Below are 57671 nucleotides of genomic sequence, written 5' to 3'. Positions count from 1 at the left end.
AAGCCGGCGATCATCAGTACCGGAAGACTGTGGATGCCCAGCATGGCCAGGCCAGCCAGAACGATGAAGGTGACATACGAACCGATCATGTACACCTCGCCATGGGCGAAGTTGATCATGCCGATGATGCCGTACACCATCGTGTAGCCGATGGCGATCAATGCATAGGTGCTGCCGATGGTCAGGCCATTCACCAACTGCTGCATGTAATGGAATAATTCAGGCATTTACCGCGCTCCTAAAAACCTGTTCGCATTTCTCCGGCCATGTCCCGAGCGCTCTCCTTGGCGCAGTGTTGCCGGGCAGGGCAGGTGAACCGCTGGTCACGGTTTCAAGATTTTCAGGGGGCCGGCCGGTGGTTCGCACCGGCCGTACCCGTCACTCGTAAAACAAAGCCCACTGCGATGCAGTGGGCTTTGTGGGGGTGTTGCCAGGCTTACTGGGCGGCTTCGGTCTTGGGTTTGCCGAAATGCCACTCGTAGACCACGAACTGGAAGTTCTTCAGGTCGCCCTTGGCGTCATAGCTCAGATCGCCCATGGGCGTCTTGAAGGTACCGGCGTGGATGGCCTCGGCCACTTTGTCGGTGTCTTCGCTCTTGGCGGCGGTGATGCCGTCGGCAATCACTTGCACGGCCGAGTACGACGGGTAGACGAACGGACCGCTCGGGTCTTGCTTCTTGTCCTGGAATGCCTTGGTCAGCGCGATGTTTTCAGGATCCTTGTCGAAAGACTTGGGCAAGGTCACCAGCAGGCCTTCGGAGGCTTCGCCTGCGATCTGCGAGATGGAATCGTTGCCCACGCCTTCAGGGCCCATGAACTTGGCGTTCAGGCCTTTCTCCTTGGACTGGCGCAGGATCTGGCCCAGCTCGGGGTGGTAGCCGCCGTAGTAGACGAAGTCGACGTTGGCCTGCTTGAGCTTGGCGATCAGCGATGAAAAATCCTTGTCGCCGGCGTTGATGCCTTCGAACACGGCAACTTTCACGCCCTTGCCTTCAAGCGTGGTCTTGACCGCCGTGGCAATGCCTTCGCCGTACTGCTGCTTGTCGTGGACGACGGCAACGATCTTGGGTTTGACCACATCGGCGATGTAGTTGCCGGCGGCAGGGCCCTGGGCGCTGTCCAGGCCGATGGTACGGAATACCAGCTTCTTGCCCTTGGCGGTAATGTCGGGGCTGGTGGCCGCCGGGGTCACCATGATGATGCCTTCGTCTTCGTAGACATCGGATGCCGGCTGGGCGGAACTGGAGCACAGGTGACCAACGACGAACTTGACGCCGTCATTGACCACCTTGTTGGCCACCGCAACGGCCTGCTTGGGATCGCAGGCATCGTCGTATTCGACGGCTACGAGCTGCTTGCCGTCAACGCCGCCCTTGGCGTTGATCTGCTCGATAGCCATCTTCGCGCCGTTGAACTGCATGACGCCGTATTCGGCAACCGGGCCGGTCTTGGGCCCGGCAATGCCGATCTTGATGGTGTCGGCTGCCATCGAGTGGCTGGCGACGCCGGCCAGAACCAGAGCGGCAAACAGTTTGGAAATCTGCTTATTCATTAGTGCTCCATTTTTGCGTTGTAGTTTTTATAGTCCTGGCCGAACAGGCGGCGGACCGAATCTTGGCCACACTCACCGCTTTACCCCCTCGGCGAGCCATGGCAGACGACATCCGAATCTGCACCCGACAACTGTACCGGTACAGTGTAGAGCGCCGGTTTGCCGGTTGGAAAGCTGGCGTTTGCAGCGAAAGCGATCGGTTGTCGCTAAATCGACATAAAGTTATAGATTCAAGTACATGCTGGCGTCCGGCCAGACAAATAAAGCCGGTTTGTCGGGGCAAAACTCGAACCTATATATTGCAACCGGGTTTTTCCAGACAACTCGGACCGCTATCATGGCGCCGATTTTTTCCTGACGGTGAAACCCATGACTGAAGACGCTAGCACCCTCTATGCCAGATTGCTTGGCGAGACCGCAATTATCGAATGGCAGGCATTGCAGCCCTTCTTTGCCAAGGGTGCCCTGTTGTGGGTCGAGCCTGGCCTGGATTTGATCACCGTAGGGCAGGCGTTGGCCGAAGACAAGCACGCTGAGGTCGCCCAATGGCTGGCCGATGGAAAGGTCGAGAAGCTGTCTGCGCCGCGGGCCTTGGATTTTTGCGAACGCGATCCGGTGCTCTGGGCGGTGGTGGTGTCACCGTGGGTGGTGATCCAGGAAAGGGCAGGGGAATAATGCATGCACCACGGAGGTGCGTGGTCGAGGTCAAACGCGCCGGTCTTCGCAACTGCTGATCGTGGTCATCGGCAACCACCCGCGTGCCAGCGAGCGCCGGCGATACGGCCAGTAACAGTCAGGGTGATTCCGTAACGCCCTCCCGCGCAGGCTCACGCCCGCGCGGGAAGGCAGCGGTCAGCCGGCTACCAGCACGCGAATGGCTTCCAGGCGCAGGGCAGCCTTGTCGAGCATGGCCAGGCCGTCTTCACGCTGTTTGCGCAGGGCAACCAGTTCGCTGTCCCGGACGGTCGGATTGACCGCCTGCAACGCCGTCAAGCGTGCCAGTTCCTCTTCCGTTTCGGCAGCCAGGCGGTGCTGCGCCTGTGCGACGCGTTCGGCATGCCGCGGCGCAATCTTGCTTTCGCCGGCGGTGATGCGTGGTGCGAGCACATCGCGCTGCGCCTGGATGAACTTGTTGGCGCTGGCCTTGGGGACGCTTTCGAGCTGATCGTTGAGGGTTTCGAACGACACTCGCGATGCCAGGTCGTTGCCATTGGTGTCGAGCAGGCAGCGCAGCGCCGCAGGCGGCAAGTAGCGGCCCAGCTGCAGCGAGCGCGGCGCGACCACTTCGCTGACGTAAAGCAGTTCCAGCAGCACGGTGCCTGGCTTGAGCGCCTTGTTCTTGATCAGCGCCACGGCGGTGTTGCCCATCGAGCCCGCCAATACCAGGTCCATGCCGCCCTGCACCATGGGGTGCTCCCAGGTGATGAACTGCATGTCCTCGCGCGACAACGCCTGCTCGCGGTCGTAGGTGATGGTCACGCCTTCGTCGTCGCCGAGCGGAAAGCTGGCATCGAGCATCTTCTCGCTGGGGCGCAGGATCAACGCGTTGTCGGAATGGTCTTCGCTGTCGATGCCGAAGGCATCGAAGAGGGTTTCCATGTAGATCGGCAGGGCGAATTGATCGTCCTGCTCTTCGATGGCAGCCACCAGAGCCTGGCCTTCGCCGTCGCCGCCGGAGTTGAGCTCCAGCAGTCGGTCGCGCCCGGTGTGCAGCTCGCTTTCCAGCGACTCACGACGGCTGCGCGCCTCGTCGATCAGCGCTTGCCATTCGCCGTCGTCGGCGTTTTCCAGCATCGGCAGCAGGCGCGGACCGAACTGGTGCTGCAGCGCGTTACCCGTAGGACAGGTGTTCAGAAAGGCATTGAGCGCGCTGTGGTACCACTGGAACAGGCGTTCCTGCGGGCTGTTTTCCAGGTACGGCACATGCAGCTCGATGATGTGTTTCTGGCCGATTCGGTCGAGACGGCCGATGCGCTGCTCGAGCAGGTCGGGGTGCGCAGGCAGGTCGAACAGCACCAGATGGTGGGCGAACTGGAAGTTGCGGCCCTCGCTGCCGATTTCCGAACAGATCAGCACCTGCGCGCCAAATTCTTCATCGGCGAAGTAGGCCGCGGCGCGGTCCCGCTCCAGAATGCTCATGCCTTCGTGGAACACCGTGGCCAGGGTGCCGGAGCGCACGCGCAGGGCGTCTTCCAGGTCCATCGCGGTTTCGGCGTGAGCGCAGATGACCAGCACCTTGGTGCGCTTGAGCATCTTGAGCGTATCGATCAGCCATTCCACCCGCGGATCGAAGCGCCACCAGCGTTCGGCGTCGCTGTCCTCGGCCTGGGCCTGGAAGCCGACTTCCGGGTACAACTCGGCGTGTTCGCCCAGCGGCAGCTCCAGGTAGGCGTCCGGGCACGGCAGTGGGTAGGGGTGCAGCTTGCGTTCGGGGAAGCCCTGCACGGCGGCGCGAGTGTTGCGGAACAGTACGCGCCCGGTACCGTGGCGATCGAGCAGTTCGCGGATCAGCCGTGGGCCGGCTGCCTCGTCGCCCGCATTGACCGCGGCGACCAGTGTGTCGCCCTGGGCGCCAAGCAGCCCATGGATAGTCTGTTGCGCGGTGCTCGACAAGCTGCCCTTGTCGAGCAGTTCCTGCACGGCTTCGGCGACCGGACGATAGTTTTCGCTTTCGGCACGAAAGGCCGCCAGGTCATGGAAGCGGTTCGGATCGAGCAGGCGCAGGCGTGCGAAGTGGCTGTCCTGGCCCAATTGCTCCGGGGTGGCGGTGAGCAGCAGAACGCCGGGGATGACTTCGGCCAGTTGCTCGACCAGCGAGTACTGCGGGCTGGCCTTTTCCTCGTGCCAGACCAGGTGATGGGCCTCGTCGACCACCAGCAGGTCCCAGCCGGCGGCGAACAACGCATCCTGGGCCTTTTCATCTTCGGTCAGCCATTCCAGCGAGACCAGCGCCAGTTGCGCGTCCTCGAAGGGGTTGCTGGCATCGCTTTCGATGAAGCGCTCGGCATCGAACAGGGCCACCTGCAGGTTGAAGCGCCGGCGCATTTCCACCAGCCATTGGTGCTGCAGGTTTTCCGGGACCAGGATCAGCACGCGGCTGGCTCGCCCGGACAGCAGCTGGCGATGAATCACCAGGCCGGCTTCGATGGTCTTGCCCAGGCCCACTTCGTCGGCCAGCAATACGCGCGGGGCGATGCGGTCGGCGACTTCGCGGGCAATGTGCAGCTGGTGCGCGATGGGTTGCGCACGCACGCCGCCCAGGCCCCAGAGCGAGGACTGCAACTGCTTGCTGGTGTGTTCCAGGGTGTTGTAGCGCAGCGAAAACCACGGCAGCGGGTCGATCTGGCCGGCGAACAGGCGGTCGCTGGCCAGGCGGAACTGAATGAAATTGGACAGCTGGGTTTCAGGCAGTGTGCGTTGCTCGTTCTGCGCATTGAGGCCGTGGTAGACCAGCAGGCCGTCGGCATCGTCGACCTCGCGGACGGTCAGTTTCCAGCCTTCGAAGTGGGTGATCACATCGCCTGGAGAAAAGCGCACGCGCGTCAACGGAGCATTGCGCAATGCGTACTGGCGGGTTTCGCCGGTGGCCGGGTAGAGCACGGTGAGCAAGCGACCGTCCTGGGCCAGGACGGTGCCCAGGCCGAGTTCCGCTTCGCTGTCGCTGATCCAGCGTTGCCCCGGTTGATACTGCTGCGCCATGCTGCCTGTCTCCCGCTTTTGAAAAGGCGCTGATTCTAACGGATTGGGGGGCGCAGGGCCAAAGGTATGCTGAATAATCTGGGCGCCGCGCGCCGATGCCGCAGACCGGCCCCGGCGGGCGCGCAAATCCAATCTGCCGGTGTCCGGGCAGACGCGTTAGGATAGCCGCCTGTTTTGCTCAGTCTTTGATCGGGAGTAGCCATGAGCACCGTGAATCGCGCAGCGGTGGAAGCCGTCCTTCGCCAGTACACCGACCCCTATATGAACCAGGACCCGGTCAGTGCCGGGTGCGTGCAGGCCATCGATATCGATGGCGCGCAGGTGCAGGTGCGCTTGCAGCTGGGCTATGCCGCCGGCCTGTTCAAGAATGGCTGGGCCCAGGTACTGCAGACGGCCATCGAAAACCTGGACGGGGTCGACCGCGCTCGCGTGCAGATCGATTGCGTGGTGCAGGCGCACAAGGCGCAGGCGCAGATTCCCGGGCTGGCCAACGTCAAGAACGTGGTGGCCGTGGCATCGGGCAAGGGTGGAGTCGGCAAGTCGACCACGGCCGCCAACCTGGCCCTGGCCCTGGCCCGCGAAGGCGCCCGGGTGGGCATTCTCGATGCCGACATCTATGGCCCCAGCCAAGGCGTGATGTTCGGCATCGCCGAGGGCACTCGGCCCAAGGTCAAGGACCAGAAATGGTTCGTGCCCATCCAGGCGCATGGCGTGGAGGTGATGTCGATGGCCTTCCTCACCGACGACAACACCCCGATGGTCTGGCGTGGTCCGATGGTGTCGGGCGCGCTGTTGCAATTGGTCACCCAGACTGCCTGGGACGACCTCGATTACCTGGTCATCGACATGCCGCCGGGTACTGGTGACATTCAGCTGACCCTGGCGCAGAAGGTGCCGGTGGCGGGTGCGGTGATCGTCACCACGCCTCAGGACCTGGCGCTGCTGGACGCCCGCAAGGGTGTCGAGATGTTCCGCAAGGTGCACATTCCCGTGCTCGGTGTGGTCGAGAACATGGCCGTGCACATCTGCTCCAACTGCGGTCATGCCGAACATCTCTTCGGCGAAGGCGGCGGCGAGAAGCTGGCATCGCAATACGGCGTGGAGCTGCTGGCGTCGCTGCCATTGTCGATGCTGATTCGCGAACAGGCCGACGGTGGCAAACCGACGGCGGCGGCCGAGCCGGAGAGCCAGATCGCCATGGTCTACCAGGAGCTGGCGCGGCATGTCGGTGCGCGGATCGTGTTGCAGGAAGCCAGTGCGCAGGCAATGCCCAGCATTACCGTCAGCGACGACTGAACTGCCCAGCCCCGTGAGTGACGGCGCGCATGGCGCCCGCCGTCACCTGTAGCTGAAAAGATCAAATTGCGGGCATAAAAAAACCCCGCCGGTGAGGGCGGGGTTCTTCAGAAGCTGTTCAGCTCAAGTTATACGACTTGAACTTCTTCAGCTTGCATGCCTTTCTGACCGCGGGTAGCGATGAAAGAGACCTGCTGGCCTTCTTTCAGGCTTTTGAAGCCGTCAGCCTGAATGGCTTTGAAGTGTACGAACAGGTCGTCACCGGATTGTGGAGTGATGAAGCCGAAGCCTTTTTCATCGTTGAACCACTTGACGGTACCGGTTTGGCGATTGGACATGGTGTATCTCCTTGAACAAAGTTAACTGCGGTTCGGGAAAAGCCCTGGCCGAGACTGAGTGCAAAGAGCAGGAAAATTCATGAAGATGTTGGACATCGGGTAGAGATTCTCAGTGACACAAGCAACACAGTGGCGCCACCTTAACCCTTTTTCAGGAACGTGCCAATGGTCTTTGCAGGGTTTCTTGCAAATAGTGCTCGGCGGCCATGCGCAGCCTGGTGGCAGGTTCGCCGCGCCATGGGCGAGGCAGTCTTTGAACCGCAGCGCGAGGCCCGGTAAGATGCGCTTCGGACTTTATTCACCTCGTTATTCAGGACACCCGCCATGAGCATCAAATCGGACAAGTGGATTCGCCGCATGGCGCAGGAACACGGCATGATCGAACCCTACGTCGAGCGTCAGGTGCGCGGCGAAGGCGCCCAGCGGGTGATTTCCTTCGGGGTGTCCAGCTACGGCTACGACGTGCGCTGCGCCGACGAATTCAAGGTGTTCACCAACATCAACTCGGCCACGGTAGATCCGAAGAACTTCGACGAAAAGAGCTTCGTCGACATCAAGAGCGACGTCTGCATCATCCCACCCAACTCCTTTGCCCTGGCGCGCACGGTCGAGTACTTCCGCATTCCACGCAACGTGTTGACCATCTGCCTGGGCAAGAGCACCTACGCGCGCTGCGGCATCATCGTCAACGTCACGCCGCTGGAGCCGGAATGGGAAGGGCATGTGACCCTGGAGTTCTCCAATACCACCACGCTGCCGGCCAAGATCTATGCGAACGAAGGGGTGGCGCAGATGCTGTTCCTGGAGTCCGACGAAGAATGCGAGGTGTCCTACAAGGATCGTGGCGGGAAATATCAGGGCCAGCGCGGCGTGACCCTGCCACGCACCTGATGCTGCCAGACGCGTGAAAACGCTCCAGGCGAACTAGTTATCATTTTACTACTCCATATGAGTGACTTGCCCGGTTTACCCACCGTATTCCGGGCCATTGCTCAGGAGTGTCTATGAAAATCGACCCGACTATCAGTGCTCAACTGGCTCAGCTGCAGCCCAACCAGATTGGCCTACTCGCCTGGTCGCTTCTGGCCGATTCCTACGGCCATATGGCTGGCGGCGTACCTGGCCAACCCGATTCTGATACCCCGCAACCACCGGAGCCAGGCGGCCCGACCATTCCGGATGAGCCGCCCCCCGCACCGGTGGTCTGACGCTCAAGCGACCCGCCAGACGCCGCCGTCGCCGACCACGTACACACGCTGGTCGGCGGCGCTGTCCATGTTGTATCCCCCCGTGAAAGCGCCGAATGCCGGCAGCAGGCTGACCTTGCCTCTGAGCAGGTAGCACGGCAGGCGCAGGCTTTGGCGGCCACGTCCGTGCAGCCGATAGACCGGGTGAATGTGTCCAGCCAGGACATGCAGCTCTGGGTGTGGATCGGGTTCGTGCTGCAATGCGAACGGGCCCATTTCCAGAGGCTCGGTAACCACTTCGAAACGCAGTTCCGCCGGTGGGTCGCCCGCGCGTTTGTCATGATTGCCTCGAATCAGCGTGATGCGTAAATCTGCGACATCCGTTCGCCACGCTGCCAAGGCACCCAGCGTTCCGGCCGAATGCGATCCCGGTGCATGAAGAAAATCGCCGAGGAATATCAGGTGTTCGGTGGGATACTTCTCCAGGATCCGGTCAATCACTTGAAGGTTGCTGGCCGTGGTGCCGTGAGGCACCGGCTGGCCCAGCTTGCGGTAGGCCGCTGCCTTGCCAAAGTGCGCATCGGCTATCAACAGGGCCTTGTGCTCGGGCCAGTAGACCGCTTTCTCGGCCAGCAGCCATAGCTCGGCGCCTGCCAGTTGTACGTTGCAATACTCACTCATCCTGCGGCTTTCTCCAAGTCGCCGACCATGCGACGTATGCGGTCGGCGAGCTTCTCCGAACTCAGGCTTTCACGGAAACGCTCGACCAGCAGCGGAAAGCCCAGCGGCGTCGGACGCTTGACCGCGTGCATATCCAGACGCCGACTGGCGATCTGTTGCAGTACATGCTCCAGCCGCTGCACTTCCAGCTCCTGCTTCAAGACTTCTTCCTGCGCCTGGGTCAGCAGCAGGTTGCTGGCGTCGTACTGCTTGAATACCTGAAAGAACAGGCCGCTGGAAGCCTGAACCTGGCGGGTGCTTTTCTGCGAGCCGGGGTAACCGCCAAACACTAGCCCGGAGATCCGCGCAATCTCGCGAAAGCGCCGCAGCGCCAGTTCGCCAGCGTTCAGGCTGGCCAGTACATCGCTCAACAGGTTGTGCGCGCTGAGCAGTGCAGGGTCCAGTTGGGCGGCCCAGTCCACCTCGGTGGCACTGAGCAGTTCCAGCCCATAGTCGTTCACCGCAATGGAGAATGTCAGGGGCTGGCGCTGCGCCAGGCGCCAGGCCAGCAGGCTGCCCAGTCCCAGATGCACCTGGCGACCGCCGAAGGGGTAGATGAACAGGTGCCAGCCTTCGCGCGACTTCAGCGTTTCCGCCAGTAACGTGGTTTCGCTGGGTAGCGCCGACCACTGTTGCTGTACTTCCAGCAGCGGGCGCACGGCACGCATCTCGGGGCTGTCGTACTCACCGCGGGCGGCGGCGCCCAGCTTCGCCACCAGGGCGTCGGCCAGCTCGCCGGACAGCGGCATGCGCCCGCCATTCCAGCGCGGCACGGCGGCTTTCTTGGCGGTGCTGCGCTTGACGTAGGCGGTCATGTCCTCGACCCGCACCAGCTCCAGTTGGCGCCCGGCGAACAGAAAGCCGTCACCCGGTTTGAGACGGGCGATGAACCCCTCTTCGACACTGCCCAGCGAGCGACCGCCACCGCCCTTGCTCCAGTACTTCAACTGCAGACTGGCATCGCTGACGATGGTGCCGATGCCCATGCGATGACGACGCGCCAGGCGTGCGTCGGGGACGCGCCACAGGCCATGCTCGTCAGGCTCGACTCGACGGTAATCGGGGTAGGCAGTGAGGGAGTGGCCGCCATAGCGCACGAACGCCAGGGCCCACTGCCATTCATCCTCGGTCAGGTTGCGGTAAGCCCAGGTGGTACGCACTTCGACCAGCAATGCGTCGGGCAGGAAACCGCCGCCCAGCGCCATGCTCACCAGGTGCTGGACCAACACATCCAATGGCTTGTCGGGTGATTCGCGTGGCTCGATGCGTCGCTGCGCGACGGCATCGTGGGCTGCCGCAGCTTCGACCAGTTCCATGCTGTGGGTCGGTACCAGGGTGACCCGCGATGCCCGACCCGGTGCATGGCCGGAGCGACCGGCACGCTGCATCAAGCGCGCGATACCCTTCGCCGAGCCGATTTGCAGCACCCGTTCCACCGGCAGGAAGTCCACCCCCAAATCCAGGCTCGACGTACACACCACCGCCTTGAGCTGGCCTTGCTTGAGGGCCCGTTCGACCCACTCGCGCACTTCCCGCGACAGCGAGCTGTGATGCAGGGCGATGATGCCCGCCCAGTCCGGGCGCGCATCGAGGATGGCCTGGAACCAGATTTCGGACTGTGCACGGGTGTTGGTGAATATCAGGCAACTGTTGCTGCTTTCGACCTCGGCGACCACCTGGTCGAGCATGCGCAGGCCCATGTGCCCACCCCAGGGAAACCGTTCGATGGCCGCCGGCAACAGCGTGTCGACCTCGATCGTCTTGGCCTGCGCGCCTTGCACGCTGACACTCGGCTGGCCGGGTAGCAGCACTTCCTGTGCATGCGCCTGGTTACCCAGGGTGGCGGAGATGCCCCAGACGATGAGCTGCGGGTTCCACTGCCGCAATCGCGCCAATGCCAGCTGCAACTGCACGCCGCGTTTGTTGCCGATCAGTTCGTGCCACTCATCGACGACGACCATGGCGACGCTGCTCAACTCCTCGCAAGCCTTGTCGCGGGCCAGCAGCAGCGTCAGGCTTTCCGGGGTGGTTACCAGCGCCGAGGGCAGGCGGCGCGTCTGCTTGGCGCGATCACTGCTGCTGGTGTCGCCAGTGCGCAGGCCCAGGCTCCAGCCGATCTGCAACTCATCCACCGGTACCTGCAGGGCGCGCAGGGTATCGGCGGCCAGCGCGCGCATGGGCGTGACCCATAGCACGGTCAGCGGCGCCATGACCGGCTTGCGCTTGCCCTTGGGAATGACGGGCCCGGCCTTGGCGAAGCGTTGCAGGGCGGCGAACCAGACGGCGTAGGTCTTGCCCGCGCCAGTGCTCGCGTGGAGCATGCCCGATTCGCCGCGTTTGACGGCGGCCCAGACGTCCTTCTGGAACGCGAAGGGCTTCCATTGACGGCTGGCGAACCAGTGTTTGGCAAAAGCGCTGGAGGTCGGCATGCCGTGACGGAGCGTCCTTAGGTATTTCTAAAAGGACCGCGACGACCCAGGTTGGTTTGATATTTGTACAAAAACCCGTGCGTGTATCAGTATCCGGTCATTTCCAGATAGCCTTCGCCAGCGTGGCTGCCCGCCAGGGTCACCGGGCCTTCCCAGTAGGGCGTGCCCACCGCCATCCAGGCTTTCGGGTTCAACGCGGTGGTTTGCACATGCAGGCCGTGGCTGGGGATGTCGATGGCCCAGCGCGTGGGTACCTGCCGACCGGCCACGCGGGTGTCCTGCAACGGGCGCAGGGTGATGCTGCCCGGGGCCAGCGGTGTACTGCGCCCCTGGGCGTCGATCCAGTTACCGCTGAGAAAGTCTTGCCCGCCGGCGCCGCGCAGGCGAAACACCATCAACTGCTGGCCGTCGTCCAGGTGCAGCGAAAACCAGTCCCAGCCGGCCTGATCGGCTGCCAGTGGCTGGCTGCTCCATTCCCGGTCAAGCCACGCGCGGCCCTTGACCTGATAGCGCTTGCCGTCGATCTGCAGCTGGCCGGCTGCGCTGAAGAACGGCTGGCTGTAATAATACGAGGCCTGTCCCGCATCGGACTTGCGGCTATAGCCTTGCTCGCCCTGCAGTACCAGAGGGCGCTCGCTGGTCAGGGCCAGTTGGTAGGCAAACCGTTCGCCAGTGGCCTGTACCGCCATTGCGGCGAGCGTGTGCTCGACGCCAGGCTGGCTGCGCAGGTGCCAGTCATCGATCCAGGCGTTGAACGGCATGATGCTCACACCGGCCTGGCCGATGCCTCCGCGGGCCAGGGTCTGTGCGCTGTAGTGGTCCGTTGCGGAAGTGAGTCCGGCGTGGCCAATCCACAGGTTGCGGTTACCCCAGCCCGGTTCGGTGCTGCCTGGTGCCAGGGCGCTGCGGAACAGGGTCCACTGCACGCCGAAGCGTTGCCCCTGGTCGTCTTCGAGGTTGGCGGTCAGGTACCACCACTCGATGCGGAAGTCGGGGTGGGCGCCGTGGTCGGCGGGAAACTGGAAGACCTTGCCGGGGGTGACCTGGGCGAAATCACCGGCCTGGCCACCAAGCCCGGCAAAACCGGCAGGGGGTGGGGTTGGCTCGCAGCCGCTGGCTGCCAGCAGCAGGGCCAGCACCAGGATTCGGATCAACTTAACGCTCACTGGCCATCACTCGCAGCAGGTCGGTGGGTTGGCTGCGTTGCAGGCGCAGCATGGGCCAGGCCGAGGCCAGCATCGCCGCAATCAGCGCCAGGCCGCACAGCTGCAGGATCTGCCATGGGAACACCTGCAGGGGCAGGCGCCAGCCGAATGCCTGCACGTTGATCACCGCCACCAGGCACCATGCCAGCAGAATCCCCAGCGGGACCGCCAGCACCAGGGTCAGCAGAGCCAGGATCAAGGTCTGCGCCACACTGAGCAGGATCAGTTGGCGCCGTTGCACGCCCATTGCCCACAGCGGCGCGAGCTGACCCAGGCGACTCTGGCTCTGGGTCAGCAGGCCGATGAACAGGGCCACGCCGGCCACCCCCAGGGTCAGTGCATTGAGGGCAGCCGTGGCACTGAACGTGCGTTCGAAAACCTGCGAGGCCCAGCGCTTGAGTTGCCGTTGTTCCACCACATGGCTGTCGTCCAGGCCAAACGCTTGCTGCACTCGGCTTTTCAGGGCAGAGGTGTCGGCCTCGGCCATGCGCAGGGCAAAGCGGGCAGGTGGGGTGCCGGGCCAGTGTTGCTGGAACTGCGCGGCGCTGACCAGAATATGGCCCTTGGGGTTGCCGTAGTCGGCATAGATGCCCACCACGGTCGGGTTCCAGCGCCCCTGGGCGGCGGGCAATGCAAGGCGCGCCCCGATGCCTACGCCCAGGCGACGCGCCAGTTGCTCGCTGAGCATCAGGCTGTCACTGGAAAACAAGGTGTCCCATGGATTGCCGGCGGCCTGTTCGAGCAGTGGCCAATGCTCGCGGTACAGCGGCGCGTCGATCACGGCAGCCAGTTCGGTTGGCCAGCCTTGTTGACGAATCTGCATCTCCCAGCCGGGCAGCACCTGCTCGATCCCGTTCTGGTCTTGCAACCATCGTTGCAGCGCCTGGGCCTGCTCGGCGTGCTGTGGTCGCAGGTACAGCTCGGCGCTCAAGCGCTGTTCCAGCCAGCCACTGAAGGTCTGTCGAAACCCCTCGGTCATGCTTGCAGCGCCGATGTTGGCGGCCAATGCCAGCAGCAACGCCATGAGGGCCAGGCTCAGTCCCGGCAATTGCTGGCGGCAGTCGGCCAGGAACCACTGGCCCAGCACGCCCCAGCGGCGCCGGGCGAGCAGGGCGAGGACACTGCTGAGCAGCACCGGCAAGGCCAACGCTGCCGCCAGCAACAGGCTGCCCATCAGCGCAAAGCCCGTGGCCAGGCCGTTGCCCCATACTGCCAACAGCACGGCCAGCGCGGCTGCACAGGCCGCCACCACGCCTTGTCGCCGCAGCCATTGGCGGTGGGCCTGATGCCAGGCTTCGCCACCGGACAACGCCAGCAGTGGCAGGCGTGCAGCACGCCATAGACTGTCGCCGCCGGCCAGCAACACGCCGCCCAGGCTCAGTGCCAGGCCGCCCAGCCACCAGGCCGGGCTCAGGTTCAGCTGCCCGGCGACTTCTGCGCCGTACAGGCCACGCAGGCTGGCCGCCACATCGGGCAGCAGCAGACTGGCCAGCCAGTAGCCGCTGACGATACCGGCCAGGCCGCCGAGCAGCGCCAGCAGGCCCAGCTCCAAGGCCAGGGCCAGCACCAGCAGGGCGGCACTCACGCCGCAGGCACGCAAGGTTCGCAGCAGGGCACGACGCTGTTCCAGTGCCAGGCCAATGGCAGCGTGGACGATGAACAGGCCGACCACGAACGCCAGCAGGCCCAGCGCGGTCAGGTTCAGGTGAAAGCTGTCGGTCAGCCGCGCGAGGTCGCCGTCGGCATCGCTGCGGTTGATTTGCAGACGATCGGTGTATGCGTCGGGCAGAACGCCTTCGAACGTCCGTGGCAGCAGTAGGCGGGTCAGTCGTTCAGGCGTCTGCAGCACCGTCTGGGCCGCGCCGATATCCATCAGCAGCACACCGGGTGCCATCTGTGCCCGGGCCTGCAGGGGAGGAAGGGTTGCGCCAGTGCCGGCGGGCAACCGCGCACCTTCCTCCACGCCAAGCTCGCGCAAGGTCTGCGGCGCCACCCAGGTACGGCCGGGTGCGCCGATGAACGCGCTCAGGTCATCGCTGCTCGGCACCTCGCCGGCCACGGGGCTGCCTGCCGGCAGAGTCAACGGCTCGATACCCATCACTTGCAGGCGCAGTTGCGGATGCGAGGGGAGGGTGATCCGGCCCTCGAGCACCGGAGAGACTGGCCAGCCCTGCAGGCGCAGTGCGATGAAGGTCGATTGCGCAAGGTCGCTACCGTCGCGGGCAACGATGCTGGCCTGGGCCTGACCACCGACCATCTGGCTGGCCAGGGCATAGCTCTGTCGTGCCTGGCTGTTCAAGGCGAGTACGCCGGTGAACAACGCAGTGGCCAGCCACAGGCCGGTGATCAGCGCCACGCCCTGTACCGGATGCCGGCGCCAATGGCTGAGCAGGCTGCGCAGGGTCCAGTGCAGCACCGCCACGTCAGCGATCCGTCCCGGCAACGATGCGACCGGCCTGCAGCACCACGCGTCGCTCCAGGCGGGCTGCCACCAGCGGGCTGTGAGTGACCATCAGTAGCGTGCTGCCACTGGCCCGCAGCAACTCGAGCATCAGGTCCAGCGCGTGCTCGCTGGTGGCTTCGTCGAGGTTGCCGGTAGGTTCGTCGGCCAGCAGCAGGGGCGGCCGCGAGGCCAATGCACGGCCCAGGGCCACGCGCTGTTGTTGCCCGCCGGACAGTTGCTCCGGATACCGCTGCAGGAGTGCCGACAAGCTCAGGCGTTCAGCCAGTTCGCGCTGCCAGGCTGGGTCCAGGCGGCCGGCCAGGCGGGCCTGAAAGGCCAGGTTGTCGGCCACGCTGAGACTGCTGATCAGGTTGAACTGCTGGAAGATCAAGCCGATGTCGCAGCGCCGCCAGCGCGCCAGCTGGCGCTCGTTCATCTGCGTGAGCACCTGCCCGGCCGCCTCGATACGACCGCTGTCGGCCATGTCCAGCCCCGCGACCAGATGCAAAAGGGTGCTCTTGCCACTGCCCGATTCACCCATCAGCGCCAGGCTGGCGCCACGCTCCAGTTGCAGGTCGATGCCCTGCAGCACCGGCAGTGGGCCTTGCGGTGTGGCGTAGGTCTTGTGCAGACCCTGGATATGCAACATGGGCAGGTTCTTCATGACGGTGATGCTGCGGCCCTCGGGCCGCGGCAACGGCGAGGGGCTGTGACTGTGAGTCCGGCCCCCCATGCAGGTTCAAGCTTTGTTGCGTATCAGCCGCCGCAGCGCGAAGCGATTCGGATGGCAGGCCCAGGCCACTTCCCGAGGCAGCGGCAGCGGTTCGTCGTCCAGCCAGGCGGCAATCAGTTCACCCGACAGCGGCGCGGTGATCAGCCCGCGCGAGCCATGGCCGCTGTTGACGTACAGCCCGGGCAGCCAGGGGCAGGGCTGTTCAGGCACCTGGCGGGCATCTTTGGCCAGGATCGCAAAGCGCTCGGCGAATGCCTGCGCGTCGGCGACCGGCCCGATGATCGGCAGGTAGTCCGGGCTGGTGCAGCGAAATCCGGCCCGGCCCTGCAAGCGTTCGGCGGGCAGCAGCGCAGCGCTTAGACGCACGGCAAGGTCAGGGGAAATCGCCTCGAGCAGGGCCAGGTTGTCGAGGTTGTCCGCGTGGCTGGGCGTGAGGTCTTCACTGTGGAAGTCGAAACTGGCGCCCAGTGTGTGTTCGCCCGAGCGGGCAGGGGCGATGTAGCCCTCGGCGCAGACCACCGTCGACAGCGCAGCACTGCGCGGTGTCTCCGACAGGCGAGTGATTTGCCCGCGGATGCGCTTGAGTGGCAGGGCGCAGGTCTGGGCGAAGGCATTGGCCTGGGCGGCGCACGCCAGCACGGCTACTGGGGCGCAGGCCAGAAGGGTGTCGTCGGCGAACGCGTGCCATTGGCCGTCGAGGTGGCGCAGGTCTGCCACGTGGTGATGGCGCAGCAGGGTGATGCGTGGGTGACGCGCCAGGTGCTGGCACAGGGCAGGCGGGTGGACCCAGCCACCGTCGGGGTAGAACAGGCCGCCGCTGGACAATTCGACGCCTGCCTGCGCCTGGGCCTCTGAACGGTCCAGCAGGTGCAGCAGTTCGGGTTGGAATGCGTCGGCCAGTTGCCCCTGGCGCTGCGCTTCCTTGTCATCGAAGGCGAGTTGCAGAACGCCACAGGCGTCCCAGTCGCGACCGCGCTGCAGCTGCGCAAGCAGCCTGCGCGTGTGGCCGAAGCCCGCCAGAATCAACTGCGAAAGGGCCGTACCGTGGGCCGAAAGTTTCAGGTACAGCACGCCCTGCGGATTTCCCGAGGCTTCCCGAGCCACTTCGGCATGACGCTCGAGCAGCGACACCCGCCAACCGCGCGCGGCCAGGCTGGCAGCGGTGGCGCATCCTGCCAGGCCGGCACCGATGACCAGCGCGTGGCGTTCGCCGGTTACCGGCTCGGGGCGGGCGAACCAGGGCTTGACGGCGGGTGTTGCCACTGCGGCGTCGGCCGCGAACACGCCTCTGGATACATGCCATTTGTTGCCGATGCCCGGCACTCGTTTCATCTTGAAGCCGACGGCCGCCAGGCCACGACGAACCCAGCCGGTGCTGGTGAACGTGGCCAGCGTTGCGCCGGGCGCCGCCAGCCGCGCCAGTTCGGCGAACAGTTGGGGTGTCCACATGGCCGGGTTGCACGCCGGAGCGAACCCGTCCAGGAACCAGGCATCGACCTTCCCGTCCAGGCACGGCAGCTGTTCCAGCGCATCGCCTATGAGCAACGTCAAGGTCACCCGGCCGCCGTCGAACACCAGGCGCTGGAAGCCTTCATGCACCGCCACGTACTGCGCCAGCAACGCCTCGCTGCAGGCCGAAAGCTCTGGCCACAGCGCCAGGGCTCGGGTCAGGTCCGCAGCGCTCAGCGGGTACTTTTCCACGCTGATGAAGTGCAGGCGCGCAGTCGGTGCAGCCGAGGCGGCGAAGCACTGCCACGCACAGAGAAAATTCAGCCCGGTGCCGAAGCCGGTTTCGCCGATCACCAGGCGTTCGCCGTCGGCGAGGGCGGCGAAGCGTTCTGCCAAGCGATTCTGCTCGATGAACACATGGCGGCTTTCGGCCAGGCCGTCGGCGGCGAAATAGACGTCGCCGAAGGCGCGCGATCGAGGATGACCGGTGTCGGTCCAGTCCAGCTGGGCGAGGATGCTCGGGGTTTTCATGACTGCTTCGGCAATAGGCGAGCAGGCATTGTAGCGCGCAGGCTCTGCTTCGCCAGCGCCAGGCCGCTGCGACGGCTGCGCAGCGGCGGCCACTGCGGTCTGCAGGTGGTTATTAATGCAGCCTCTGGCGGCTGTGGCGCGAGCTACCGTGCGCGCTCCCCTTTCGGCAAGGAGCCGATCATGCACGCGATCTACCCCCCAATGAGCCAGGGCGGCACCGCCCGGGACCGCCGCCATGCGCGCATCGTCGCGCAGCGGTTGCCGACCTGGCTGAGCCAGGCCAGCCCGGCGATGCGCCAGGCGTTGAGCGCCAGTCAGAATGAAAGCCACGCCGCCAAGCGCGCCCTCGCCCCTGTACTGGCCGGGCTGCGCGACGTCACCGAGTTCTGTGCCGACCTGGTCGGGCAGGAGATCCGCAGGCAGTGCCAGCTCGACATTGATCCGCGCGGCTATGTGCTGGTGCGCGCCATGCACAACGTCGGCATGGGCTTCAGTCATCGCTGGGCGATTGAACAGAACCTGCTGGTTGCCGCCATGCAGAATTTCGAAGCGAACCTGAGCTTTGCGCCGGGTTCGATGGTGCTGCCAAGCGGCGGTGTCGAATACTTCACTGCCGGCAAAGACATCGACTTTCGCGCCCGCCAGGAAAAACCGGCAATCGCCCTTGACCCCCAGCAATTCGCCACTGCCTGCCGGCGCCTGGACCTGGGCCAGCGCTACCAGGCTCACCTGGACACAGTGTTCAAGCCCGACGACCAACCCGAGCGGGTGGCGGCGCTGTTCAAACGCAATGACCAGGCCCATCTCGCAGTGCTGGCCCACATTGCCCGCTTGCGCGGCGATGTCGAGGAAGACGGCTATCGTCTGCTGCTGCAGGTTGCCCAAGCGGCTCCCCCGACCTGGGCGGGCAGCGCGGTGCGCTATCACTGGCTGCGCCTGCTGGGCAGCGCCGATTTCGCTGCCGTGGCGTTGTACGGCGTGCAACTGATCGAATCGACCGTCGACGGTCGCTGTGTGGTGCTGATGCCCGGCGAACCCGACCACCCGATCAAGCAATACCCTTCGTTCCAGGCCTTCGCCGAACGCCTGGGAGAAAAACTCCAGCGGCCCGATTTCCAGCGATATGTCTGCTCGTTGGTGGGCGAGAAGTTCGCTGCGCCGTTCGACCAGCGTCTGCAGCAGCGGATTGCCGGCTCCGGTGGCGCTTGGCTGAAGCGATTGAACCTGGAAAAGCGTGCGGTGGTCGGTGACCTGTTCGACCTGCAACATAATGATCGCTTGCTCAAGACCTACCAGGATGCTCGAGTGATGGCGGTGCCGACCGCCGACGAAGACGCCATCATCCGGGAGCGTGAACGCCGGCGTTATCTGGACGCCGGAACGACCCTGCTCAATATCGCCGGCCTGCTGGTCCCGGCGTTGGGTGCGGCCATGCTGACCTGCGCTGCGGCCCAGCTGTTGCAGGAAGTGTTCAGTGGCGTCGACGATTGGCGCCAGGGCGATGATCATGCCGCCTTCGGCCATGCCATGAGCGTGGTCGAAAATCTGGCGACCATGGCGGTGTTCGCCGGCGCGGTGCAGGCGGGCCGCAGCTGGGTCGCGCCCAGAGTGCCTGCCATTGCCGCCGATACCCAGCTGGCGGAACTGCTCCCGGTGACGCTCGCCGATGGCCGCGAGCACCTGTGGCGTCCCAACCTCGACGACTACGTTGCTGCCCAGGGCCTGCCTGCCGACCTGCTGCCCGATACCGATCGGCTCTATCACGACGAAGCACGTGACAGCGTGGTCATCGACGGGCGCGTGCATGACCTTCGCTTCGACGATCGGTACCAGCGGTGGCGCATTACCCATCCGCGCGACGCGAATGCCTACCTGCCACTGATCGAGGAAACGGGTGCCGGTTGGCGGCTGGCCGCCGAGCAGCAACCCGAGGTGACCGGCACCACCCTGCGTGACCGCCTGGGCTGGCGGCTGTCGGGCATGGAGTCACAGGATATCCATCGGGCGCTGGCCAGCACCGGGTTGCCGCCCACCTTGCTGGACGCGGTCTATGCCCAGGCCTACAAACCCACTGCGTTGCTGGTCGATGCCCTGCAACGTTTTGCCCTGCACCGCCAGGTGCAACGCGCCGGGCTTGTGGACACTGCCGCGCAGGTACGTTTCGAACAGCTCTACGACGCCACGCATTTTGGCAGCGGTCCGGCCACCCAGCTCATTTGCAGGGATTTTCCCGCCTTGAGCGTCGCCGCAGCCGAAGAGGTATTGCTCGGCGTGGCGCCTGGCGAACAGGCGCGAATGCTGGTTAATCGACGCATCCCCCTGAAGTCGAGTGAGCGCGCGCGTGCCTATCAACAGTGCCAACGGCTCAATCGCGCCTTCGAAGGCCTGTGCTTCGGCACCGCGCAGTCGCTGGACAGCCTCGAGCTGGAACGGGCCATCAAGCAGGTGCTGGGCGACACCGCGTCGGGCGATGCGGTGCGTGACTACGCCTTCGCTCACCGCGATGCCTGTGCACGCTGGCTGGGCCAGACGCCTCTGCCGGAAAGCTTCAGGGCACCGATGCGCGACGGCTACGGGCGCGTGGGTTACCCCATGAGCGGAAGGCGAGAGGTGGTCCTGTCGCGACGGGTGCTGGTGGCACGCATTCGCGGCCTCTATCCGGGCACCAGCGAGCCCGCTGCCCGCGAACTGCTGGGACTGTACGAACAAGCCGGCATGAGCCGCGCCGACATCATGCTGGGGCTGGACAACCTGGCCTCCGAGCGTTCGCAGATGCACGCTCAGCTGCAAGCGTGGGCGCACCGACCGGCCCCGGCCAACCTTCCGGCCCGCTACAACGCCAGCAGAGGCGACCTGATGCATTACCGTGCCGACGTCACGGCGCGTCTGGACATCGCCTGGCGCCGTCAGCTGCCTTCCGAACGTGCGGCCAACGGACACCACTATCATCTGAATCTGACCTACGCGCCGCTGCTGGATTTTCCTGGCCTGAACGCCGATCTGCGCTTCGTCACGCACCTCAACCTGACCGGCAGCACGGTGGACGCGCCGGCACTGACCAACTTGCTGGCCAGCTTTTCGCAGCTGCGCAGCCTGACCCTGCGTGAGTGCAACCTGGGCCAGTTGCCCGAAGCGGTCGATCGTCTGACACAGCTGACCGAACTGGACCTGACGCTCTGCAACCTGACCCTGGACCAGGCGCTGCTCGATCGCCTGGGGCGTCTGCCGGACCTGACCCTGTTGAGCCTGAGCGGCAATCTTCCGGGGCCGATAGCCACTTCCAGCGGTTTCTCCAGGCTGCAGCAACTCAATCTCGCCGGTCTGGTGCTGCCCAGCTGGCCACAGTGGGCTTCGCGGCTGCCCGCGCTGCGGACCCTGAACCTGTACCGCACCCGGCTGCGCCATATTCCCGACTCGGTGTTCACCGAGATGAGCCAAGGGCAGGGTGTGGACGTTTTCATGGATCGCAACAGGCTGGATGACTTCAGCTTGAGGCAGCTGGATAGCCCCAGGCCACACCGGCGTTTTCAGTTCTTCGCCCATCGGACCAACGATGTGCACTCGGCAAGTGCCGGCCGCCCGCTGGTCGATGTGTGGCTGCAGGGTGCCAGCGAGGTGGAGCGACGCCATCGCGCACAGTTGTGGCAGGGGCTGGTCGATGAAGACGGCTCCGAGGCCTTCACCCGCTTGATCGACAATCTGCGTCACACACCGGATTACACCCGCAATCCAACCGAACTGACCCGGCGCGTCTGGAATGTCGTTGCCGGTGCATCGGCCAATCGCCAGTTGCGTCAACGCCTGTACACCATGGCCCAGGGGTTGGACACTTGCGTGGATGGAGAGCGGTTGATGTTCAGTGATATGGAAGTGCATGTGCTCCAGCATTACGCCTTGCAGGGCGCAACCTGGGCTCAGCGGGGCGAACGCCTGTACGAGCTGGCCCGTGGACTGTTCCGGCTCGACCGGCTGGAGGTCATTGCCCGGCGCATCATTGCCGAGCGTCGGCGCCTGGGTGTGAGCGTCGACGAGGCAGAAGTGCGCATGGCGCTGCGGACCTATCTGGCCCGTCGCCTGGCCTTGCCCGGCCAGCCGCAGAGCATGGCCTATGCCGCCACGGCCGGTATCGGCGTCGACATCTACGACGCCGCACAGGCCGAGGTGCTGCAGGCCGAAGCCGCACCGGACTTCGCCGCGTTCATGATCCGCCAGGCATTCTGGACCGACTACCTGCGTGAACGCCATGCGAGCACCCTGGAACGGGGTCTGGCGCCGTTCGCCGAGGAGTTGAGCGTCCTCGACGAACGCCAGGAACCCGGCAGCAGCGGCGATTACCTGCGGCGCGCCAATGACATCGCCCGACGTCGCCAGGGTGCCGAGAACGCCTTGCTGGCCGAACTAACCCTGCTCGAGCGGGTCGGCTTCAGTAGCGATACGCAAAGCACCACCTCGCCCAGCGAGGCTCGCTCAAGCTAACCGAAGAGGAATGCCTGCCCCATGTTCGAATCCGCCGAAATTGGTCATGCCATCGACAAGGACACTTACGAGGCGCGTCTGCCTGCCCTGCGCGAAGCGCTGCTGGAAGCCCAGTACGAGCTCAAGGAGCAAGCGCGTTTTCCGGTGATCGTGTTGATCAACGGCGTCGAAGGGGCGGGCAAGGGCGAGACGGTCAAGTTGCTCAATGAGTGGATGGACCCGCGCCTGATCGAGGTGCGCACCTTCGATGAAAAGACCGACGAGGAACTGGCGCGACCACCGGCCTGGCGCTACTGGCGCCAGTTGCCGGCCAAGGGCCGCATGGGGGTGTTCTTCGGCAACTGGTACAGCCAGATGATTCAGGATCGGGTGCATGGCGACATCAAGGATGGCCGTCTGGAGCAGGCCATCAACGGCGCGCAGCGGTTGGAGCGAATGCTCTGCGACGAAGGTGCCCTGATCTTCAAGTTCTGGTTTCACCTGTCCAAGCAGCAGATGAAGGCGCGGCTCAAGTCATTGCGTGACGATCCGTTGCACAGCTGGCGGATCAGCCCGCTGGACTGGCAGCAGTCCAGGACCTATGACCGCTTCGTGCGCTTCGGCGAACGCGTGGTGCGGCGCACCAGTCGCGACTACGCGCCGTGGCACGTGATCGAAGGCGTGGATGCCAACTACCGCAGCCTGGCGGTCGGGCAGATTCTGCTCGAAGGATTGCAGGCAGCGCTGAAGGCGCCCACCGAGCCAGTGCGCAAGGCCGTGGCGAACATCGGTGAAAGCATCGACAAACGCAGCCTGATCGGCAGCCTGGATTTGAGCCGGCATCTGCAGAAGGACGATTACGAACGCCAGCTGATTGCCGAGCAGGCTCGCCTGGCAGGCCTGATGCGCGACAAGCGCATGCGCCGCCACGCCCTGGTGGCGGTGTTCGAAGGCAACGATGCGGCGGGTAAGGGAGGAGCGATCAAGCGTGTCGCCGCCGCGCTCGACCCGCGTCAATACCACATCGTGCCGATTGCCGCGCCAACCCAGGACGAACTCGCCCAGCCCTATCTGTGGCGCTTTTGGCGGCAATTGCCGGCGCGGGGCAAGTTCACCGTGTTCGACCGCTCCTGGTACGGCCGCGTGTTGGTCGAGCGGATCGAAGGCTTTTGCAGTCCGGCCGACTGGATGCGCGCCTATGGCGAGATCAACGACTTCGAAGAGCAACTGACCGATGCCGGTGTGGTGCTGGTCAAGTTCTGGCTGGCGATCGATGAACAGACCCAGTTGAAACGGTTCAAAGAGCGCGAGCAGATTCCGTTCAAGCGTTTCAAGATCACCGAAGACGACTGGCGCAACCGCGAAAAGTGGGGTGCCTATCGCGACGCCGTGGGCGACATGGTCGATCGCACCAGCAGTGAGGTGGCGCCGTGGACCTTGGTCGAGGCCAACGACAAGCGCTGGGCGCGAGTCAAGGTACTGCGCACCATCAACGATGCGCTGGAAGCCGCCTTCAAGAAAGACAAGAAGCACTGAGCCATCGCGGCGCTTCCTTCGCGGCCGATGACCGCTCCTACGCAGGTTACGAGGTTGTCCGTAGGAGCGGTCCGTGGCCGCGAAGGGCGCGCCGCGGTGGGTCAGGGGCACCGCGGCGCCTGTTTCGCGGCCGATGACCGCTCCTGCGCAGGTTGCGAGGTTGTCCGTAGGAGCGGTCCGTGGCCGCGAAGGGCGCACCGCGGTGGGGCAGGTGCACTGCGGCGCCTGTCTGCTGCGAGGACAGCGCGGCCGATAACCGATAAAGTGCGCGCCTTGTTCATTTCCCAAGGACCCTGCCCATGCCCAAGACTTTCGACATCGCCGTGATCGGCGCCACCGGGACGGTTGGCGAAACCCTCGTGCAGGTTCTCGAAGAGCGCGATTTCCCGGTGGGTGCTCTGCACCTGTTGGCAAGCAGCGAATCGGCCGGTGCGTCGGTGGCTTTTCGCGGCAAGAACGTGCGGGTGCGTGAAGTCGATCAGTTCGATTTCAGTCTGGTCAAGCTGGTGTTCTTCGCCGCCGGCCCTGCGGTGACGCGCAGCTTGGCGCCGCGTGCTACGGCGGCCGGTTGCACGGTCATCGATCTGTCGGCCGGCCTGGCGACGTCCCAGGCCCCCAATGTGGTCCCGGAAGCCAATGCCGCCGTGCTGAGCGATCTGCCGCTGCCCGTGCAAGTCGCCAGCCCCAGCGCTGCCGCCACTGCGCTGGCCGTGATCCTGGCACCCTTGCGCGCGGTGCTGGATCTGCAGCAGGTGCACGTGACCGCCTGCCTGGCCGTGTCGGCCCTGGGCCGCGAGGCTGTCAGCGAACTGGCCCGGCAAACGGCCGAGCTGCTCAATGTGCGCCCGCTGGAACCGCAGTTCTTCGACCGCCAGATCGCCTTCAACCTGCTGGCGCAGGTCGGTACGCCCGACGCGCAGGGCCATGTGCCGCTGGAGCGGCGGCTGGTCGACGAACTGCGCGAGCTGCTTGGCATGCCAGCGCTGAAGATTTCGGTGACCTGCGTGCAGGCACCGGTGTTCTTCGGCGACAGCTACAGCATCGCGCTGCAGACCGGCTCGACGCTGGACCTTGCGGCCATCAACCAGGCCCTGGCCATGGCGCCCGGGATCGAAACGGTGGAAGACGACTACCCTACAGCAGTGGGCGATGCGGTAGGCCAGGACGTGGTGTACGTGGGTCGTGTACGCACCGGTATCGACGATCCCCAGGCGCTGAGCCTGTGGGCCACGGTGGACAACGTGCGCAAGGGCGCCGCCTTGAATGCGGTACAAGTGGCCGAGTTGTTGATTAAAGGTCATGGCTAAAAGATACTTGCCGACAATTTGCAGACAGTTCGCCCGTTTTGCCCAGCTGTTCGCATGCGACAGCGCAAGCTTCTTCTCGCTTGCCGAGGAATGTTCAGACAAGGATTAGGCCATGGTTCAAGTTCGCAAACTGGTGTTAGCAATGGCTGCCGCTTCGGCGCTGTCCTCCGGTATCGCCAACGCCCTGGAGCTGGGTGAGTTGACCCTCAGGTCCGCGGTGAACCAGCCCCTGCTCGCCGAGATAGAACTGCTCGATGTGCGCGGCCTCTCTGCCGCCGAGGTGCAGCCAGTGCTGGCCCCGGCCGAGGAATTCAGCAAGGCGGGCGTCGAGCGCCAGGCTTTCCTCGACGGCCTGCGCTTCACGCCGGTGATCAACGCCAGTGGCCGCAGCGTCATCCGCGTGACCTCGACGCAACCCTTGTCGGCGCCCTTGGTGAAGTTCCTGGTCCAGGTCAATTTCCCCAGCGGCCGTCTGCTGCGCGACTACAGCATGCTGCTCGATCCCGCGCAGTTTGCCCCGCAGGCGGCCCAGGCGGCGCAGAATGCACCGCAGCCGGCGCTGAGCGCTCCCGCCGCCAGTGCCAACCAGGCGTCCTACACCACGGGTTCGCGTGACACCCTGTGGGAGATCGCTGCGCGCAATCGTCAGGGCAGCTCGGTCCAGCAAGCCATGCTGGCCATCCAGGCGCTCAACCCCGACGCGTTTCTCGACGGCAACATCAACCGTCTCAAGACCGGCCAGGTCCTGCGCATGCCGGACGCCCAGCAGACCGCGGCCACAGCGCCGGGCCCAGCCGTGGCCGAAGTCGCGCGGCAGAATGCTGCCTGGCGCGAAGGCCGTCGCCTCGGTCCGCGGGCGCAGCAGGTCGATGCCACGCGCCGTGGCAACGGTGCCCCGGCGCCGGCCGCCGCGCCGCCGCAAGACAACCTCAGCCTGGTGTCAGGCGCCAGCGAGGCCAACGGCCCGGCGGGCGATGCCAGGGCTCTCGACCAGAAACTCGCGGTGACCCAGGAAGCCCTGGACTCCACGCGCCGTGACAACGAAGAATTGCGCAGCCGCAACGCCGACCTGCAGAGCCAGCTCGACAAGTTGCAGAAACTGATTCAGCTCAAGAACGACCAACTGGCCAAGATGCAGGCGGCGGGCGCCGATGTTCCGGTGCCGGCCGAAGCGTTGGCGCCGGCGCAGGCGCTGGCCCCTGCGGATGCCAGCGGCGAGCCTGCCGAGGGCGATCCCGATGCCCCGGTCAACGCCGCGCTGGTTCCGGCACCGGCGGTACCCGGTGCCACCGAGCAGGTCAATCCCGACGCTGCCGCCAGTACGCCGGCCTCGCCTCAGGGCGAGCCGCTGGATGCGACCACCGACCCCGCCGACGACGTGGTTGCCGAGCAGCCCAGCGACAACTCGACCTTGCTGATGGTGGTCGGTGCCAGTGCCCTTGCAGCGCTGCTCTTGCTGCTGTTGCTGCTGGCCCGCCGCCGCAAGGCGCAGCAGGAGGCCGAGAAGCACATGCGCATGGCCCGCGCGCTGGCCGAAGAGCCCGATCACGGCCCGGATCTCGATTTGCCGCCCAACAGCTTCGAAGGGCTGGAGCGGCCGGCGGCGACCGTGCACCTGACCCCGGCCATGGTGGCCGCCTCGGTAGCGGGCGCCAGGGCCAGTGCCGCACCGGCTACCTTTGCCGAGGCGCCCGCGCCGACCGTGCTGCCTACGCCGCCGCTGCGCCCCAGCATCGACACCGATGAAGGGCTGTTCGCCGAAGTGGAGCAGAGCATTGCCCGCGGCCGCCTCAATCATGCTGCCGAACTGCTGGAAGCGGCGACCGAGCGCGAGCCCAAGCGCAGCGATCTGCGCCTGAAATTGATGGAAGTGTATGGCCTGCAAGGTGATCGTGATGGCTTCGTCGGCCAGGAGCGGCAGTTGATCGCCACCGGCCAGAACCATGCCGACGTCGAGCGTCTGAAAGCGCGCTTCCCTGCCATGCTGGGCGTTGCCGCCGCCGCTGCCGGTGCAGCCGCCGCGGCAGCGCAGATGGACGCCGAGTACGTCAAGCAGTTGCTGCACGACGAGCCGGGGTCCGCCGACTCGCTGGACGGCACCTTCGATACCGATTTCGACCTCAACCTGGATGACACCCCGGACCCCGCGCCGACGGCAGGCGCGGACATCGACTTCGACACCTTGCTGGCCGAGCAGAAAGCTGCGGCGGGCAATTCGACCGACGAACCCGAGACGACGTTGCCGGAAGATTTCGATCTGTCGTTGGCCGATGACGCCGAGGAGCCACAGGCACCCGAATCGCGCCTGAACGAGATCAATGCCGAACTGGAAAAACTCTCCGACGGTTTTGCCCGCACACCCATGGCCGAGCCGTTCGCCGTGCCCCCCAAGCCTGAAGACCTCCCGCCGATCGAAGGCGAAGACGATTTCGACTACCTCGACGGGGGAGACGAGGCTGGCACCAAGCTTGACCTGGCCCGTGCCTACATCGAGATGGGTGACAACGACGGCGCCCGCGACATTCTCGGTGAAGTGCTCAAGGAAGGCAGCACCGGGCAGCAGGATGAGGCGCGCGAGATGCTAGGGCGCATCAGCCGGTAACGCGGTGCGGCCGTCGCCGTCCGACCCCCAAACCTGCTCCCACAGCTGTACGTCGAGGCCCTCTTTGTGGGAGCGGGCTCTGCCCGCGAAGGCAGCGCCGCAATTCCATGATCCGGTATAATCGCCGCCATCGCTTAACCAACAGGCTGCAACTTCGTGCAAAACATCGACAACGCGGTCGCCGAATCGGCGGCCGACGGCTTCTATCGCATTGCCTTGGGCGTTGAATACAAAGGTTCGCGCTACCGCGGCTGGCAGCGCCAGGCCTCTGGCGTGCGCACCGTACAGGAAACCCTCGAAGACGCCCTGGGCAAGGTTGCCGCTTCGCCCGTCTCGCTGATGTGCGCCGGCCGCACGGACGCGGGTGTCCACGCCTGCGGCCAGGTGGTGCATTTCGATACCCAGGCCGAGCGCAGCATGAAAGCCTGGGTCATGGGTGCCAACATCAATCTGCCCCATGATGTCAGTGTCACCTGGGCCAAGATCATGCCGCCCAACTTTCATGCGCGTTTCAAGGCCATCGCCCGCCGCTACCGCTACGTCATCTACAACGACCAGATCCGACCCGCCCATCTGGGCGAGGAAATCACCTGGAATCACCGTCCGCTGGATGTCACCCGCATGGCCGCCGCCGCCCAGGCGCTGGTCGGTACCCATGACTTCAGTGCCTTCCGCGCCGGTCAGTGCCAGGCCAAGTCGCCGATCAAGCAACTGCATCACCTGCGGGTCACCCAGCACGGCAAGATGATCGTCATCGACGTGCGCGCCAATGCCTTCCTGCACCACATGGTGCGCAACATCGCCGGTGTGCTGATGACCATCGGCACGGGCGAGCGCCCTGTGGAATGGGCCGCCGAAGTGTTGCAAAGCCGGGTACGCCGAACCGGCGGGGTCACGGCCCATCCTTTCGGGCTGTACCTGGTGCAAGTCGAGTACCGCGATGAGTTCCCACTGCCCGAGCGCTATATCGGTCCGCACTTCCTGACCGGGTTCGACACACTGGCTGACGTCGCCGACAGCATTTGCTAAGATCCGCCGTTCCCCAGCCAAGTCGAGGTACTCGCCGACATGTCAGCCGTTCGCAGCAAAATCTGCGGTATTACCCGCATAGAGGATGCTCTGGCCGCTGCGCACGCGGGTGCCGATGCGATCGGGTTGGTGTTCTATGCCAAAAGCCCCCGGGCGGTGAACGTGCAACAGGCACGCGCGATCATCGCCGCGCTGCCGCCGTTCGTGACCACCACCGGCCTGTTCGTCAATGCCAGTCGGTGCGAACTGGGTGAAATCCTCGACGCCGTGCCGCTGGACCTGCTGCAATTCCATGGCGACGAAACGCCGGAAGAATGCGAGGGCTACCACCGTCCCTACATCAAGGCATTGCGCGTGCGCGCCGGCGATGATCTGCAGGCGGCCTGCCGGGCCTACCGCAACGCCAGCGGCATTCTGCTCGACACCTACGTGGCCGGCGTGCCGGGCGGCACCGGTGAATCCTTCGACTGGTCGCTGGTGCCCGCGGGCCTGGACAAGCCGATCGTGCTGGCAGGTGGGCTTCACGCCGGCAACGTCGCCCAGGCCGTCGCTCAGGTCAAACCCTGGGCGGTGGATGTGAGTGGCGGGGTGGAGTCGAGCAAGGGCATCAAGGACCATCGCAAAATCGACGCTTTCCTCAAAGCGGTGCGTGGGAGCAGCATGTGACGGCAGGCAGCTCGGCACCGTCCATACGTTTCGCGAAACGCGCGGCACGCAGGTGTGCAGCCTGCGCCACGCTCGCCCACGTATTCGTTTCATATCTGAACACGCTCAAGAGCATGCACGGGACCTGGCCAGGCCAGCAGTCCCCGGTACTGGAGAAATAAAGCATGAGCAACTGGTTGGTAGACAAGCTGATCCCTTCGATCATGCGATCGGAAGTGAAGAAAAGCTCGGTGCCCGAAGGCCTGTGGCACAAGTGTCCGTCCTGCGAAGCAGTGCTGTACCGTCCGGAGCTGGAGAAGACCCTCGACGTCTGTCCCAAGTGCAACCACCACATGCGCATCGGTGCACGTGCGCGTCTGAACATCTTCCTCGACGAAGATGGCCGCGCCGAGCTGGGTGCCGATCTGGAACCGGTCGATCGCCTGAAGTTTCGTGATGGCAAGAAGTACAAGGATCGCCTGACTGCAGCGCAGAAGCAGACGGGCGAAAAGGATGCGCTGATCTCCATGAGCGGCACCTTGCTGGGCATGCCCGTGGTGGCCAGCGCCTTCGAATTCTCGTTCATGGGTGGCTCCATGGGTGCCATCGTCGGCGAGCGCTTCGTGCGTGCCGCCAACTACGCCCTGGAAAACCGTTGCCCGATGATCTGCTTTGCCGCCTCCGGTGGTGCGCGCATGCAGGAAGCGCTGATTTCGCTGATGCAGATGGCCAAGACCTCAGCAGTCCTGGCGCGTTTGCGCGAAGAAGGCATTCCGTTCATCTCGGTGCTGACCGATCCGGTCTACGGCGGCGTTTCCGCCAGCCTGGCCATGCTCGGTGACGTGATCGTCGCCGAGCCCAAGGCGCTGATCGGTTTTGCCGGCCCGCGGGTGATCGAGCAGACCGTGCGCGAAAAACTTCCGGAAGGCTTCCAGCGCAGCGAATTCCTCATCGAGCACGGTGCGATCGACATGATCATTTCGCGCCAGGAACTGCGCCCGCGCCTGGGCAGCCTGCTGGCCCAGTTCATGGGCCTGCCGACGCCTACCTACGTGGCCGCCCCGATCGAGCCCATTGTGGTTCCACCGGCGCCCGCCAACGTATGACCGAGCGCAGCCTGAGCCAGTGGCTCGCCTATCTGGAGCAGCTGCACCCTTCGGCCATCGACATGGGCCTGGACCGTTGCCGCGAAGTCGCGCAGCGCCTGGGCCTGGGCAAGCCAGCCGAGCGTGTGGTCACGGTGACCGGGACCAACGGCAAGGGGTCGACCTGCGCGTTCATCGCGGCGCTGATGCAGGATCGCGATCTGAAAGTGGGGGTCTACGCCTCGCCGCATCTGCTGCGCTACAACGAACGAGTGCTGATCGACGGCCAGCAGGCCACCGATGCCCAGTTGTGCCAGGCGTTCACCGCCGTGGAAGCGGCGCGCGGCGCCACTACCCTGACCTATTTCGAGATGGGCACCCTGGCCGCGCTTTGGCTGTTCCAGCGCGCCGAGCTCGATGCCGTGGTGCTGGAAGTGGGCCTGGGCGGTCGGCTCGATGCGGTCAACCTGGTAGATGCCGATGTGGCCGTGGTCACCAGCATCGGTCTGGACCATGCCGAGTACCTGGGGGATACCCGCGAGTCGGTGGCGTTCGAGAAGGCCGGCATCCTGCGTGCTGGCGTGCCAGCACTGTGTGGCGATATCGACCCTCCGCAGCCATTGCTCGAGCAGGTTGCCACGTTGGGTTGCCCGTTCTATCTGCGCGGCCGCGACTACGACTTCATCGCGCAAGGCGATCACTGGTCGTGGCGCGGGGTGGATGTCGAAGGCTACCCGGTCGAGCTGCTGTCGTTGCCATTGCCCAGCCTGCCGCTGGAAAACGCCGCGTTGGCCCTGCAGGCCTATGTGGCACTCGATCTGCCGCGTGACGCTGCACGTATGGGTTGGGCGCTGGCGCACACCCGCGTGGCCGGCCGCCTGGACCGTCACCGGGTGAGTTACGCCGGCAAGCCGGTCGAAATTCTTCTCGACGTGGGCCACAACCCGCACGCCGCTCGCTTTCTGGCCGAGCGTCTGGCGCGCCAGCCTCTTGCGGGGCGGCGTCTGGCCGTGTTCGGCCTGCTCGCCGACAAAGACCTGGTCGGGGTGATCGAGCCGCTGACAGCCGTCATCGCGCACTGGGCAGTCGCACCACTGAAAACACCGCGCAGTCGTCCGGCCGCCGAACTCGACGCCGCGCTCCTGAACCTTGGCGCTGCCACGACGTCTCATGGCAGCCTCGCCGATGCGCTCGAAGCGCAGTGCGAAGCCGCAGGCGAGGGTGACGAGATTCTGGTGTTCGGCTCGTTCCACTGTGTCGCCCAGGCCCTGAAATGGATGTATGGCAACGTAGAACGGGAGAACGTGGATGGCATTGCCCAATAAGGTGTTCAAGCAGCGCATGATCGGCGCCCTTGTGCTGATCGCGCTGGCGGTGATTTTCCTGCCGATGCTGTTTTCGCGTGAGGATCAAACCGTGCGCCAGGTTCAGGTACAAGCCCCGGCAGCGCCGCAGGCCCCGGCCGCGCCTCAGGTGCAGGTCGAGCCGGTTGCCGTGCCCGAGCCGCAGATCATCGAGACGGAGCCGGTTCCAGCGCAGGCCGCGACGCAGGCTGCCCCGCCTAGCCAGCCGATCCAGTCGGTGCCTGCCGCGCCTGCCACACCTGCCAAGAAGCCGGTGGAATCGGTGCAGCCTTCCGCGCCCATCGCTGCGGCCAAGGTGCCACCGGTCGCCAAGACGGACACCGGCAGCAAGATCGACCCCAATGGGCTGCCGGTCAGCTGGTCGGTGCAATTGGCCAGCCTGTCCAACCGCGCCGGTGCCGACAGCTTGCAGAAGAGCCTGCGTGCGCAGGGATACAACGCCTACGTGCGTACGGCCGATGGCAAGAACCGGGTGTTCGTCGGTCCATTGGTCGAGCGCGCCGAGGCCGAGCGCCTGCGTGACGTGATCAACCGCCAGCAGAAGCTGCAGGGGTTCGTGGTACGTTTCGAGCCCGAGCGCGGCTGAGTCTTCGTCAGCCGTGGAGCCGTGGCGCTCCCTTCGCGGCCGCTGACCGCTCCTACGGGAAGCTGTAGGAGCGGTCAGCGGCCGCGAAGTGGCGCGCTGCGGTGCAGACGACAATCGCCGCTTACTCCCGCGCCCGCGCTCTGCTAAAATGCGCCGCCTTATCCGTATGCAGGCCGCACCGTGGCATTTACCTGGGTCGACTGGGCGATCATCGCGATCATCGCCATCTCCGCACTGATCAGCTTGACACGCGGCTTCGTCAAGGAAGCCCTGTCGCTGGTCACGTGGATAGTCGCAGGTGGCGTGGCCTGGCTGTTCGGTGGTTCCCTCGCCGGTTATTTCGAAAACTACATCCAGACCCCATCCGCGCGTGTCATCGCCGGGTGTGCCGTACTGTTCGTGGCCACCCTGCTGGTCGGCGCCATGGTCAACTACCTGATCGGCGAACTCATTCGCGTCACCGGGCTGTCGGGCACCGACCGCTTCCTGGGCATGGTCTTCGGCGCCGCGCGCGGTGGCCTGCTGGTGGTGGTGGCCGCCGGGCTGATGAGCCTGGGGCCCGTTCAACAGGATTCGTGGTGGCAGGAATCACGGCTCCTGCCCCAATTTCTTTTGGTTGCTGACTGGTCGAAAAACCTCATTCTGGGGATGTCCAGCCAGTGGCTCGCCAGCGGAATCAGCGCACCGGCTGACATTCCGTTCAAGGAACACCTCTTGCCGGCCAACAAGGCGCAGTGAGTGGTGCTCAGTTCAGATTCATTAAGTAGGGGTTGCGTCGCATGTGTGGCATCGTCGGTATCGTCGGTAAGTCGAACGTCAATCAAGCGCTGTATGACGCGCTAACGGTCCTCCAACACCGCGGCCAGGATGCTGCCGGTATCGTTACCAGTAGCGATGGCAAGTTGTTCCTGCGCAAGGACAACGGGCTGGTACGGGACGTTTTCCAGCAGCGCCATATGCAGCGGCTGGTCGGGCACATGGGCATCGGCCATGTGCGCTATCCCACGGCGGGCAGCTCGACCTCGGCCGAGGCCCAGCCGTTCTACGTCAATTCGCCCTATGGCATCACCCTGGCGCACAACGGCAACCTGACCAACGTCGAGCAGCTGGCCAAGGAAATCTACGAATCGGACCTGCGTCACGTCAACACCAGCTCGGACTCCGAGGTGCTGCTCAACGTGTTCGCCCACGAACTGGCCGTGCGCGGCAAGCTGCAGCCTACCGAGGAAGACGTGTTCGCCGCCGTCACCGACGTGCACAAGCGCTGCACCGGTGGCTACGCAGTGGTGGCCATGATCACCGGCTACGGCATCGTCGGTTTCCGTGACCCGCACGCGATCCGTCCGATCGTGTTCGGCCAGCGCCACACCGACGAAGGCGTGGAATACATGATCGCCTCCGAAAGCGTGTCCCTGGACGTACTCGGCTTCACCCTGATCCGCGACCTGGCGCCGGGCGAGGCGGTGTACATCACCGAAGACGGCAAGCTGCACACCCGCCAATGCGCACCCAACCCCCAGTACGCACCGTGCATCTTCGAGCATGTGTACCTGGCCCGCCCTGACTCGATCATCGACGGTATCTCGGTCTACAAGGCACGCCTGCGCATGGGCGAGAAGCTGGCCGACAAGATTTTGCGCGAACGCCCGGAACACGACATCGACGTGGTCATCCCGATTCCGGACACCAGCCGCACCGCGGCCCTGGAGCTGGCCAACCACCTGGGCGTGAAGTTTCGCGAAGGCTTCGTCAAGAATCGCTACATCGGTCGTACCTTCATCATGCCCGGCCAGGCCGCGCGCAAGAAATCGGTACGTCAGAAGCTCAATGCCATCGAGCTGGAGTTCCGCGGCAAGAACGTGATGCTGGTGGACGATTCGATCGTGCGCGGCACCACCTGCAAGCAGATCATCCAGATGGCCCGCGAAGCCGGCGCCAAGAACGTCTATTTCTGCTCGGCTGCTCCAGCCGTGCGCTACCCGAACGTCTACGGCATCGACATGCCGAGTGCGCATGAGTTGATCGCGCACAACCGCAGCACCCAGGAAGTGGCCGATCTGATCGGCGCCGACTGGCTGATCTACCAGGACCTGCCCGACCTGATCGACGCGGTCGGTGGTGGCAAGGTCAAGATCGAGAACTTCGACTGCGCGGTGTTCGACGGCAAGTACGTCACCGGCGATATCGACGCGTTCTATCTGAACAAGATCGAGCAGGCGCGCAACGACTCCAACAAGAGCAAGTCGCATGCGGTCAGCGCGATCATAGACCTCTACAACAACTGAATGGGAGCAACGGCATGACACAGGAATGGGATGCCGGGCGACTGGATAGCGATCTCGAAGGGGTGTCGTTCGACACCCTGGCGGTTCGCGCCGGCCAGCACCGCACGCCGGAAGGCGAACACAGTGATCCGCTGTTCTTCACTTCCAGCTATGTTTTCCGTACTGCGGCCGATGCCGCGGCGCGTTTTGCCGGCGAAGTGCCGGGCAATGTCTACTCGCGCTACACCAACCCCACCGTGCGCTCCTTCGAAGAGCGCCTGGCCGCCCTGGAAGGCGCCGAACAGGCGGTCGGCTTCGCCACGGGCATGGCGGCGATCACTGCCGTGGTCATGAGCCTGTGCAGCGCGGGCGACCACGTGCTGGTGTCGCAGAGCGTGTTCGGCTCGACCATCAGCTTGTTCGAGAAGTACTTCAAGCGCTTCGGCATCGAAGTGGACTACGTGCCGTTGGCCGACGTCAGCGGCTGGGAACGGGCCATCAAGGCCAATACCAGGCTGCTGTTCGTCGAGTCGCCGTCCAACCCGCTGGCCGAGTTGGTCGACATCACGGCCTTGAGCGCCGTGGCCCGGGCCAAGGGCGCCATGCTGGTGGTCGACAACTGCTTCAGCACACCGGCGCTGCAGCAGCCGCTGGCGTTGGGTGCCGACATCGTCGTGCACTCGGCGACCAAGTTCATCGACGGCCAGGGTCGTTGCATGGGTGGCGCCGTGTGCGGTCGCAGCAAGGAAATGAACGAGGTGCTGGGTTACCTGCGCACCGCTGGCTCTACCTTGAGCCCGTTCAACGCCTGGATCTTCCTCAAGGGCCTGGAAACCCTGAACCTGCGCATGCGCGCCCATTGCGCCAGCGCGCAGGTGCTGGCGCAATGGCTGGAGGCGCAGGATGGCATCGAGAAGGTGCATTACTCGGGCCTGCCGAGCCACCCTCAGCATGAACTGGCCAAGCGTCAGACCAAAGGCTTCGGCGCCGTGGTCAGTTTCGAGGTCAAGGGAGGCAAGGAGGGCGCCTGGCGCTTCATCGATGCAACCCGCCTGATCTCGATCACCGCCAACCTGGGTGACAGCAAGACCACCATCACCCACCCGGCCACCACGTCGCACGGGCGCCTGTCGCCCGCCGAACGCGAAGCGGCAGGGATTCGCGACAGCTTGATCCGGGTGGCGGTAGGCCTGGAAGACGTTGGCGACCTGCAGGCCGATCTGGCGCGCGGGCTGGCTGCGTTGTAAGGGCTGAAGGCCTCTTCGCGGGCAGAGGGCTCGCCGCCCGCCTCGCTCCCACACAAACCCAGTTCATCTGAGGATCCTGTGGGAGCGGGCTCTGCCCGCGAAGAGGCCCGCAAGGTTTCACAAGCTCTGACATTTAACACCTTTTTCAAAAAAACTTCATACAGGGTATTGACTTAGGTTCGGTACCTGCGTAAATTTCGCGGCCTCAGCGAAGCAAAGGGTGATTAGCTCAGCCGGGAGAGCATCTGCCTTACAAGCAGAGGGTCGGCGGTTCGATCCCGTCATCACCCACCATTTCGTTAGAATGCAGCTGAGAACGCAACGAAGAGCAACACGTGCTGAAACAAGAGAGCACACACTGCGCAGCGGTAGTTCAGTCGGTTAGAATACCGGCCTGTCACGCCGGGGGTCGCGGGTTCGAGTCCCGTCCGCTGCGCCATTTTATACACTGACTCGGTTCGCCGGGTCAGCGATCGAGAACTTCGAAGTTCTGGGTCAACAGGTTTCAAACGGACGCAAGTCCGAGCGATACGCAGCGGTAGTTCAGTCGGTTAGAATACCGGCCTGTCACGCCGGGGGTCGCGGGTTCGAGTCCCGTCCGCTGCGCCATACAAAGCTTCGAGGCCCTTGAACTCCTTGAGGCAAACAAAGAAAGCGACCTTCGGGTCGCTTTTTTTGTGTCTGGATTTTTTCGAGACTCAGTCCTCCTGCACATTGGAAGCCAGGCTTAGTTGGAAACCGTCCTCCCCGGCTTGACCTGCATTGACGAGCCTTGCCTGATAGATGCTGTCTGGCATGTAGGCTTTCAGCTCGACGGTGTCGTAATCGAACAAGTGCATCTCGTGTCCCCCGTGACGCAACCCGGCGTATGCCGATCCTTGAGCGCCAATGGTGTGGAAGCCTGGGGACGTGGGTGTGTTTATCATGAACTCCCAGTGACTGCCGCGATCGGGAACATAGTTCGCTGAAAACGTCACACCCCGGGCGGTTTCGAAAATCTGTACATCTTTGAAAACGACCTGTCTGTTTGGAAACTCGCTGGCGTATCGGGCAGGGATATGACTGAACTCCACTGTCAGGTCCGCGACGCTGGCTACGCTGTTCTTCTGATCTCGTTTGACGGTTGAAAAATCAAACGGCTTAAAGTCTTTGGCGTTCATGCTGCACCTCGTATTCAATGAATAAGTTGTTCTAATCATTACCCGTGTTGCAGGCGCATGGCGCGACCCCCGGTTAAAAAAAGTTAAGCACATGCTGAGAACTTCGACAGGCAGAAGAATGAATATGATTTTTCATTTTTAACGTGTGTGAATCATTATTTAGTTCAGCGTTTCCTCAGTGGCGCTTGTCAGTTTTCAACGGGTTTCAACGAGTGCCGCCGGATAGGTTCGAGCCTGCTGCGTTCAAAGAAAATGGCGCATTCGGCGCTGGCCGTTGTCAGAGCCTTATCCCTCCAGTCGCGCACCGGTGCCCCGTCCCATGAGCAGCAAGAACCCCTGTATCAGCGTCTGCAAGTTCACTGACGAGACGTGTATTGCCTGTGGCCGCACCAAGCCTGAGTGCAAGGCCTGGAAGAAGATGGACAAAGACGAGCGGCGCGACGTGAACGCGCAGGCGGTGCAGCGCCTGAAAGACATGAAAGGCACCGCCAAGCGGAAAAAGAAGAAAGCCTGAAAAAATCGGCTAGCCTTTGATGCGCAGGCGCCGTGTTGCGCGTATCATTCGCGGCCCTCCGGCGCGCCTGCGCCGAGCAGCATTCAATTCGACCCACCGGGAGGTGCTTACGATGAAAGATCTCGATCAGCAAGACGGCAGCCAGGAAATCGGCCCTGCCGGCGAAAAACTGCAGAAAGTATTGGCCCGTATCGGCGTGGGTTCGCGCCGAGACGTCGAGGCGTGGATCAGCGAAGGCCGAATCAAGGTCAACGCCAAGGTCGCAACCCTCGGCCAGCGCGTCGACCTGCACGACGCCATCACCGTCGATGGCAAGGTGATCAAGCGCGAGGAAGCCTCGGAAACCGTGCGCCGCGTGATCATCTACAACAAGCCCGACGGCGAAATCTGCACCCGCGACGACCCCGAAGGCCGCCCGACCGTATTCGACCGCCTGCCGCGCCCGCGCGAAGGCCGCTGGATCAACGTCGGCCGCCTGGACATCAATACCACCGGGCTGCTGATGTTCACCACCGACGGCGAGTTGGCCAACCGCCTGATGCATCCCTCGTTCGAAATGGACCGTGAGTACGCGGTGCGCGTACGCGGCGAAGTCGATGACGACATGCTGCTGCGCCTCAAGAACGGCGTCATCCTGGAAGATGGGCCCGCTCGCTTCACCGATATCCAGCAGGCACCGGGTGGCGAAGGCTTCAACCACTGGTACCACTGCGTGGTGATGGAAGGCCGCAACCGCGAAGTGCGTCGCCTGTGGGAATCCCAGGGGTTGGTGGTCAGCCGCCTGAAGCGCGTGCGCTTCGGTCCGGTATTCCTCAACTCCGACCTGCCGATGGGTCGTTGGCGCGAGCTGACCCAGGGTGAAGTCGATACCCTGAGCGCCGAAGTCGGCCTGACCGCCGTGGCCATGCCGTCGATGACCACCAAGACCAAGGACAAGCTGGAGCGCATGCAGCGCAAATCCTCGCGCCCGATGGGCCGCGGCGAGCGCGTGCGCACCTTGCGTCCTGCCCAGGACGGCGCGCCGTCCACCGACCAACGCCCGGCTCGCCAGCCGCGCGGCGATTCGGCGCCGTCCGGCGAGCAGCGTCCAGCCCGTCAGCCACGCGGTGATTCGGCGCCGGCTGCGCGCAAGGACAGCGGTCGTGGCAGTGCCGTGGCCGAGCGTCCGGCGGACATGAACAAGCGTCCAGCCAGGCCTGCCGGCAAGCCGGGTGCCAAGCCCGCTGCAAAGCGCCCGGGCATCAAGCTGGTGGACGACGCGCCGTCGGGCAATCGTCGTGGCCCGGCCGCTGGCACCGGTCAGCGTCCCGGCTTCGGCCGTCGCAAGCCCAAGCCTGAGTAAGGACAACTGATGTCCACGTGCGCCAACCTTCCAGGGTTGGCGTTTTTTTGTGGGGTGTCGGTGGGGGCCTCTTCGCGGGCAGAGACCCGCTCCCACAAGGTTTGCCTGCGGCGGACCATTGCACTCTTGATACCTCGAACGTCGAAGAAGTGACTGCTCCCTGATGACTGAACAAAACCAGCTCAAGCGTGGGCTGAAGAATCGCCACATCCAACTGATCGCTCTGGGCGGTGCCATCGGTACCGGGCTGTTCCTGGGTTCGGCAGGCGTGCTCAAGTCCGCCGGCCCGTCGATGATCCTGGGCTATGCCATCTGCGGCTTCATTGCCTTCCTGATCATGCGTCAGCTGGGCGAAATGATCGTCGAGGAACCGGTTGCCGGTTCTTTCAGTCACTTCGCCCACAGCTACTGGGGCCGGTTTCCCGGTTTTCTGTCCGGCTGGAACTGCTGGGTGCTGTATATCCTGGTAGGCATGTCCGAGCTGACCGCCGTCGGCAAGTACGTACATTACTGGTGGCCGGAAATCCCTACTTGGGTGTCCGCCGCAGTGTTCTTCCTGATGATCAATGCCATCAACCTGACCAACGTCAAGGTCTTCGGCGAAACCGAGTTCTGGTTCGCCATCATCAAGGTTGCGGCGATCGTCGGCATGATTGCCCTGGGCAGCTATCTGCTGGTCAGCGGTGACGGCGGCCCTCAGGCCAGGGTCAGCAACCTCTGGGCCCACGGTGGTTTCTTTCCCAACGGTGTAGGCGGGTTGGTCATGGCCCTGGCGATCATCATGTTCTCCTTCGGTGGCCTGGAAATGCTCGGCTTTACGGCGGCCGAGGCCGACAGCCCGAAGACGGTGATTCCCAAGGCCATCAATCAGGTGATCTACCGCATTCTGATCTTCTACATCGGCGCGCTGGTGGTGCTGTTGTCGCTGACCCCGTGGGACGGTCTGCTGGCCAGCCTGAATGCCTCGGGCGATGCCTACAGCGGCAGCCCGTTCGTGCAGGTGTTCTCGATGCTGGGCAGCGACACGGCTGCCCACGTGCTCAACTTCGTGGTACTGACCGCAGCCTTGTCGGTGTACAACAGCGGCACCTATTGCAACAGCCGCATGCTGCTGGGCATGGCCGAGCAGGGCGACGCGCCGCGTGCACTGGCCAAGGTGGATGGCCGTGGCGTGCCGGTTCGGGCGCTGCTGGTGTCGGCGGCGATCACGCTGGTGGCCGTGGCATTGAACTACTTCGTGCCGCAGCAGGCGCTCGAGCTGTTGATGTCGTTGGTGGTGGCGACCCTGGTGATCAACTGGGCGATGATCAGCTACTCGCACCTCAAGTTTCGCCAGCACTTGCAGCGCCAGGGCCAGGTGCCGCTGTTCAAGGCGTTGTGGTATCCGTACGGCAACTACCTGTGCCTGGCGTTCGTGGCGTTCATCCTGATCATCATGCTGATGATTCCCGGCATCCGCGTGTCGGTGTATGCCATTCCTCTGTGGATCGGCGGGATGTACCTGTGTTATCGCCTCAAGTCGAACCCCTCGTCCTGACCGGAGCGCTGCATGCTGGAAATCTCCAACGCCGTCCATCTGCCCGACGCTGAAATCGAACTCAGCGCCATCCGCGCACAAGGCGCGGGTGGGCAGAACGTCAACAAGGTTTCCAGTGCGGTGCACCTGCGCTTCGACATCGGCGCTTCGTCGCTGCCGCCGTTCTACAAGGAGCGCTTGTTGGCGCTGCGCGACAGCCGGATCACCGGCGATGGCGTGATCGTCATCAAGGCGCAGCAGTTTCGCACCCAGGAGCAAAACCGCGCCGACGCCCTGCAGCGCCTGCGCGAGCTGATTCTGCTGGCCACCAAGGTGGAGAAGAAGCGCCGGCCGACCAAGCCCACGCTGGGCTCCAAGACTCGCCGCCTGGAAGGCAAGACCAAACGCGGGGCGATCAAGGCCGGGCGTGGCAGGATCGATTTCTAGATCATGCCGTTCTAGACCAGCTTGTCTTGCGCTGGTGGCAGGCTTGCCGCTCGCCGGTATAGATAGAAGGTCAGGCCCAGGCCGGCGCACGCAGCCACGGCGGCAAACAGGAAGATCGCGCTGAAGCCGTAGCCTGCGGCGATGGCGCCTGCCACTGGTCCGGTGATGCCCAGCGACATGTCGATGAACAGCGAGTAGGCCCCCACGGCCGCACCGCGGCTGGACGCCGGCACCAGATTGACCGCTTCGACGCCGAGCGCTGGAAATACCAGGGAAAATCCGAACCCGGTCAACGCCGCGCCAGCCATGGCCAGCTCCTGGCTGGGCGCAAGCCACAGCAGCAACAAGCCCAGGGTTTCCACGCTGAGGCATACGATCGCCACCCGAAAACCGCCGATGCGGTTGATCAGGTTGCCGAACAGCAGCCGGGCGAGGATAAAGCTGGCACCGAACAGGCTCAGGCACAGTGCCGCGTTGTCCCAGGCATTGCTGGCGTAGTAAAGGGTGATGAAGGTGGCGATGGTGCCGAAGCCGATACCGCCCAGGGCCAGCCCGGTGCCATGGGGCAGCACGCGGCCCAGCACGTGCAGGAACGGTAGCCGCTCGCCGGCCACCACGGGTGCGGGAAGCTTGTTCCAGGCCAGGGCGATGCCCACGCCAGCCAGCACGATGATGCTCGCACCCATGCTCCACAGGCCCAGATGCTTGACCATCAGCACGCCCAGCGGCGCACCGATGGCCAGGGCGCCGTAGCTGGCAATGCCGTTCCAGGAGATGACCTTGGCGGTGTTGACTGCCCCGACGCGGCCAATCCCCCAGCCAATGGAACCGGAGCCCACCAGGCTTTCCGCCGACCCGAGCAACACCCGACCCAGCAGCAGGCTGGTGAGGCTCAGTGCCGGCCAGCTTTGCAGCCAGCCGGCCAGCAGCATGAACAACCCGCTGATGCCGCAGCCGACCAATCCGTAGATCACGGCCTTCTTGCTGCCCAGGTTGTCGATGATCTTGCTCGCCTGGGGGCGGCTGAGCAGGGTGGCGAGGTATTGAACGCTGATCACCAGGCCAGCGATCACCGCGCCGTAGCCCAGATCGCTGTGGACGAAGCCGGGCAATACCGCCAGGGGAATGCCGATGCTCAGGTAGCCAATGAAGGTGAACAGCACGATGGAAACGACTTGCAGCGTGACCGTCATGGGGCGCTGTGAGTGGGGCATAGGTAGATCCGTCGCGGAAGCAGGTGATGGGCGCAGGTGCGGGCAGGCTGGCTGGGTGTCCGGCGCACACGAGAAATGAAGACAGGCTTACGTGACGCTCATGATAGAGGCACGAGGCACAAAAAGAGAGACGGCGATGGGTGGCGATTCATGCAGATGCTGCTGGCGGGGTTGCTCTGGTGCAGGCCAGCAGCGGGGCCGCAGCCCCGACGCTGGGAGGTGTTCAGCTGTTCGAACAGCCGTTGCCCATGACCTGATATTCCATGATGTGGCGCTTGCCCTGCGAATCTTCGTAGGTCAGGCGTGCCGGGACCACGGCGCAGACGTTGGGAATCGCTGAAGTCGAGATGACGTGAGCAATATCGGGGTGCTGCGAATACTCATAAGGTTCCACCGTGGTTTTTTCGGTGGCAGCCGTGGTGGTTTCATCGGCCAGGGCCATGCCGCTCGCGCCAATCAGCGCCAGAATCAAAAAAGCTTTCATGTCTATTTTCCTGTTTTGCAGTCGTCAGGGTGCACGCAGCCCTTGTGAGGTCACGTGTGAAACTTGAGAGTGGGAAAGTTGCGATCGACAGGCCTTCGTGGGGGGATGCAGTCTTCGTCGATCGCGGTGCCGTTGCTGGCGAAATCGATTCTAGGCGTGCACGATGGAGGTAAACAGAGCCGGTTCGGATAAACAGTTTTATTCGAATCTGCACTAATCCCGCGGGTCTGGGCGTGCATCGGTGCAAGCAGCGGTACTACCATCGTCGAATGGCTGCACGGGCCAGATACCCTTAAAACAGGTGTATAAAACAACAACTACTCAACCGAGGTATGAAAGATGAGTGCGGCTTCCCTGTATCCCGTTCGTCCAGAGGTGGCGGCGTCCACGCTGACCGATGAGGCGACCTACAAGGCCATGTACCAGCAGTCCGTGGTCAACCCGGACGGTTTCTGGCGCGAACAGGCGCAGCGCCTCGATTGGATAAAGCCCTTCACCAAGGTCAAGCAGACCTCGTTCGACGATCACCATGTCGACATCAAATGGTTCGCCGACGGCACCCTCAACGTCTCCTACAACTGCCTGGACCGCCACCTGGCCGAACGCGGTGATCAGGTCGCGATCATCTGGGAAGGCGACGACCCTTCCGAAAGCCGTCACATCACCTACCGGGAGCTGCACGCCGAGGTGTGCAAGTTCGCCAACGCCCTGCGCGGCCAGGATGTGCACCGCGGCGACGTGGTGACCCTGTACATGCCGATGATTCCCGAGGCGGTGGTGGCGATGCTCGCCTGTACCCGCATCGGCGCGGTGCATTCGGTGGTGTTCGGTGGCTTCTCGCCCGAGGCGCTGGCGGGGCGCATCATTGATTGCCAGTCCAAGGTGGTGATCACCGCCGACGAAGGCCTGCGGGGCGGCAGGAAAACGGCGCTCAAGGCCAACGTCGACCGCGCCCTGACCAACCCCGAAACCAGCAGCGTGCAGAAGGTCATCGTGTGCAAGCGCACCGGTGGCGAGATCGAGTGGAACCGTCATCGCGACATCTGGTACCACTCGCTGCTGGAGGTGGCATCGAGCACCTGCGCGCCGAAGGAAATGGGCGCCGAGGAAGCGCTGTTCATCCTCTATACCTCCGGCTCGACCGGCAAGCCCAAGGGCGTGCTGCACACCACCGGCGGTTACCTGGTGTACGCCGCGCTGACCCATGAGCGAGTGTTCGACTACAAGCCGGGCGATGTCTACTGGTGCACGGCGGACGTCGGCTGGATCACCGGCCACAGCTACATCGTCTATGGCCCGCTGGCCAACGGTGCCACCACCTTGCTGTTCGAAGGCGTGCCCAACTACCCGGATATTACCCGCGTCTCGAAAATCATCGACAAGCACAAGGTCAATATCCTCTACACCGCGCCCACCGCTATCCGCGCGATGATGGCCGAGGGCACCAAGGCAGTCGAGGGCGCCGATGGCTCGAGCCTGCGCTTGCTGGGTTCGGTGGGCGAACCGATCAACCCCGAGGCCTGGAACTGGTACTACAACACGGTCGGCAAGCAGAACTGCCCGATCGTCGACACCTGGTGGCAGACCGAAACCGGCGGCATCCTGATCAGCCCGCTGCCGGGTGCGATCGGCCTCAAGCCCGGTTCGGCGACCAAACCGTTCTTCGGCGTGGTGCCGGCGCTGGTGGACAACCTGGGCAACCTGATCGACGGCGCTGCCGAGGGCAATCTGGTGATTCTCGATTCGTGGCCCGGCCAGTCGCGTACCCTCTACGGCGACCATGATCGTTTCGTCGATACCTATTTCAAGACCTTTCGCGGCATGTACTTCACCGGCGACGGCGCGCGTCGCGACGAAGATGGCTACTACTGGATCACCGGCCGAGTCGATGACGTGCTCAACGTTTCCGGGCACCGCATGGGCACGGCCGAGATCGAAAGCGCGATGGTGGCCCATCCCAAGGTGGCCGAGGCCGCTGTGGTGGGCGTTCCCCATGAGCTGAAAGGGCAGGGCATCTATGTCTATGTCACGCTCAATGGTGGCGAGCAGACCAGCGAGGAACTGCGCCTGGAGCTCAAGAACTGGGTGCGCAAGGAGATCGGCCCCATCGCCTCGCCGGATGTGATCCAGTGGGCGCCGGGGCTGCCCAAGACGCGGTCGGGCAAGATCATGCGGCGCATCCTGCGCAAGATCGCCACGGCCGAGTACGACTCGCTGGGTGACATCTCTACCTTGGCTGATCCGGGGGTGGTGCAACAGCTGATCGACACCCACAAGGAAATGCATCGCGCTTCGGCGTGAGTTGACGCGACCTCGGGGGCCTCTGCCCGCTAAGGGGCCCGCAAGGTTGTTCAGGCAGCGCTGGCGTTACTGCGGTAACGCCATTGCCGCGACGGGTGCCACCCAAGGCCCCATCGCCTGTCACATGCAACATCTCCCACAACCCCAAGCTTGCCGTCTGCCAAGGCTTTGCCAATAATGGGCGCGCTAATTGCTTGATGGACAGGTTGCGCGTCTTTTTGCTCAGCCACAATCGGCATGGGCTGTCAATCCCTTGGTCTGGGTGTCTCGGTGCTTCTGTAACTACTTGTCGCATTGAAGAAATATCGACTGGCACAGTGCCGTTAAAATGCGCTCACTCGCCGTACCTCGTGGCGTCGCCCGTTCAGCCTCATTTTTCGCATTCTGGGCCTGCGCTCACTTTGCCCATACTGCCCATTTTCGCTGGAGCTCACCCAATGAAGAAACTTGCACTGTTTGGCGCATTGGCACTGTCCGTGCTGTCGGCGACCTCGTTCGCCGATGAAAAGCCGCTGAAGATCGGTATCGAAGCCGCTTACCCACCGTTCGCGTCCAAGGCGCCGGATGGCAGCATCGTCGGTTTCGACTACGACATCGGCAACGCGCTGTGCGCTGAGATGAAGGTCAAGTGCACCTGGGTCGAGCAGGAATTCGACGGCCTCATTCCCGCCCTCAAGGTCCGCAAGATCGACGCCATCCTGTCGTCGATGTCGATTACCGACGACCGCAAGAAGTCCGTTGATTTCACCAACAAGTACTACGCCACTCCGGCGCGTCTGGTCATGAAGTCCGGCACCCAGGTGAGCGACTCCATGGCCGAGCTCAAAGGCAAGAAGATCGGCGTGCAGCGCGGCACCATCCATGACCGGTATGCCACCGAGGTGCTCAAGCCGCTGGGCGTCGAAGTGATGCCGTACGGCTCGCAGAACGAGATCTACCTGGACGTGGCCGCCGGTCGACTGGATGGCACGCTGGCCGATGCCACCCTGTTGCAGGACGGTTTTCTCAACACCGACGCCGGCAAGGGCTACGCATTCGTCGGCCCGTCGGTCAACGACCCGAAATACTTCGGTGACGGCATCGGTATCGCCGTGCGCAAGGGCGACAAGGCCAACGTGGATCGCATCAACGCGGCCATCGAAGGCATTCGCGCCAACGGCGAGTACAAGAAGATCCAGGACAAGTACTTCGATTTCGACATCTACGGCAAATAAGCCGGCAGGCGTCACCTGACTGATGGTGCAAACGGCGGGAAACCGCGGTCTGCACCATTTTTCATTCTTCGGGCGAGGATCTCTACATGTTGAAAGGCTACGGGGCCGTCATTCTCGATGGCGCTTGGCTGACGCTGCAGCTCGCCTTGTCGTCCATGGCACTGGCCATCGTGCTGGGTCTGTTCGGCGTGGCCCTGCGCCTGTCGCCGGTACGCTGGCTGGCCTGGCTGGGTGACCTGTACGCCACGGTGATTCGTGGCATACCCGATCTGGTGTTGATCCTGCTGATCTTCTACGGTGGCCAGGACATCCTCAATCGCGTGGCGCCGTTGGTGGGTTACGACGACTACATCGACCTCAATCCGCTGCTGGCCGGTATCTTCACCCTGGGTTTCATCTTCGGTGCCTACCTGTCGGAAACCTTTCGCGGCGCGTTCATGGCCATTCCCAAGGGCCAGGCCGAAGCCGGCATGGCCTATGGCATGAGCAGCCTGCAGGTGTTCTTCCGGGTGCTGGTGCCGCAGATGATTCGCCTGGCGATTCCCGGCGTCACCAATAACTGGCTGGTGTTGACCAAGGCCACGGCATTGATTTCGGTGGTCGGCCTGCAGGACATGATGTTCAAGGCCAAGCAGGCGGCGGATGCCACCCGCGAACCGTTCACCTTCTTCCTCGCGGTGGCGGCGATGTACCTGGTCATCACCAGTGTGTCGCTGCTGTTGCTGCGCGCCATCGAAAAACGCTACTCGGTGGGCATCAAGGCGGCTGAGCTATGATCTTCGATTACAACGTCGTCTGGGACAGCCTGCCGCTGTACATGAGCGGTATGCTGGAAACCTTGAAGCTGCTGGCGATTTCGCTGTTCTTCGGTCTGCTGGTGGCGCTGCCGCTGGGTTTGATGCGGGTGTCCCGGCAGCCGCTGGTCAACGGCATCGCGTGGCTCTACACCTACGTGATCCGTGGCACGCCCATGCTGGTGCAGCTGTTTCTGATCTATTACGGTCTGGCCCAGTTCGAGGCCGTGCGCAACAGCGTGCTCTGGCCCTGGTTGTCGAGCGCCACGTTCTGCGCCTGCCTGGCCTTCGCCATCAATACCAGTGCCTACACCGCCGAAATCATCGCCGGCAGCCTGCGGGCCACGCCACCGGGCGAGATCGAAGCGGCCAAGGCCATGGGCATGTCCAGGGCCGGGATGTACCGGCGTATCCTGCTGCCCTCGGCACTGCGCCGGGCGCTGCCGCAGTACAGCAACGAAGTGATCATGATGCTGCAGACCACCAGCCTGGCTTCGATCGTGACCCTGATCGACATCACCGGCGCAGCGCGTACGGTGAACGCCCAGTATTACCTGCCGTTCGAAGCCTACATCACGGCGGGTGTGTGCTACCTGTGCCTGACGTTCATTCTGGTGCGCCTGTTCAAGCTGGCCGAGCGCCGCTGGCTGGCCTACCTGGCACCGCGCAGGCACTGAGCGCGTGCAGCAAAAACCTTTTCGCCACGGGCCGCTGGCCCGTGACTGACCGATTTGCGAGACCCCCGATCATGTACAAACTCCAAGTTCAGGACCTGCACAAGCGCTATGGCTCGCATGAGGTGCTCAAGGGTGTCTCGCTGGCGGCGAAGGCGGGCGATGTGATCAGCATCATCGGCTCCAGCGGATCGGGCAAGAGCACGTTCCTGCGTTGCATCAACCTGCTCGAGCAGCCCCACGCGGGCAAGATCCTGCTCAACGACGAAGAGCTCAAACTGGTTGCCGGCAAGGATGGGGCGCTCAGGGCAGCCGACCCCAAGCAGCTGCAACGCTTGCGTTCGCGCCTGTCGATGGTGTTCCAGCATTTCAACCTGTGGTCGCACATGACCGCGCTGGAAAACGTCATCGAAGCGCCCGTGCATGTGTTGGGCGTATCGAAAAAGCAAGCGCTGGAAAAAGCCGAGTATTATCTGGCCAAGGTAGGGGTCTCGCACCGCAAGGATGCCTATCCGGGGCACATGTCCGGTGGCGAGCAGCAGCGTGTCGCCATTGCCCGTGCATTGGCGGTGGAACCCGAGGTGATGTTGTTCGACGAACCGACTTCGGCGCTCGACCCGGAACTGGTGGGTGACGTGCTCAAGGTGATGCAGGCCCTGGCTCAGGAAGGGCGGACCATGGTCGTCGTGACCCACGAGATGGGTTTCGCCCGTGAGGTGTCGAACCAGTTGGTGTTTCTGCACAAGGGCCTGGTCGAAGAAACCGGCGACCCGCGCGAGGTGCTGGCCAATCCGCGTTCCGAGCGGTTGCAGCAGTTCTTGTCCGGCAGCCTCAAGTGATCGCCGCTTGAAACATCTGCCGGGTGTTTTCCTGCGAGCAGGTCGAGCATGCCTGGCGCAGTGCCATTTCCCATTCGGTTTTTGATACTTAAGGTTTCGGTCCGCATCAGATGACAGCCCAACGAATCGGTTTCCTCTATTGGCCCAGCACGCGAGCCCTGACCCTGGCGCTGGCCGAAGAGGCCCTGCGAGTGGCGCAGAAGGTGCACCCGGAAGTGACCTACGAGTTGCTTTTCCTGCAGGCCGAACCACCTGTTCCAGGCGGCTGGCAGCTGCCCGGTGAGGCGTGGAACGGTCGCCTGGAGGGTTGCCAGAAGCTTTTTCTGCTGGCTGACGAGCCACCGTCGGCGCTGGCGCCGGCACTGGCCACTGCGCTCAAGCAGACGGTCCGGGCCGGATGCCTGGTGGGCGGGCTGTCGGCGGGGGTCTACCCGCTGGCGCAGCTGGGGCTGCTCGATGGCTACCGCGCGGCCGTGCACTGGCGCTGGCAGGATGATTTCGCCGAGCGCTTTCCCAAGGTCATCGCCACCAGCCACCTGTTCGATTGGGACCGCGACCGCATGACGGCTTGCGGGGGCTTGTCGGTGCTCGACCTGCTGCTGGCGGTACTGGCCCGCGATCACGGCGCCGAACTGGCCGGGGCGGTGTCCGAAGAGCTGGTGGTGGAGCGTATCCGCGAGGGCGGCGAGCGCCAGCGCATTCCGTTGCAGAATCGTCTGGGGTCCAGCCATCCGAAGCTGACCCAGGCGGTGTTGTTGATGGAAGCCAATATCGAAGAGCCGCTGACCACCGACGAGATCGCCCAGCATGTGTGTGTTTCGCGGCGCCAGCTGGAGCGCATCTTCAAGCAGTACCTGAACCGCGTACCCAGCCAGTACTACCTCGAGTTGCGCCTGAACAAGGCGCGGCAGATGTTGATGCAGACCAGCAAGTCGATCATCCAGATCGGCCTGTCGTGCGGGTTTTCCTCGGGCCCGCATTTTTCCAGCGCGTACCGCAATTTCTTCGGCGCCACCCCCCGCGAGGATCGCAACCAGCGTCGCAGCAGCAGCCCGTTCGAATTGTCTTCGGTGCCCGCCGAGCGAGGTTGACCCTCGCTCCGGGATGCGCCGTGCCTGGTGAAGCGCGGTGTGGCTTTCGCGGCCACGGACCGCTCCTACGGGAGTACACGCAGAACCCTTGTGGGAGCGGTCATCGGCCGCGAATGGGTGGTGCGGTCGATCTGACACAACACAGCCGTCAGCGCCTTTCTATCCCTATATGTCGCATTCGCGACAACCCCCGTAGAATGGCGGTTTGGCGCTGTAACAAGTTGTCGCATGGCGGCAATGCCGCGCGTGCACCAGTCCTTACAATCCCCTATCGCTCGCCCATTCTGCGCTGAGCGTTCCTTGACAGGAGACTCCGATGTCCGTTGAGCAAGCCCCCGTGCAACGTGCCGATTTCGACCAGGTAATGGTGCCCAACTATGCACCGGCCGCTTTCATTCCCGTGCGCGGTGCAGGTTCCCGGGTGTGGGATCAGGCTGGTCGCGAGCTCATCGATTTCTCCGGTGGCATCGCCGTCAACGTGCTGGGGCATGCGCACCCGGCATTGGTAGGCGCGCTGACCGAGCAGGCCAACAAGTTGTGGCACGTGTCGAACGTCTTCACCAACGAGCCCACCCTGCGCCTGGCCCGGAAGCTGGTCGATGCCACCTTTGCCGACCGGGTGTTCTTCTGCAACTCCGGCGCGGAAGCCAACGAGGCCGCGTTCAAGCTGGCCCGGCGTGTGGCGCACGACAACTTCGGTCCCGAGAAATACGAGATCGTTTCGGCCCTCAACAGCTTCCACGGCCGCACGCTGTTCACCGTCAGCGTGGGTGGCCAGCCGAAGTACTCCGACGGTTTCGGCCCGAAGATCACCGGCATTCGCCACGTCCCCTACAACGACCTCGAAGCGCTGAAAGCGGCGGTGTCCGACAAGACCTGCGCCGTGGTGCTGGAGCCGGTCCAGGGCGAAGGCGGCGTGGTGCCGGCCGATCCGGCCTACCTGCAAGGCGCTCGCGCGCTGTGCGATCAGTTCAATGCCCTGCTGGTGTTCGACGAAGTGCAAAGCGGCATGGGGCGCAGTGGCGAGCTGTTCAGCTACATGAACTACGGCGTCACCCCGGACATCCTCTCCAGCGCCAAGAGCCTGGGGGGCGGTTTTCCGATCGGCGCGATGCTCACCACCGATGCCCTGGCCAAACACTTCGCGGTCGGCGTGCACGGCACCACCTATGGCGGCAACCCTCTGGCCTGCGCCGTGGCCGAGGCGGTGCTCGACGTGGTCAACACGCCCGAGGTACGAGCCGGCGTCAAGGCGCGGCACCAGCGCTTCAAGACGCGCCTGGAGCAGATCGGCCAGCGCTACGGCGTGTTCAGCGAAGTCCGTGGCCTGGGCCTGCTGATCGGTTGCGCCTTGAGCGACGCCTGGAAAGGCCGCGCCAAGGACTTCTTCAATGCGGCCGAACGGCACGACCTGATGATTCTGCAGGCCGGCCCGGACGTGGTGCGTTTCGCCCCGAGCCTGGTCATCGACGAGGCCGACATCGACGAAGGCCTGGACCGCTTCGAGCGCGCCGTGGCGCACCTGACCCAGGCCTGATCGGCCCGTTCGTGGCGCTGGCTCAAAGCCAGCGCCACCTCTGCAATCGACCCGCTGCAATCGACAAGGAGTGGCACCATGCTGGTAATGCGCCCTGCGCAAATGGCTGACCTGGCCGAGGTTCAGCGCCTGGCTGCCGACAGCCCCATCGGTGTCACTTCGCTGCCCGACGACGCAGGCCGGTTGAGTGACAAGATCGCCAAGTCCGAGGCGTCCTTTGCCGCCGAAGTCAGCTTCAACGGTGAGGAAAGCTATTTCTTCGTTCTTGAAGACCTGGGCACCCAGCGCCTGGTCGGCTGTTCGGCGATCGTCGCCTCCGCCGGCTACTCCGAACCCTTCTACAGCTTTCGCAACGAGACCTTCGTGCACGCCTCGCGCGAGCTGAAGATCCACAACAAGATTCACGTGCTTTCGCAGTGTCATGACCTGACCGGCAACAGCCTGTTGACCAGCTTCTACGTGATGCCCGAACTGGTCGGCAGTATCTGGGCCGAGCTCAACTCGCGGGCACGCCTGCTGTTCATGGCCAACCACCCGGAGCGCTTTGCCGATTCGGTGGTGACCGAGATCGTCGGCTACAGCGACGAACACGGCGACTCACCTTTCTGGGACGCGATCGGACGCAATTTCTTCGATCTCAACTATGCCGAGGCCGAACGCCTGTGCGGCATCAAGAGCCGCACGTTTCTCGCCGAACTGATGCCGCACTACCCGATCTACGTGCCCTTGCTTCCCGACCAGGCGCAAGAGGCCATGGGCCAGGTACACCCGCGTGCGCAGGTGACGTTCGACATTCTGATGCGCGAAGGCTTCGAAACCGATCACTACATCGACATCTTCGACGGTGGACCCACCCTGCATGCCCGGGTATCGGGCATTCGCTCGATCGCCCACAGCCGCGTGGTGCCGGTCAAGCTTGTCGCGGCGTCGGACGAGCGCGGCGGCCCTGGCCGTCCCTACTTGGTTTCCAACGGTCTGCTGCAGGATTACCGCGCGGTGCTGCTGGAGCTCGATTGGGTGCCCGGCAAGCCGGTCGGGCTGGACCTGGCCACCGCCGAGGCGCTGGGTGTGGGCGAGGGCGCCAGCGTGCGTCTGGTTGCAGTTTGATACCTGGTTGAACAGGCCGAGTTCTGCAGGTACCACGCGGTGCCTGCTCGAGGAGAAAGCATGATCGTTCGTCCCGTACGCAGCAGTGACCTGCCGGCGCTGATCGAGTTGGCCCGCAGCACCGGCCCCGGCCTGACCACCTTGCCAGCCAACGAAGAACGGTTGGCGCACCGGGTCGGCTGGGCCGAGAAGACCTTTCGCGGCGAAGCCGGGCGCGGCGATGCCGATTACCTGTTCGTGCTCGAAGACGATGACGGCACGGTCGTGGGCATTTCAGCCATTGCCGGTGCCGTGGGCCAGCGCGAGCCCTGGTACAACTACCGGGTGGGCCTGACCGTGAGCGCCTCGCAGGAGCTGAACATCTATCGCGAGATTCCCACGCTGTTCCTCGCCAACGACCTGACCGGCAATTCGGAACTGTGCTCGCTGTTCCTGCGCGAGGGTCACCGCAAGGGCCTGAACGGGCGCTTGCTGGCCAAGGCGCGGCTGCTGTTCATCGCTCAGTTTCCGCACCTGTTCGGGCGCAAGGTGATCGCCGAGATGCGCGGCATTTCCGATGCCGACGGCCGCTCGCCGTTCTGGGAAAGCCTGGGCCGGCATTTCTTCAAGATGGAATTCAGCCAGGCCGATTACCTGACCGGCGTCGGCAACCGCGCCTTCATCGCTGAATTGATGCCCAAGTTCCCGCTCTACAGCTGCTTCCTGTCCCCGGCTGCGCGCGAGGTCATCGGCAAGGTCCACCCCGATACCGAGCCCGCCCTGGCCATGCTCAAGGCCGAAGGGTTCAGCTACCAGGGCTACGTCGACATCTTCGACGCCGGCCCAGCGGTGGAATGCGAGACCAGCAAGATTCGCGCGGTCCACGACAGCAAGAGTCTGGTTCTGGCCATCGGCACCCCCGGCGACGATGCCCCACCGTTTTTGATCTACAACCGCGAACGCGAAGAGTGCCGCATCACGGCGGCGCCGGCGCGCTTCGCTTCCGGCACGCTGGTGGTCGATCCCTTGACCGCCCGCCGCCTGCAGCTAAGCGCGGGTGACCAGGTGCGCGCGGTACCCATGACCCCGCCCGTTCGGGAGGTGCTTTGATGAATACTTTGTTTATCGACGGCCAATGGCTGCCTGGTGAAGGCGAGTTGCTGACGTCGCTCAATCCAGTGGGCCAGGCTGTGGTCTGGCAGGGGCGCAGTGCCAGTGCCGACCAGGTGGCCCTGGCCGTTCAGGCCGCGCGGCATGCCTTCGTCGGCTGGGCGAGCCAGCCGTTGTCGGCGCGCATTGCCGTATTGCAGGCGTTCGCCGAGCGACTCAAGGCCTGTACCGATGAGCTGGCGCAGTGCATCGGCGAAGAAACCGGAAAGCCCTTGTGGGAAGCGGCCACCGAAGTGACCAGCATGGTCAACAAGGTGGCGATCTCGATCCAGAGCCATGCCGAACGCACCGGCGAGAAGAGCGCACCGCTGGCCGACGCCACGGCGGCCCTGCGGCACAAGCCCCATGGTGTGGTGGCGGTGTTCGGTCCCTACAACTTTCCCGGGCACCTACCCAACGGCCATATCGTGCCAGCATTGCTGGCAGGCAACTGCGTGCTGTTCAAGCCCAGCGAGCTGACGCCCAAGGTGGCTGAACTGACCACGCGCTGCTGGGCCGAAGCCGGGTTGCCGGCGGGCGTGCTCAACCTGCTGCAGGGCGGCCGCGACACGGGCATGGCACTGGCCGCCAATGCCGGGCTCGACGGGTTGTTCTTCACCGGTTCCAGCGCCACGGGCAACCTGCTGCACCAACAATTCGGCGGCCAGCCGGGCAAGATCCTGGCGCTGGAGATGGGCGGCAACAACCCCCTGGTGGTCGAGCAGGTGCAGGACCTCGATGCTGCGGTCTATACCATCATTCAGTCGGCGTTCATTTCTGCCGGTCAACGCTGCACCTGCGCGCGGCGCCTGCTGGTACCCGTCGGCGAGTGGGGGGACCGGCTGCTCGAGCGTCTGGTGCAGGTGTGTGCCACCCTCGAAGTCGGCGAATACGACCGCACCCCAGCGCCTTTCATGGGCTCGGTGATCTCCCTGCCCGCGGCGCAGGCGCTGCTCCAGGCCCAGCAACAGCTGCTGGACAGCGGTGCCGTCAGCCTGTTGAGCATGACCCAGCCCAGGGCCGATGCTGCCTTGCTCACGCCGGGCATTGTCGACGTGACCGGCGCCCATGGGCGTCGCGACGAGGAGCTGTTCGGCCCGTTGCTGCAAGTGGTGCGCTACGTCGACTTCGACGCGGCCATCGCCGAGGCCAATGCCACTCAGTACGGCCTGGCTGCCGGACTGCTGTCGGACTCGGAGGCGCGTTACCGCGAATTCTGGTTGCGCAGCCGAGCCGGAATCGTCAACTGGAACAAGCAACTGACCGGCGCTGCTAGCAGTGCACCGTTCGGCGGCGTCGGCGCGTCCGGCAACCACCGCGCCAGTGCCTACTACGCCGCCGACTATTGCGCCTACCCGGTGGCCTCGCTGGAAACCCCCACACTCGGTTTGCCCGCGACCCTGAGTCCGGGCATCACGCTGTAGGCGGTCGTTGCACCTTTGCGTACAAGAACAGATCCACGGAGCCGAACCGATGAAACCCTGTGAAGTGAATTTCGATGGCCTGGTGGGGCCTACCCACAACTACGGTGGGTTGTCCTACGGCAACGTGGCGTCGCAGAGCAACAGTCAGCAAGGCTCGAATCCGCGCGAAGCGGCGCGTCAGGGCCTGGCCAAGATGAAAGCGCTGATGGAACTGGGCTTCACCCAGGGCGTTCTGGCGCCGCAGGAGCGCCCGGACGTGGCAGCATTGCGCCGCCTGGGCTTCGCCGGCAGCGATGCCGAGGTGATCGCCCAGGCCGCGCGTGATGCGATGCCGTTGCTGGTGGCCAGCTGTTCGGCCTCGAGCATGTGGGTGGCTAACGCGGCCACTGTCAGCCCCAGCGCCGACACGGCCGATGGGCGCGTGCATTTCACCGCGGCCAACCTCAACTGCAAGTTCCACCGCAGCATCGAACACCCCACCACCAGCCGGGTACTGCAGGCGATGTTTGCCGACGCCTCGCACTTCGCCCACCATGAAGCACTGCCTGCCGTCGCCCAGTTCGGCGACGAGGGCGCCGCCAACCATACCCGGCTGTGCCGGGACTATGGCGAGGCTGGCGTGGAGTTTTTCGTCTACGGCCGCAGCGCCTTCGACGCACGAGTGCCCGCGCCGCAGAAATATCCGGCGCGCCAGACTCTGGAAGCGTCCCAGGCCGTGGCTCGGCTGCATGGGTTGAGCGAGCAGGGCGTGGTGTTCGCCCAGCAGAATCCGGCGGTCATCGACCAGGGGGTGTTCCATAACGACGTGATCGCGGTCGGCAACGGCGAGCTGTTGTTCCATCATCAGGACGCCTTCCTCGACAGCGACCGCGTGCTGGCCGAACTGCAAACCAAGCTCGCCGCGCGCGGTGGTCGGCTGCAGGCGATCAGCGTGCCGCGCGCCGACGTTTGCGTGGACGACGCCGTGCGCACCTACCTGTTCAACAGCCAGTTGCTCACCCGCGCCGATGGCAGCATGCTGCTGGTGGTCCCGGAAGAGTGCCGCGCCAACCCGCGGGTCTGGAGCTACCTGGAGCAGCTGACCGGGCAGGGCACAGGCATTGCCGAGGTCAAGGTATTCGACCTCAAGCAAAGCATGCGCAACGGCGGCGGCCCGGCATGTCTGCGCCTGCGCGTGGCGCTCAAGCCCGAGGAGCTGGCGGCGGTCAACCCAGGCGTGATCCTCACACCCGCGCTGCACGACACCCTGAACGACTGGGTCGAACGTCACTATCGCGACCGTCTGGTCGAAGCCGATATGGCCGACCCGCAACTGCTGATCGAATGCCGCGAGGCATTGGACGAGCTGACCCGGATCCTTCGGTTGGGTTCGGTCTATCCTTTCCAGCTCTGATTCAACGAGCTTTGATTTTTTCCAACTCTAAACAGCATCGAGGTACACCTATGTCCGACGCCCTGCGCTTGATTCTCGAAGACACCGACGGCACCCAGCTGGAAACCTCCTGCACGCGCTTCTGCGTGGTCTGGCAGGGCAAGGAAGTCTGGATCCAGCATGACGGCCGCGGCCAGTTGCTGATCGGTGTGGACGTCGAGGAAGGCGACGCCGAATACGCCAACCTGTTGCTGCGCCCGCTGGCGACCAACCTGGTCAGCCTGCAGCTGGAAATGGAGCCGGCCGACGCCGCTGCCGAGGACGAAGACGGCCACGTTCACGGTCCCGACTGCAACCACTAAAACCTCATCCTTCAGGGACGCCGCCCCATGCTCGCTCTTGGCAAACTGCTCGAACTGACCTTGGCCGGCCACGAGCCGACGCAGAAGATCCAGCTGACCACCGGCGGCGTCTGCCTGCGCTGGCTCGGAGAAGGCGCCCTGGAGGTGCGGCCACCTGCCGCAACCGACAGCGGCCTGGACCTGCTGCTGTCGGCCGGTGTGCACGGCAATGAAACCGCGCCCATCGAGCTGCTCGACAGCCTGCTGCAGGCCATCGCCCGGGGCCAGCTGATTCCGCGCGCGCGCATTCTGTTCCTGTTCGGCAACCCCGAAGCCATGCGCCGGGGTGCGCGCTACATCGAGCGCGACGTCAACCGGCTGTTCAACGGCCGGCATGCCGCTGCCAGTGGCAATGAAGCCTTGCGCGCCTGCGAACTGGAACGCCTGGCCACGACCTTCTTCAGCCTGCCGCAACGCACGCGCCTGCATTACGACCTGCACACGGCCATTCGTGGCTCACGGATCGAGCAGTTCGCGCTGTACCCCTGGAAGCAGGGGCGCGAGCACTCCCGTAAAGAGCTGGTACGCCTGCAGGCGGCAGGCATGCGCGCGGTGTTGCTGCAGAACAAGTCCTCCATCACGTTCAGCGCGTTCACCTACGAGCAGCTTGACGCCGAGGCGTTCACCCTGGAACTGGGCAAAGCGAGGCCGTTCGGGCAGAACGCCGAGGTCGATCTGACGCGTCTGGACGCCAGCCTGCGCGAGCTGATCGAAGGCCGCGAGGCGGACCTCGATCAGCCGCTGGTGCAGCTGGAGCTGTTTTCAGTGTCGCGCGAGGTCATCAAGCACACGGACGCCTTCCGCCTGCACCTGGATGACGACATCGAGAATTTCACCGAGCTGGCGCCAGGCTATCTGCTGGCCGAAGACGGCGCCGGGCAGCGCTGGGTTGTAGAAGAGCAGGGCGCGCGGATCATTTTCCCCAACCCCAAGGTTGCCAATGGCCTGCGCGCCGGCATTCTCATCGTGCCGACTCCGCAGGCCTAAGGCTCAGGCGCTTTTCTGCTGCTGCTGCAGGCGACGCAGGGCGCGTACTTTCTGCACGGTATCGGCCACGGTGCGTGCAGCTTCCGCGCCTTTGTGCAGGAAGTGATTGAAGAAGTAGGTGTGGTGCTGTTCGCCGTCATGGAAGTGATGCGGGGTCAGTACCACCGAGAATACCGGCACTTCGGTTTCCAGCTGAACCTGCATCAGCGCGCTGACCACCGTCTGGGCGACGAATTCGTGACGGTAGATACCGCCGTCTACCACCAGGGCAGCGCCGACCACGGCGGCATAGCGCCCGCTCTTGGCCAGCAGTTTGGCGTGCAGCGGAATTTCGAAGGCGCCGCCGACCTCGTAGAAATCGATGTCGGCTTCCTGATAGCCCAGCACGCGCATTTCCTCGACGAAGCCTTTGCGGCTCTGATC

General features: G+C 64.1%; 47 protein-coding genes and 3 tRNA genes (2 of these 50 running past the window's edge). 36 read left to right on the top strand and 14 right to left on the bottom strand.

What is annotated here, in order from left to right:
- On the bottom strand, positions 1 to 227 hold the 5' end (the start) of the coding sequence (livH, locus tag IFT80_RS18830) for a high-affinity branched-chain amino acid ABC transporter permease LivH (protein WP_122476443.1). 697 nt of this gene lie to the left of the window's left edge; 227 of the gene's 924 nt are visible here — the first part of the coding sequence; the start codon lies at positions 225 to 227; its stop codon lies beyond the left edge, outside the window.
- 209 nt (positions 228 to 436) lie between these two features.
- Positions 437 to 1552, bottom strand: a complete 1116-nt coding sequence (locus IFT80_RS18825; protein ID WP_122476442.1) for a branched-chain amino acid ABC transporter substrate-binding protein — start codon at positions 1550 to 1552, stop codon at positions 437 to 439.
- 369 nt (positions 1553 to 1921) lie between these two features.
- Between IFT80_RS18825 and IFT80_RS18820 the strand changes: the two genes are divergently transcribed.
- Positions 1922 to 2227, top strand: a complete 306-nt coding sequence (locus IFT80_RS18820; RefSeq protein WP_192138081.1) for a DUF2288 domain-containing protein — start codon at positions 1922 to 1924, stop codon at positions 2225 to 2227.
- Positions 2228 to 2404: 177 nt separating this feature from the next.
- On the opposite strand, the gene rapA is transcribed toward IFT80_RS18820, so the two are convergent.
- The gene (gene rapA / locus IFT80_RS18815; protein WP_192057876.1) at positions 2405 to 5251 is read right to left on the bottom strand and encodes an RNA polymerase-associated protein RapA; all 2847 of its coding nucleotides are present in this window, start codon (positions 5249 to 5251) and stop codon (positions 2405 to 2407) included.
- Between the two features lie 201 nt (positions 5252 to 5452).
- On the opposite strand from rapA, the gene apbC reads away from it, so the two are divergent.
- Complete coding sequence (gene apbC / locus IFT80_RS18810) at positions 5453 to 6547, top strand: iron-sulfur cluster carrier protein ApbC (protein WP_122476437.1); 1095 nt, start codon at positions 5453 to 5455, stop codon at positions 6545 to 6547.
- A gap of 128 nt (positions 6548 to 6675) precedes the next feature.
- Here apbC and IFT80_RS18805 read toward each other — a convergent pair whose 3' ends face one another.
- Positions 6676 to 6885: a cold-shock protein gene (locus IFT80_RS18805; protein ID WP_049862192.1), complete on the bottom strand. Its 210-nt coding sequence runs from the start codon at positions 6883 to 6885 to the stop codon at positions 6676 to 6678.
- A gap of 324 nt (positions 6886 to 7209) precedes the next feature.
- Here IFT80_RS18805 and dcd point away from each other — a divergent pair, with 324 nt between their 5' ends.
- On the top strand, positions 7210 to 7776 hold the full coding sequence (gene dcd, locus IFT80_RS18800) for a dCTP deaminase (protein WP_122476435.1): 567 nt from the start codon (positions 7210 to 7212) through the stop codon (positions 7774 to 7776).
- Between the two features lie 113 nt (positions 7777 to 7889).
- The gene (locus IFT80_RS18795) at positions 7890 to 8093 is read left to right on the top strand and encodes a hypothetical protein (protein WP_192057877.1); all 204 of its coding nucleotides are present in this window, start codon (positions 7890 to 7892) and stop codon (positions 8091 to 8093) included.
- Positions 8094 to 8096: 3 nt separating this feature from the next.
- Here IFT80_RS18795 and pdeM read toward each other — a convergent pair whose 3' ends face one another.
- The 6 genes from pdeM to mnmC all read right to left on the bottom strand — a co-directional run bounded on the left by pdeM (position 8097) and on the right by mnmC (position 17582).
- Positions 8097 to 8753, bottom strand: coding sequence for a ligase-associated DNA damage response endonuclease PdeM (pdeM, locus tag IFT80_RS18790; protein ID WP_192138080.1), 657 nt, complete (start codon positions 8751 to 8753; stop codon positions 8097 to 8099).
- Positions 8750 to 11221 carry a ligase-associated DNA damage response DEXH box helicase gene (locus tag IFT80_RS18785; protein ID WP_192138079.1) on the bottom strand — a complete coding sequence of 824 codons (2472 nt, stop codon included), beginning with the start codon at positions 11219 to 11221 and terminating at the stop codon, positions 8750 to 8752. Before IFT80_RS18785 ends, pdeM begins: the two co-directional genes overlap by 4 nt.
- A gap of 86 nt (positions 11222 to 11307) precedes the next feature.
- Positions 11308 to 12372 carry a lipocalin-like domain-containing protein gene (locus IFT80_RS18780; RefSeq protein ID WP_192138148.1) on the bottom strand — a complete coding sequence of 355 codons (1065 nt, stop codon included), beginning with the start codon at positions 12370 to 12372 and terminating at the stop codon, positions 11308 to 11310.
- Between the two features lie 4 nt (positions 12373 to 12376).
- A complete protein-coding gene (locus tag IFT80_RS18775) occupies positions 12377 to 14848 on the bottom strand; it encodes an FtsX-like permease family protein (protein WP_192138078.1) in 2472 nt (823 codons plus the stop codon).
- A gap of 1 nt (position 14849) precedes the next feature.
- Entirely contained in the window at positions 14850 to 15518 is a 669-nt protein-coding gene (locus IFT80_RS18770; RefSeq protein ID WP_192138147.1) for an ABC transporter ATP-binding protein, read from the bottom strand.
- A 90-nt stretch (positions 15519 to 15608) separates the two neighbouring features.
- Positions 15609 to 17582, bottom strand: a complete 1974-nt coding sequence (mnmC, locus tag IFT80_RS18765; protein ID WP_192138077.1) for a bifunctional tRNA (5-methylaminomethyl-2-thiouridine)(34)-methyltransferase MnmD/FAD-dependent 5-carboxymethylaminomethyl-2-thiouridine(34) oxidoreductase MnmC — start codon at positions 17580 to 17582, stop codon at positions 15609 to 15611.
- A gap of 180 nt (positions 17583 to 17762) precedes the next feature.
- Between mnmC and IFT80_RS18760 the strand changes: the two genes are divergently transcribed.
- The 15 genes from IFT80_RS18760 to IFT80_RS18690 all read left to right on the top strand — a co-directional run bounded on the left by IFT80_RS18760 (position 17763) and on the right by IFT80_RS18690 (position 36311).
- Complete coding sequence (locus tag IFT80_RS18760) at positions 17763 to 22058, top strand: NEL-type E3 ubiquitin ligase domain-containing protein (protein WP_192138076.1); 4296 nt, start codon at positions 17763 to 17765, stop codon at positions 22056 to 22058.
- Between the two features lie 21 nt (positions 22059 to 22079).
- Positions 22080 to 23573, top strand: a complete 1494-nt coding sequence (gene pap, locus IFT80_RS18755; protein ID WP_192102457.1) for a polyphosphate:AMP phosphotransferase — start codon at positions 22080 to 22082, stop codon at positions 23571 to 23573.
- A gap of 299 nt (positions 23574 to 23872) precedes the next feature.
- Positions 23873 to 24880 carry an aspartate-semialdehyde dehydrogenase gene (locus tag IFT80_RS18750; RefSeq protein WP_192102456.1) on the top strand — a complete coding sequence of 336 codons (1008 nt, stop codon included), beginning with the start codon at positions 23873 to 23875 and terminating at the stop codon, positions 24878 to 24880.
- A 112-nt stretch (positions 24881 to 24992) separates the two neighbouring features.
- Positions 24993 to 27482 (top strand): FimV family protein, encoded by a 2490-nt coding sequence (locus tag IFT80_RS18745; protein ID WP_192138075.1) that lies wholly within the window; start codon positions 24993 to 24995, stop codon positions 27480 to 27482.
- 156 nt (positions 27483 to 27638) lie between these two features.
- Positions 27639 to 28511, top strand: a complete 873-nt coding sequence (truA, locus tag IFT80_RS18740; RefSeq protein WP_192057884.1) for a tRNA pseudouridine(38-40) synthase TruA — start codon at positions 27639 to 27641, stop codon at positions 28509 to 28511.
- A 39-nt stretch (positions 28512 to 28550) separates the two neighbouring features.
- On the top strand, positions 28551 to 29177 hold the full coding sequence (locus IFT80_RS18735) for a phosphoribosylanthranilate isomerase (RefSeq protein WP_192138074.1): 627 nt from the start codon (positions 28551 to 28553) through the stop codon (positions 29175 to 29177).
- 164 nt (positions 29178 to 29341) lie between these two features.
- Positions 29342 to 30262, top strand: coding sequence for an acetyl-CoA carboxylase, carboxyltransferase subunit beta (accD, locus tag IFT80_RS18730; RefSeq protein ID WP_122476414.1), 921 nt, complete (start codon positions 29342 to 29344; stop codon positions 30260 to 30262).
- Positions 30259 to 31566, top strand: a complete 1308-nt coding sequence (folC, locus tag IFT80_RS18725) for a bifunctional tetrahydrofolate synthase/dihydrofolate synthase (RefSeq protein ID WP_192138073.1) — start codon at positions 30259 to 30261, stop codon at positions 31564 to 31566. The genes accD and folC overlap by 4 nt, the downstream gene beginning before the upstream one ends.
- Positions 31550 to 32191, top strand: coding sequence for an SPOR domain-containing protein (locus tag IFT80_RS18720; RefSeq protein ID WP_192138072.1), 642 nt, complete (start codon positions 31550 to 31552; stop codon positions 32189 to 32191). Before folC ends, IFT80_RS18720 begins: the two co-directional genes overlap by 17 nt.
- A 180-nt stretch (positions 32192 to 32371) precedes the next feature.
- On the top strand, positions 32372 to 32929 hold the full coding sequence (locus IFT80_RS18715) for a CvpA family protein (RefSeq protein ID WP_122476408.1): 558 nt from the start codon (positions 32372 to 32374) through the stop codon (positions 32927 to 32929).
- Between the two features lie 41 nt (positions 32930 to 32970).
- Entirely contained in the window at positions 32971 to 34476 is a 1506-nt protein-coding gene (gene purF, locus IFT80_RS18710) for an amidophosphoribosyltransferase (protein ID WP_122476407.1), read from the top strand.
- Between the two features lie 14 nt (positions 34477 to 34490).
- Positions 34491 to 35702: an O-succinylhomoserine sulfhydrylase gene (locus IFT80_RS18705; RefSeq protein WP_122476405.1), complete on the top strand. Its 1212-nt coding sequence runs from the start codon at positions 34491 to 34493 to the stop codon at positions 35700 to 35702.
- A gap of 218 nt (positions 35703 to 35920) precedes the next feature.
- Positions 35921 to 35996: transfer RNA gene (locus IFT80_RS18700), tRNA-Val, on the top strand.
- Positions 35997 to 36064: 68 nt separating this feature from the next.
- A tRNA-Asp gene (locus IFT80_RS18695) sits at positions 36065 to 36141 on the top strand.
- 93 nt (positions 36142 to 36234) lie between these two features.
- Positions 36235 to 36311: transfer RNA gene (locus IFT80_RS18690), tRNA-Asp, on the top strand.
- A gap of 89 nt (positions 36312 to 36400) precedes the next feature.
- Here IFT80_RS18690 and IFT80_RS18685 read toward each other — a convergent pair.
- Complete coding sequence (locus IFT80_RS18685; protein ID WP_122476404.1) at positions 36401 to 36862, bottom strand: hypothetical protein; 462 nt, start codon at positions 36860 to 36862, stop codon at positions 36401 to 36403.
- A 319-nt stretch (positions 36863 to 37181) separates the two neighbouring features.
- Here IFT80_RS18685 and IFT80_RS18680 point away from each other — a divergent pair, with 319 nt between their 5' ends.
- The 4 genes from IFT80_RS18680 to arfB all read left to right on the top strand — a co-directional run bounded on the left by IFT80_RS18680 (position 37182) and on the right by arfB (position 40681).
- Positions 37182 to 37376, top strand: coding sequence for a DUF1289 domain-containing protein (locus IFT80_RS18680; protein WP_122476402.1), 195 nt, complete (start codon positions 37182 to 37184; stop codon positions 37374 to 37376).
- Between the two features lie 112 nt (positions 37377 to 37488).
- Entirely contained in the window at positions 37489 to 38718 is a 1230-nt protein-coding gene (gene rluB / locus IFT80_RS18675; RefSeq protein ID WP_122476400.1) for a 23S rRNA pseudouridine(2605) synthase RluB, read from the top strand.
- A 163-nt stretch (positions 38719 to 38881) separates the two neighbouring features.
- Positions 38882 to 40255, top strand: a complete 1374-nt coding sequence (locus IFT80_RS18670; protein ID WP_192138071.1) for an amino acid permease — start codon at positions 38882 to 38884, stop codon at positions 40253 to 40255.
- 12 nt (positions 40256 to 40267) lie between these two features.
- Positions 40268 to 40681 (top strand): alternative ribosome rescue aminoacyl-tRNA hydrolase ArfB, encoded by a 414-nt coding sequence (gene arfB / locus IFT80_RS18665; RefSeq protein ID WP_122476397.1) that lies wholly within the window; start codon positions 40268 to 40270, stop codon positions 40679 to 40681.
- Positions 40682 to 40692: 11 nt separating this feature from the next.
- Here arfB and IFT80_RS18660 read toward each other — a convergent pair whose 3' ends face one another.
- Both IFT80_RS18660 and IFT80_RS18655 read right to left on the bottom strand, forming a co-directional pair.
- Positions 40693 to 41895: an MFS transporter gene (locus IFT80_RS18660; RefSeq protein WP_192138070.1), complete on the bottom strand. Its 1203-nt coding sequence runs from the start codon at positions 41893 to 41895 to the stop codon at positions 40693 to 40695.
- Between the two features lie 223 nt (positions 41896 to 42118).
- Positions 42119 to 42379 carry a DUF2790 domain-containing protein gene (locus IFT80_RS18655; RefSeq protein ID WP_122476393.1) on the bottom strand — a complete coding sequence of 87 codons (261 nt, stop codon included), beginning with the start codon at positions 42377 to 42379 and terminating at the stop codon, positions 42119 to 42121.
- A 339-nt stretch (positions 42380 to 42718) separates the two neighbouring features.
- On the opposite strand from IFT80_RS18655, the gene acs reads away from it, so the two are divergent.
- From acs to astE, 13 genes are all read left to right on the top strand, one after another.
- Positions 42719 to 44680, top strand: a complete 1962-nt coding sequence (gene acs / locus IFT80_RS18650; RefSeq protein WP_122476391.1) for an acetate--CoA ligase — start codon at positions 42719 to 42721, stop codon at positions 44678 to 44680.
- A 437-nt stretch (positions 44681 to 45117) separates the two neighbouring features.
- Positions 45118 to 45894, top strand: a complete 777-nt coding sequence (locus IFT80_RS18645; protein ID WP_185794327.1) for an ABC transporter substrate-binding protein — start codon at positions 45118 to 45120, stop codon at positions 45892 to 45894.
- A gap of 86 nt (positions 45895 to 45980) precedes the next feature.
- Entirely contained in the window at positions 45981 to 46670 is a 690-nt protein-coding gene (locus tag IFT80_RS18640) for an ABC transporter permease (RefSeq protein WP_122476387.1), read from the top strand.
- Positions 46667 to 47365: an ABC transporter permease gene (locus IFT80_RS18635; protein ID WP_122476385.1), complete on the top strand. Its 699-nt coding sequence runs from the start codon at positions 46667 to 46669 to the stop codon at positions 47363 to 47365. Before IFT80_RS18640 ends, IFT80_RS18635 begins: the two co-directional genes overlap by 4 nt.
- A gap of 71 nt (positions 47366 to 47436) precedes the next feature.
- Positions 47437 to 48201, top strand: coding sequence for an ABC transporter ATP-binding protein (locus IFT80_RS18630; RefSeq protein ID WP_185794328.1), 765 nt, complete (start codon positions 47437 to 47439; stop codon positions 48199 to 48201).
- 110 nt (positions 48202 to 48311) lie between these two features.
- Positions 48312 to 49292 (top strand): transcriptional regulator ArgR, encoded by a 981-nt coding sequence (argR, locus tag IFT80_RS18625; protein WP_122476381.1) that lies wholly within the window; start codon positions 48312 to 48314, stop codon positions 49290 to 49292.
- Between the two features lie 316 nt (positions 49293 to 49608).
- The gene (locus IFT80_RS18620; RefSeq protein WP_122795021.1) at positions 49609 to 50829 is read left to right on the top strand and encodes an aspartate aminotransferase family protein; all 1221 of its coding nucleotides are present in this window, start codon (positions 49609 to 49611) and stop codon (positions 50827 to 50829) included.
- A gap of 78 nt (positions 50830 to 50907) precedes the next feature.
- A complete protein-coding gene (gene aruF / locus IFT80_RS18615; RefSeq protein ID WP_192138069.1) occupies positions 50908 to 51936 on the top strand; it encodes an arginine/ornithine succinyltransferase subunit alpha in 1029 nt (342 codons plus the stop codon).
- 60 nt (positions 51937 to 51996) lie between these two features.
- A complete protein-coding gene (astA, locus tag IFT80_RS18610) occupies positions 51997 to 53025 on the top strand; it encodes an arginine N-succinyltransferase (protein WP_122476375.1) in 1029 nt (342 codons plus the stop codon).
- Positions 53022 to 54488 carry a succinylglutamate-semialdehyde dehydrogenase gene (gene astD / locus IFT80_RS18605; protein WP_192138068.1) on the top strand — a complete coding sequence of 489 codons (1467 nt, stop codon included), beginning with the start codon at positions 53022 to 53024 and terminating at the stop codon, positions 54486 to 54488. The genes astA and astD overlap by 4 nt, the downstream gene beginning before the upstream one ends.
- Before the next feature lie 49 nt (positions 54489 to 54537).
- Complete coding sequence (gene astB / locus IFT80_RS18600; protein ID WP_192057893.1) at positions 54538 to 55881, top strand: N-succinylarginine dihydrolase; 1344 nt, start codon at positions 54538 to 54540, stop codon at positions 55879 to 55881.
- Positions 55882 to 55931: 50 nt separating this feature from the next.
- On the top strand, positions 55932 to 56222 hold the full coding sequence (locus tag IFT80_RS18595) for a topoisomerase II (RefSeq protein ID WP_192138067.1): 291 nt from the start codon (positions 55932 to 55934) through the stop codon (positions 56220 to 56222).
- 27 nt (positions 56223 to 56249) lie between these two features.
- Positions 56250 to 57248 (top strand): succinylglutamate desuccinylase, encoded by a 999-nt coding sequence (gene astE / locus IFT80_RS18590; RefSeq protein WP_122476367.1) that lies wholly within the window; start codon positions 56250 to 56252, stop codon positions 57246 to 57248.
- A gap of 3 nt (positions 57249 to 57251) precedes the next feature.
- Here astE and IFT80_RS18585 read toward each other — a convergent pair whose 3' ends face one another.
- A protein-coding gene (locus IFT80_RS18585) for a 6,7-dimethyl-8-ribityllumazine synthase (RefSeq protein WP_122476365.1) crosses the window boundary here: on the bottom strand, positions 57252 to 57671 show its 3' portion. It continues 84 nt past the right edge of the window; the window shows 420 of its 504 coding nt (coding positions 85–504); its start codon lies beyond the right edge, outside the window; the stop codon is at positions 57252 to 57254.

The sequence above is a fragment of the Pseudomonas sp. CFBP 8771 genome, assembly GCF_014841695.1.
GTDB classification, from domain to species: Bacteria; Pseudomonadota; Gammaproteobacteria; order Pseudomonadales; family Pseudomonadaceae; genus Aquipseudomonas; species Aquipseudomonas baltica.
Note: the sequence above shows the minus strand (reverse complement) of the source record. Positions and strands in the feature narration are given on the sequence as shown.

What these genes read in the sequence shown, in the direction of transcription:
- IFT80_RS18825 (WP_122476442.1), bottom strand. Translation starts at nt 1,552, where the DNA reads ATGAATAAGCAGATTTCCAAACTGTTTGCCGCTCTGGTTCTGGCCGGC.
- IFT80_RS18820 (WP_192138081.1), top strand. Translation starts at nt 1,922, where the DNA reads ATGACTGAAGACGCTAGCACCCTCTATGCCAGATTGCTTGGCGAGACC.
- rapA (WP_192057876.1), bottom strand. Translation starts at nt 5,251, where the DNA reads ATGGCGCAGCAGTATCAACCGGGGCAACGCTGGATCAGCGACAGCGAA.
- apbC (WP_122476437.1), top strand. Translation starts at nt 5,453, where the DNA reads ATGAGCACCGTGAATCGCGCAGCGGTGGAAGCCGTCCTTCGCCAGTAC.
- IFT80_RS18805 (WP_049862192.1), bottom strand. Translation starts at nt 6,885, where the DNA reads ATGTCCAATCGCCAAACCGGTACCGTCAAGTGGTTCAACGATGAAAAA.
- dcd (WP_122476435.1), top strand. Translation starts at nt 7,210, where the DNA reads ATGAGCATCAAATCGGACAAGTGGATTCGCCGCATGGCGCAGGAACAC.
- IFT80_RS18795 (WP_192057877.1), top strand. Translation starts at nt 7,890, where the DNA reads ATGAAAATCGACCCGACTATCAGTGCTCAACTGGCTCAGCTGCAGCCC.
- pdeM (WP_192138080.1), bottom strand. Translation starts at nt 8,753, where the DNA reads ATGAGTGAGTATTGCAACGTACAACTGGCAGGCGCCGAGCTATGGCTG.
- IFT80_RS18785 (WP_192138079.1), bottom strand. Translation starts at nt 11,221, where the DNA reads ATGCCGACCTCCAGCGCTTTTGCCAAACACTGGTTCGCCAGCCGTCAA.
- IFT80_RS18770 (WP_192138147.1), bottom strand. Translation starts at nt 15,518, where the DNA reads ATGTTGCATATCCAGGGTCTGCACAAGACCTACGCCACACCGCAAGGC.
- mnmC (WP_192138077.1), bottom strand. Translation starts at nt 17,582, where the DNA reads ATGAAAACCCCGAGCATCCTCGCCCAGCTGGACTGGACCGACACCGGT.
- IFT80_RS18760 (WP_192138076.1), top strand. Translation starts at nt 17,763, where the DNA reads ATGCACGCGATCTACCCCCCAATGAGCCAGGGCGGCACCGCCCGGGAC.
- pap (WP_192102457.1), top strand. Translation starts at nt 22,080, where the DNA reads ATGTTCGAATCCGCCGAAATTGGTCATGCCATCGACAAGGACACTTAC.
- IFT80_RS18750 (WP_192102456.1), top strand. Translation starts at nt 23,873, where the DNA reads ATGCCCAAGACTTTCGACATCGCCGTGATCGGCGCCACCGGGACGGTT.
- IFT80_RS18745 (WP_192138075.1), top strand. Translation starts at nt 24,993, where the DNA reads ATGGTTCAAGTTCGCAAACTGGTGTTAGCAATGGCTGCCGCTTCGGCG.
- IFT80_RS18735 (WP_192138074.1), top strand. Translation starts at nt 28,551, where the DNA reads ATGTCAGCCGTTCGCAGCAAAATCTGCGGTATTACCCGCATAGAGGAT.
- accD (WP_122476414.1), top strand. Translation starts at nt 29,342, where the DNA reads ATGAGCAACTGGTTGGTAGACAAGCTGATCCCTTCGATCATGCGATCG.
- folC (WP_192138073.1), top strand. Translation starts at nt 30,259, where the DNA reads ATGACCGAGCGCAGCCTGAGCCAGTGGCTCGCCTATCTGGAGCAGCTG.
- IFT80_RS18720 (WP_192138072.1), top strand. Translation starts at nt 31,550, where the DNA reads ATGGCATTGCCCAATAAGGTGTTCAAGCAGCGCATGATCGGCGCCCTT.
- purF (WP_122476407.1), top strand. Translation starts at nt 32,971, where the DNA reads ATGTGTGGCATCGTCGGTATCGTCGGTAAGTCGAACGTCAATCAAGCG.
- IFT80_RS18705 (WP_122476405.1), top strand. Translation starts at nt 34,491, where the DNA reads ATGACACAGGAATGGGATGCCGGGCGACTGGATAGCGATCTCGAAGGG.
- IFT80_RS18685 (WP_122476404.1), bottom strand. Translation starts at nt 36,862, where the DNA reads ATGAACGCCAAAGACTTTAAGCCGTTTGATTTTTCAACCGTCAAACGA.
- IFT80_RS18680 (WP_122476402.1), top strand. Translation starts at nt 37,182, where the DNA reads ATGAGCAGCAAGAACCCCTGTATCAGCGTCTGCAAGTTCACTGACGAG.
- rluB (WP_122476400.1), top strand. Translation starts at nt 37,489, where the DNA reads ATGAAAGATCTCGATCAGCAAGACGGCAGCCAGGAAATCGGCCCTGCC.
- IFT80_RS18670 (WP_192138071.1), top strand. Translation starts at nt 38,882, where the DNA reads ATGACTGAACAAAACCAGCTCAAGCGTGGGCTGAAGAATCGCCACATC.
- arfB (WP_122476397.1), top strand. Translation starts at nt 40,268, where the DNA reads ATGCTGGAAATCTCCAACGCCGTCCATCTGCCCGACGCTGAAATCGAA.
- IFT80_RS18660 (WP_192138070.1), bottom strand. Translation starts at nt 41,895, where the DNA reads ATGCCCCACTCACAGCGCCCCATGACGGTCACGCTGCAAGTCGTTTCC.
- IFT80_RS18655 (WP_122476393.1), bottom strand. Translation starts at nt 42,379, where the DNA reads ATGAAAGCTTTTTTGATTCTGGCGCTGATTGGCGCGAGCGGCATGGCC.
- acs (WP_122476391.1), top strand. Translation starts at nt 42,719, where the DNA reads ATGAGTGCGGCTTCCCTGTATCCCGTTCGTCCAGAGGTGGCGGCGTCC.
- IFT80_RS18645 (WP_185794327.1), top strand. Translation starts at nt 45,118, where the DNA reads ATGAAGAAACTTGCACTGTTTGGCGCATTGGCACTGTCCGTGCTGTCG.
- IFT80_RS18640 (WP_122476387.1), top strand. Translation starts at nt 45,981, where the DNA reads ATGTTGAAAGGCTACGGGGCCGTCATTCTCGATGGCGCTTGGCTGACG.
- IFT80_RS18635 (WP_122476385.1), top strand. Translation starts at nt 46,667, where the DNA reads ATGATCTTCGATTACAACGTCGTCTGGGACAGCCTGCCGCTGTACATG.
- IFT80_RS18630 (WP_185794328.1), top strand. Translation starts at nt 47,437, where the DNA reads ATGTACAAACTCCAAGTTCAGGACCTGCACAAGCGCTATGGCTCGCAT.
- argR (WP_122476381.1), top strand. Translation starts at nt 48,312, where the DNA reads ATGACAGCCCAACGAATCGGTTTCCTCTATTGGCCCAGCACGCGAGCC.
- IFT80_RS18620 (WP_122795021.1), top strand. Translation starts at nt 49,609, where the DNA reads ATGTCCGTTGAGCAAGCCCCCGTGCAACGTGCCGATTTCGACCAGGTA.
- aruF (WP_192138069.1), top strand. Translation starts at nt 50,908, where the DNA reads ATGCTGGTAATGCGCCCTGCGCAAATGGCTGACCTGGCCGAGGTTCAG.
- astA (WP_122476375.1), top strand. Translation starts at nt 51,997, where the DNA reads ATGATCGTTCGTCCCGTACGCAGCAGTGACCTGCCGGCGCTGATCGAG.
- astB (WP_192057893.1), top strand. Translation starts at nt 54,538, where the DNA reads ATGAAACCCTGTGAAGTGAATTTCGATGGCCTGGTGGGGCCTACCCAC.
- IFT80_RS18595 (WP_192138067.1), top strand. Translation starts at nt 55,932, where the DNA reads ATGTCCGACGCCCTGCGCTTGATTCTCGAAGACACCGACGGCACCCAG.
- astE (WP_122476367.1), top strand. Translation starts at nt 56,250, where the DNA reads ATGCTCGCTCTTGGCAAACTGCTCGAACTGACCTTGGCCGGCCACGAG.